55 protein-coding genes and 1 tRNA gene (2 of these 56 cut by a window edge) are annotated in these 54,957 nt (G+C 67.0%); 35 read left to right on the top strand and 21 right to left on the bottom strand.

The window, feature by feature from the left end; genetic code table 11:
• The 13 genes from murA to ACO06P_RS05875 all read left to right on the top strand — a co-directional run.
• Positions 1-1,090, top strand: the 3' portion of a protein-coding gene (murA, locus tag ACO06P_RS05935; RefSeq protein ID WP_420349084.1) for a UDP-N-acetylglucosamine 1-carboxyvinyltransferase. Its footprint begins 200 nt before the window's first position; the window shows 1,090 of its 1,290 coding nt (coding positions 201-1,290); the start codon falls outside the window, past its left edge; it ends in the stop codon at positions 1,088-1,090.
• A complete protein-coding gene (locus ACO06P_RS05930) occupies positions 1,090-1,656 on the top strand; it encodes a DUF2948 family protein (RefSeq protein WP_420349083.1) in 567 nt (188 codons plus the stop codon). Before murA ends, ACO06P_RS05930 begins: the two co-directional genes overlap by 1 nt.
• A 236-nt stretch (positions 1,657-1,892) precedes the next feature.
• Positions 1,893-2,555, top strand: a complete 663-nt coding sequence (gene hisG, locus ACO06P_RS05925) for an ATP phosphoribosyltransferase (protein WP_420349082.1) — start codon at positions 1,893-1,895, stop codon at positions 2,553-2,555.
• The gene (gene hisD, locus ACO06P_RS05920; RefSeq protein ID WP_420349081.1) at positions 2,545-3,852 is read left to right on the top strand and encodes a histidinol dehydrogenase; all 1,308 of its coding nucleotides are present in this window, start codon (positions 2,545-2,547) and stop codon (positions 3,850-3,852) included. Before hisG ends, hisD begins: the two co-directional genes overlap by 11 nt.
• Positions 3,853-3,881: 29 nt before the next feature.
• The gene (locus ACO06P_RS05915; protein WP_420349080.1) at positions 3,882-4,394 is read left to right on the top strand and encodes a UPF0262 family protein; all 513 of its coding nucleotides are present in this window, start codon (positions 3,882-3,884) and stop codon (positions 4,392-4,394) included.
• A gap of 8 nt (positions 4,395-4,402) precedes the next feature.
• On the top strand, positions 4,403-4,846 hold the full coding sequence (locus tag ACO06P_RS05910) for an arsenate reductase ArsC (RefSeq protein WP_420349079.1): 444 nt from the start codon (positions 4,403-4,405) through the stop codon (positions 4,844-4,846).
• A gap of 201 nt (positions 4,847-5,047) precedes the next feature.
• The gene (infA, locus tag ACO06P_RS05905; protein ID WP_193370093.1) at positions 5,048-5,266 is read left to right on the top strand and encodes a translation initiation factor IF-1; all 219 of its coding nucleotides are present in this window, start codon (positions 5,048-5,050) and stop codon (positions 5,264-5,266) included.
• A gap of 16 nt (positions 5,267-5,282) precedes the next feature.
• Complete coding sequence (locus tag ACO06P_RS05900; protein WP_420349078.1) at positions 5,283-5,912, top strand: Maf family protein; 630 nt, start codon at positions 5,283-5,285, stop codon at positions 5,910-5,912.
• A gap of 8 nt (positions 5,913-5,920) precedes the next feature.
• On the top strand, positions 5,921-7,096 hold the full coding sequence (locus tag ACO06P_RS05895) for a ribonuclease E/G (protein WP_420349077.1): 1,176 nt from the start codon (positions 5,921-5,923) through the stop codon (positions 7,094-7,096).
• Between the two features lie 20 nt (positions 7,097-7,116).
• A complete protein-coding gene (gene yacG / locus ACO06P_RS05890) occupies positions 7,117-7,359 on the top strand; it encodes a DNA gyrase inhibitor YacG (protein ID WP_420349076.1) in 243 nt (80 codons plus the stop codon).
• Between the two features lie 3 nt (positions 7,360-7,362).
• Entirely contained in the window at positions 7,363-8,334 is a 972-nt protein-coding gene (locus ACO06P_RS05885) for a S1C family serine protease (protein WP_420349075.1), read from the top strand.
• Positions 8,335-8,485: 151 nt separating this feature from the next.
• A tRNA-Phe gene (locus ACO06P_RS05880) sits at positions 8,486-8,561 on the top strand.
• Positions 8,562-8,659: 98 nt separating this feature from the next.
• Positions 8,660-9,553, top strand: a complete 894-nt coding sequence (locus tag ACO06P_RS05875; RefSeq protein ID WP_420349074.1) for an NAD(P)-dependent oxidoreductase — start codon at positions 8,660-8,662, stop codon at positions 9,551-9,553.
• 22 nt (positions 9,554-9,575) lie between these two features.
• Here the strand turns inward: ACO06P_RS05875 and ACO06P_RS05870 are convergent, their stop codons facing one another.
• Complete coding sequence (locus ACO06P_RS05870; protein ID WP_420349073.1) at positions 9,576-10,370, bottom strand: hypothetical protein; 795 nt, start codon at positions 10,368-10,370, stop codon at positions 9,576-9,578.
• A gap of 242 nt (positions 10,371-10,612) precedes the next feature.
• On the opposite strand from ACO06P_RS05870, the gene ACO06P_RS05865 reads away from it, so the two are divergent.
• From ACO06P_RS05865 to ACO06P_RS05855, 3 genes are all read left to right on the top strand, one after another.
• Positions 10,613-12,091 carry a GMC oxidoreductase gene (locus tag ACO06P_RS05865; RefSeq protein ID WP_420349072.1) on the top strand — a complete coding sequence of 493 codons (1,479 nt, stop codon included), beginning with the start codon at positions 10,613-10,615 and terminating at the stop codon, positions 12,089-12,091.
• On the top strand, positions 12,091-12,552 hold the full coding sequence (locus ACO06P_RS05860; RefSeq protein WP_420349071.1) for a hypothetical protein: 462 nt from the start codon (positions 12,091-12,093) through the stop codon (positions 12,550-12,552). The genes ACO06P_RS05865 and ACO06P_RS05860 overlap by 1 nt, the downstream gene beginning before the upstream one ends.
• An 84-nt stretch (positions 12,553-12,636) precedes the next feature.
• Entirely contained in the window at positions 12,637-13,710 is a 1,074-nt protein-coding gene (locus tag ACO06P_RS05855) for a saccharopine dehydrogenase C-terminal domain-containing protein (protein ID WP_420349070.1), read from the top strand.
• Between the two features lie 144 nt (positions 13,711-13,854).
• On the opposite strand, the gene ACO06P_RS05850 is transcribed toward ACO06P_RS05855, so the two are convergent.
• Entirely contained in the window at positions 13,855-14,535 is a 681-nt protein-coding gene (locus ACO06P_RS05850) for a GntR family transcriptional regulator (RefSeq protein ID WP_420349069.1), read from the bottom strand.
• Positions 14,536-14,549: 14 nt separating this feature from the next.
• The gene (locus tag ACO06P_RS05845) at positions 14,550-17,498 is read right to left on the bottom strand and encodes an FAD-binding and (Fe-S)-binding domain-containing protein (protein WP_420349068.1); all 2,949 of its coding nucleotides are present in this window, start codon (positions 17,496-17,498) and stop codon (positions 14,550-14,552) included.
• A 153-nt stretch (positions 17,499-17,651) separates the two neighbouring features.
• On the opposite strand from ACO06P_RS05845, the gene ACO06P_RS05840 reads away from it, so the two are divergent.
• From ACO06P_RS05840 to ACO06P_RS05815, 6 genes are all read left to right on the top strand, one after another.
• Positions 17,652-18,884, top strand: a complete 1,233-nt coding sequence (locus ACO06P_RS05840; protein WP_420349067.1) for a pyridoxal-phosphate-dependent aminotransferase family protein — start codon at positions 17,652-17,654, stop codon at positions 18,882-18,884.
• An 84-nt stretch (positions 18,885-18,968) separates the two neighbouring features.
• A complete protein-coding gene (locus ACO06P_RS05835) occupies positions 18,969-19,952 on the top strand; it encodes a TRAP transporter substrate-binding protein (protein WP_420349066.1) in 984 nt (327 codons plus the stop codon).
• 141 nt (positions 19,953-20,093) lie between these two features.
• Positions 20,094-20,654: a TRAP transporter small permease gene (locus tag ACO06P_RS05830; protein WP_420349065.1), complete on the top strand. Its 561-nt coding sequence runs from the start codon at positions 20,094-20,096 to the stop codon at positions 20,652-20,654.
• Positions 20,655-20,657: 3 nt separating this feature from the next.
• Positions 20,658-21,938, top strand: coding sequence for a TRAP transporter large permease (locus ACO06P_RS05825; protein ID WP_420349064.1), 1,281 nt, complete (start codon positions 20,658-20,660; stop codon positions 21,936-21,938).
• 10 nt (positions 21,939-21,948) lie between these two features.
• Positions 21,949-22,743, top strand: coding sequence for an enoyl-CoA hydratase (locus ACO06P_RS05820; protein WP_420349063.1), 795 nt, complete (start codon positions 21,949-21,951; stop codon positions 22,741-22,743).
• A 40-nt stretch (positions 22,744-22,783) separates the two neighbouring features.
• Complete coding sequence (locus tag ACO06P_RS05815) at positions 22,784-23,968, top strand: CaiB/BaiF CoA transferase family protein (protein ID WP_421938177.1); 1,185 nt, start codon at positions 22,784-22,786, stop codon at positions 23,966-23,968.
• On the opposite strand, the gene ACO06P_RS05810 is transcribed toward ACO06P_RS05815, so the two are convergent.
• The gene (locus ACO06P_RS05810; RefSeq protein WP_420349061.1) at positions 23,965-24,855 is read right to left on the bottom strand and encodes a phytanoyl-CoA dioxygenase family protein; all 891 of its coding nucleotides are present in this window, start codon (positions 24,853-24,855) and stop codon (positions 23,965-23,967) included. The two genes, ACO06P_RS05815 and ACO06P_RS05810, sit on opposite strands and share 4 nt — an antisense overlap.
• Positions 24,856-24,970: 115 nt before the next feature.
• Positions 24,971-25,726, bottom strand: a complete 756-nt coding sequence (locus ACO06P_RS05805; protein WP_420349060.1) for a glutathione S-transferase — start codon at positions 25,724-25,726, stop codon at positions 24,971-24,973.
• Between the two features lie 196 nt (positions 25,727-25,922).
• On the opposite strand from ACO06P_RS05805, the gene ACO06P_RS05800 reads away from it, so the two are divergent.
• Both ACO06P_RS05800 and ACO06P_RS05795 read left to right on the top strand, forming a co-directional pair.
• Positions 25,923-26,489: an RNA polymerase sigma factor gene (locus tag ACO06P_RS05800; protein WP_420349059.1), complete on the top strand. Its 567-nt coding sequence runs from the start codon at positions 25,923-25,925 to the stop codon at positions 26,487-26,489.
• Positions 26,476-26,847, top strand: a complete 372-nt coding sequence (locus ACO06P_RS05795) for a DUF6768 family protein (RefSeq protein ID WP_420349058.1) — start codon at positions 26,476-26,478, stop codon at positions 26,845-26,847. Before ACO06P_RS05800 ends, ACO06P_RS05795 begins: the two co-directional genes overlap by 14 nt.
• A gap of 24 nt (positions 26,848-26,871) precedes the next feature.
• Here the strand turns inward: ACO06P_RS05795 and ACO06P_RS05790 are convergent, their stop codons facing one another.
• Together ACO06P_RS05790 and ACO06P_RS05785 are read right to left on the bottom strand one after the other, a co-directional pair.
• Positions 26,872-27,342, bottom strand: a complete 471-nt coding sequence (locus ACO06P_RS05790) for a DUF1499 domain-containing protein (RefSeq protein ID WP_420349057.1) — start codon at positions 27,340-27,342, stop codon at positions 26,872-26,874.
• Between the two features lie 49 nt (positions 27,343-27,391).
• Positions 27,392-28,096 (bottom strand): SDR family oxidoreductase, encoded by a 705-nt coding sequence (locus tag ACO06P_RS05785; RefSeq protein WP_420349056.1) that lies wholly within the window; start codon positions 28,094-28,096, stop codon positions 27,392-27,394.
• Between the two features lie 195 nt (positions 28,097-28,291).
• On the opposite strand from ACO06P_RS05785, the gene ACO06P_RS05780 reads away from it, so the two are divergent.
• A complete protein-coding gene (locus ACO06P_RS05780; RefSeq protein WP_420349055.1) occupies positions 28,292-29,479 on the top strand; it encodes a hypothetical protein in 1,188 nt (395 codons plus the stop codon).
• Between the two features lie 37 nt (positions 29,480-29,516).
• On the top strand, positions 29,517-30,383 hold the full coding sequence (locus ACO06P_RS05775; RefSeq protein ID WP_420349054.1) for an alpha/beta hydrolase: 867 nt from the start codon (positions 29,517-29,519) through the stop codon (positions 30,381-30,383).
• A gap of 33 nt (positions 30,384-30,416) precedes the next feature.
• On the opposite strand, the gene ACO06P_RS05770 is transcribed toward ACO06P_RS05775, so the two are convergent.
• Positions 30,417-31,523, bottom strand: a complete 1,107-nt coding sequence (locus ACO06P_RS05770; protein WP_420349053.1) for a GlxA family transcriptional regulator — start codon at positions 31,521-31,523, stop codon at positions 30,417-30,419.
• Between the two features lie 107 nt (positions 31,524-31,630).
• On the opposite strand from ACO06P_RS05770, the gene ACO06P_RS05765 reads away from it, so the two are divergent.
• Positions 31,631-32,728 (top strand): class I SAM-dependent methyltransferase, encoded by a 1,098-nt coding sequence (locus ACO06P_RS05765; RefSeq protein WP_420349052.1) that lies wholly within the window; start codon positions 31,631-31,633, stop codon positions 32,726-32,728.
• Positions 32,729-32,756: 28 nt separating this feature from the next.
• Here the strand turns inward: ACO06P_RS05765 and ACO06P_RS05760 are convergent, their stop codons facing one another.
• From ACO06P_RS05760 to ACO06P_RS05740, 5 genes are all read right to left on the bottom strand, one after another.
• Positions 32,757-34,520: a tetratricopeptide repeat protein gene (locus ACO06P_RS05760; RefSeq protein ID WP_420349051.1), complete on the bottom strand. Its 1,764-nt coding sequence runs from the start codon at positions 34,518-34,520 to the stop codon at positions 32,757-32,759.
• A 6-nt stretch (positions 34,521-34,526) separates the two neighbouring features.
• Complete coding sequence (locus ACO06P_RS05755) at positions 34,527-36,671, bottom strand: tetratricopeptide repeat protein (protein ID WP_420349050.1); 2,145 nt, start codon at positions 36,669-36,671, stop codon at positions 34,527-34,529.
• A gap of 319 nt (positions 36,672-36,990) precedes the next feature.
• On the bottom strand, positions 36,991-38,397 hold the full coding sequence (locus tag ACO06P_RS05750; protein ID WP_420349049.1) for a DEAD/DEAH box helicase: 1,407 nt from the start codon (positions 38,395-38,397) through the stop codon (positions 36,991-36,993).
• Between the two features lie 357 nt (positions 38,398-38,754).
• Positions 38,755-39,690: a DMT family transporter gene (locus ACO06P_RS05745; protein WP_420349048.1), complete on the bottom strand. Its 936-nt coding sequence runs from the start codon at positions 39,688-39,690 to the stop codon at positions 38,755-38,757.
• A gap of 132 nt (positions 39,691-39,822) precedes the next feature.
• Positions 39,823-40,686, bottom strand: a complete 864-nt coding sequence (locus ACO06P_RS05740) for a DUF2189 domain-containing protein (protein WP_420349047.1) — start codon at positions 40,684-40,686, stop codon at positions 39,823-39,825.
• A gap of 234 nt (positions 40,687-40,920) precedes the next feature.
• Between ACO06P_RS05740 and bluB the strand changes: the two genes are divergently transcribed.
• Together bluB and ACO06P_RS05730 are read left to right on the top strand one after the other, a co-directional pair.
• Complete coding sequence (gene bluB, locus ACO06P_RS05735; RefSeq protein ID WP_420349046.1) at positions 40,921-41,598, top strand: 5,6-dimethylbenzimidazole synthase; 678 nt, start codon at positions 40,921-40,923, stop codon at positions 41,596-41,598.
• A 79-nt stretch (positions 41,599-41,677) separates the two neighbouring features.
• Positions 41,678-42,367, top strand: a complete 690-nt coding sequence (locus ACO06P_RS05730; RefSeq protein WP_420349045.1) for an SDR family NAD(P)-dependent oxidoreductase — start codon at positions 41,678-41,680, stop codon at positions 42,365-42,367.
• 38 nt (positions 42,368-42,405) lie between these two features.
• On the opposite strand, the gene ACO06P_RS05725 is transcribed toward ACO06P_RS05730, so the two are convergent.
• Together ACO06P_RS05725 and ACO06P_RS05720 are read right to left on the bottom strand one after the other, a co-directional pair.
• The gene (locus ACO06P_RS05725) at positions 42,406-43,317 is read right to left on the bottom strand and encodes an oxygenase MpaB family protein (protein ID WP_420349044.1); all 912 of its coding nucleotides are present in this window, start codon (positions 43,315-43,317) and stop codon (positions 42,406-42,408) included.
• A 297-nt stretch (positions 43,318-43,614) separates the two neighbouring features.
• The gene (locus tag ACO06P_RS05720; RefSeq protein ID WP_420349043.1) at positions 43,615-44,502 is read right to left on the bottom strand and encodes an amino acid ABC transporter substrate-binding protein; all 888 of its coding nucleotides are present in this window, start codon (positions 44,500-44,502) and stop codon (positions 43,615-43,617) included.
• A 392-nt stretch (positions 44,503-44,894) separates the two neighbouring features.
• Between ACO06P_RS05720 and ACO06P_RS05715 the strand changes: the two genes are divergently transcribed.
• Complete coding sequence (locus ACO06P_RS05715; RefSeq protein ID WP_420349042.1) at positions 44,895-45,284, top strand: DUF4168 domain-containing protein; 390 nt, start codon at positions 44,895-44,897, stop codon at positions 45,282-45,284.
• On the opposite strand, the gene ACO06P_RS05710 is transcribed toward ACO06P_RS05715, so the two are convergent.
• The gene (locus ACO06P_RS05710) at positions 45,245-45,883 is read right to left on the bottom strand and encodes a GNAT family N-acetyltransferase (RefSeq protein ID WP_420349041.1); all 639 of its coding nucleotides are present in this window, start codon (positions 45,881-45,883) and stop codon (positions 45,245-45,247) included. The genes ACO06P_RS05715 and ACO06P_RS05710 overlap by 40 nt on opposite strands.
• A 239-nt stretch (positions 45,884-46,122) precedes the next feature.
• On the opposite strand from ACO06P_RS05710, the gene ACO06P_RS05705 reads away from it, so the two are divergent.
• The 3 genes from ACO06P_RS05705 (at position 46,123) to ACO06P_RS05695 (ending at position 47,991) form a co-directional block, all read left to right on the top strand.
• Positions 46,123-46,707, top strand: a complete 585-nt coding sequence (locus tag ACO06P_RS05705; RefSeq protein ID WP_420349040.1) for a thioesterase family protein — start codon at positions 46,123-46,125, stop codon at positions 46,705-46,707.
• Between the two features lie 199 nt (positions 46,708-46,906).
• A complete protein-coding gene (locus ACO06P_RS05700) occupies positions 46,907-47,497 on the top strand; it encodes a permease (RefSeq protein ID WP_420349039.1) in 591 nt (196 codons plus the stop codon).
• Positions 47,494-47,991, top strand: coding sequence for a hypothetical protein (locus ACO06P_RS05695; RefSeq protein WP_420349038.1), 498 nt, complete (start codon positions 47,494-47,496; stop codon positions 47,989-47,991). The genes ACO06P_RS05700 and ACO06P_RS05695 overlap by 4 nt, the downstream gene beginning before the upstream one ends.
• A gap of 66 nt (positions 47,992-48,057) precedes the next feature.
• Here ACO06P_RS05695 and ACO06P_RS05690 read toward each other — a convergent pair whose 3' ends face one another.
• The 4 genes from ACO06P_RS05690 to gcvA all read right to left on the bottom strand — a co-directional run bounded on the left by ACO06P_RS05690 (position 48,058) and on the right by gcvA (position 51,643).
• Positions 48,058-48,303 carry a ParB N-terminal domain-containing protein gene (locus tag ACO06P_RS05690; RefSeq protein WP_420349037.1) on the bottom strand — a complete coding sequence of 82 codons (246 nt, stop codon included), beginning with the start codon at positions 48,301-48,303 and terminating at the stop codon, positions 48,058-48,060.
• Positions 48,304-48,428: 125 nt separating this feature from the next.
• Positions 48,429-49,922 carry a glycerol kinase GlpK gene (gene glpK, locus ACO06P_RS05685; protein ID WP_420349036.1) on the bottom strand — a complete coding sequence of 498 codons (1,494 nt, stop codon included), beginning with the start codon at positions 49,920-49,922 and terminating at the stop codon, positions 48,429-48,431.
• Between the two features lie 429 nt (positions 49,923-50,351).
• Entirely contained in the window at positions 50,352-50,690 is a 339-nt protein-coding gene (locus tag ACO06P_RS05680; protein ID WP_420349035.1) for an HNH endonuclease, read from the bottom strand.
• A 23-nt stretch (positions 50,691-50,713) separates the two neighbouring features.
• Positions 50,714-51,643 (bottom strand): transcriptional regulator GcvA, encoded by a 930-nt coding sequence (gcvA, locus tag ACO06P_RS05675; protein WP_420349034.1) that lies wholly within the window; start codon positions 51,641-51,643, stop codon positions 50,714-50,716.
• Between the two features lie 129 nt (positions 51,644-51,772).
• On the opposite strand from gcvA, the gene ACO06P_RS05670 reads away from it, so the two are divergent.
• Positions 51,773-52,789 (top strand): DMT family transporter, encoded by a 1,017-nt coding sequence (locus ACO06P_RS05670; protein WP_420349033.1) that lies wholly within the window; start codon positions 51,773-51,775, stop codon positions 52,787-52,789.
• Here ACO06P_RS05670 and ACO06P_RS05665 read toward each other — a convergent pair.
• Positions 52,693-54,456, bottom strand: a complete 1,764-nt coding sequence (locus ACO06P_RS05665; RefSeq protein ID WP_420349032.1) for an acyl-CoA dehydrogenase — start codon at positions 54,454-54,456, stop codon at positions 52,693-52,695. The genes ACO06P_RS05670 and ACO06P_RS05665 overlap by 97 nt on opposite strands.
• Positions 54,457-54,683: 227 nt before the next feature.
• Between ACO06P_RS05665 and ACO06P_RS05660 the strand changes: the two genes are divergently transcribed.
• Positions 54,684-54,957, top strand: partial view of a hypothetical protein gene (locus ACO06P_RS05660; protein ID WP_420349031.1) — the 5' portion only. Its footprint extends 161 nt past the window's final position; 274 of the gene's 435 nt are visible here — the first part of the coding sequence; its start codon is at positions 54,684-54,686; its stop codon lies beyond the right edge, outside the window.

Below are 54,957 nucleotides of genomic sequence, written 5' to 3'. Positions count from 1 at the left end.
CGGCGGTGCCGAGAACGGCAGCAACGGCGGCGTCCTGGAACTCAAGGCCGGTACGATCGGCTCCGTGGTGGCGCCCTACGATCTGGTGCGCAAGATGCGCGCCTCCGTTCTGGTCCTGGGGCCGCTGCTGGCCCGCATCGGCGAGGCCAAGGTTTCGCTTCCGGGCGGCTGCGCCATCGGTACGCGGCCGGTCGATCTGCACCTGAAGGGCCTGGAACTCCTGGGCGCCGAGATCGCGCTGGAGGAGGGCTATATCCATGCCAGCGCGCCGGCGGGGCTGACCGGCGCGGCGGTGGTCTTTCCCAAGATCTCGGTGGGCGCGACCGAGAACCTGCTGATGGCGGCCTGCCTCGCCAAAGGGGAGACCCAGTTGGTCAACGCGGCGCGCGAGCCGGAGGTGGTCGACCTCGGCGAGTGTCTGATCAAGATGGGCGCCGAGATCGAGGGGCTGGGCAGCGACCGGATCACGGTGCGCGGCGTCGAGCGCCTGCATGGCGCTTCCCACAAGGTTGTCGCCGACCGGATCGAGACGGGCACCTACGCCATGGCCGCCGCCATCACCGATGGCGAACTGGACCTGATCGGCGGTCGCGCCGACCATCTGGCGGCCGTCATTGAGATCCTGAGCGAGGCCGGGGTCTCGGTCCAGGAAACCAACCGCGGTCTCAAGGTCAGCCGGGCCAACGGCCGCGTCATCGGCGTTGACGTCATGACCGAGCCCTATCCCGGTTTTCCCACGGACTTGCAGGCCCAGACCATGGCGCTTATGTCCACTGCGGACGGGGCCTCGATGATCACCGAGTCGATCTTTGAAAATCGTTTCATGCACGTGCCCGAACTCAGCCGGATGGGTGCGAACGTGAATGTCCACGGCGCCTCGGCGATGGTGCGCGGCCGGGAGCGCCTGACCGGCGCCGAGGTCATGGCGACCGATCTGCGCGCTTCGGTCTCGCTGGTTCTGGCAGGGCTGGCGGCGGAGGGCGAGACGGTACTGAACCGCGTCTACCATCTCGACCGCGGCTATGAGCGTCTGGAGCAGAAGCTCGCCGCCTGCGGAGCTGCCATCAGCCGCCGCCGGACTGCCGAGTGATGGCGGAGGACAGCCCGATGGAGGAGGAGGCGCCGCTGCGGCTGCGCGCCCACGACCCGCAGGACATGGACGTCATCGCGGCCTTGCTTCAGGACGCCCTGGTTCCGCGGGTCGACATGGCCTTCCTGCCGGAGGAAAAGCGCTTCGTGATGGTCGCGAACCGTTTTCACTGGCCCAAGGATCAGACGCAGGCAGGCGTCCGCCAGGCGCCTTCGCGCCCCGAGCCGACGCCGGAAGGCGAGGACGCGAGCTTTGACGACAGCGAAAATCCACCGCCCTTTGAGCGGGTCAACTCCGGCGTCTGCTTCGACAAGGTGCAGCGGGTCCGCTTTCGGGGCCTGTCGCCCGATGCCAAGGGCGAGATCCTGAGCCTGCTGACGATCACCTCGGACCCCAGGTCCATCACCCTGCTGTTCGCGGGGGACGCGGCCATCCACTTGGAAGTGGAGGCCGTGCGCTGCCACTTGGAGGATCTCGGCCGGCCTTGGCCGACGCGTTGGCGGCCCGAGCATGCGCTGGAGGACGACGAGGCGCCGGCGAAGTCGGAGGGCGGATCGTCGGGCTGATCGGCCTTTCAGGCTTGGCGCAGCCGGGCTCAGGCTGAAAAAGGCGGTGGCAATTCCGGGGAAAAATCGCCATACCAGGGCGGCTGAAGGCGGGCCAGAGGCCCTCGAAGCGGCTTGAACCGGGGCCTGGACCCATTGCCCGCCCCTCCCGGCCCCCTGGTTGAAGACCCCCCATGGCCGGACCATGGCTGACGACGATGGCTGACGACGATGGCTGACGACTGCGGAGCGACCCTGTGACCTCGAACGAAGCCCTGATTCTGGCGGTGCCCAAGGGGCGGATCCTGAAGGAACTGACGCCGCTGATGAGCCGGGTCGGTATCGAGCCGGAGGCGGCCTTCGCCGACGAGAACGCCCGGCAGCTGCGCTTCAAGACCAACCGGCCGGGCCTGGACATCATCCGCGTGCGCTCCTTCGACGTGGCGACCTTCGTCGCTTTCGGCGCGGCCCATCTGGGCGTGGCGGGCAACGACATTCTGATGGAGTTCGACTATCCGGAGCTCTATGCACCGGTCGATCTCGACATCGGGCACTGCCGTCTCTCCGTGGCGGCCCCCCGCCAGCTTGCTGAAAGCGACGACCCCAGCCGCTGGAGCCACATCCGCGTCGCCACCAAGTATCCGGAAATCACGCGGCGCCATTTCGCCGCCCGCGGCGTACAGGCGGAGTGCATAAAGCTGAATGGCGCCATGGAACTGGCACCCGGCCTCGGCCTGTGCCGGCGCATTGTCGATCTGGTGTCCACCGGGTCGACCCTGCGCGCCAATGACCTGGTGGAGGTGGAAACCATTGCCGAGGTCACCTCCCGGCTGATCGTCAACCGCGCCGCCTTCAAGACCCGCTCGCAGGAGCTCTCGGAGCTGGTCGAAGGCTTCCGCGAGGTCGCCGATGCCGCTTAGGCTCAACAGCAGCGATCCCGACTTCGAGACTGCCTTCGCCGCCCTGTTGAGCGGCAAGCGCGAGACCGATGAAGACGTCGATGCGGCGGTCGCCGAGATTCTGGAAACGGTGCGCCGGCAGGGCGACGAGGCCTTGATCGCCTACACCGCCCGCTTCGACCGCCTGGATCTCGGTGCCGCCGGTTTGCGGATTTCAGCAGAAGACCTGGCCGCGGCGGAGGCCGACTGCGACCCGGAGACCCTGGCCGCCCTGCGCCTGGCGGCGGAACGCATCGCGGATTATCACCGCCGCCAGAAGCCCGAGGACCTGGACTACCGAGACGGTGCCGGCGTGCGCCTGGGCCACCGCTGGACCGCGGTCGCGGCGGCGGGGCTCTATGTGCCCGGCGGCACGGCGGCCTATCCGTCCTCCGTCCTGATGAATGCGCTACCGGCCAAGGTTGCGGGTGTCGAACGCCTGGTGATGACCGTGCCGACGCCCGACGGCGTGGTGAACCCGCTGGTGCTGGCGGCGGCACGCCTGGCCGGGGTGAGCGAGGTCTACCGCGTCGGTGGCGCCCAGGCGGTCGCGGCGCTCGCCTATGGCACCGAGACCATCCGCCCGGTGGACAAGATCGTCGGGCCCGGCAATGCCTACGTGGCGGCGGCCAAGCGCCGCGTCTTCGGCACCGTGGGTATCGACATGATCGCCGGCCCCTCGGAGGTGCTGGTGGTGGCCGATGCCGACAACCGGCCGGATCTTATCGCCGCCGACCTTCTGTCCCAGGCCGAGCACGACACCGCCGCCCAGTCGATCCTCATCACCGACGACGCCAGCTTCGCGGCCGCGGTTGCGCAGGCCGTTGAAGAACAGTTGGCCACGCTGCCGCGCGCCGAGATCGCCGGGGCGAGCTGGCGCGATCACGGGGCGATCATTGTGCTGGAGTCCATGGCCGATGCTGCGGCGCTGATCGACCGCATCGCGCCGGAGCACCTGGAACTGGCGGTGGCCGATGCGGAGGGTCTCGCGCGCCAGGTCCGCAATGCCGGCGCGATCTTCCTGGGCCGCCACACGCCGGAAGCCATCGGCGACTATCTGGCAGGCCCCAACCATGTGTTGCCGACCGCCCGCTCGGCGCGCTTCTCCTCCGGGCTTTCGGTGCTCGACTTCATGAAGCGCTCGTCGATCGTGGCCTGCGATGCCGAGTCGATCCGCGCGATCGGCCCGGCGACGGTGCGCCTCGCAGAGGCGGAGGGGCTGGACGCCCACGCCCGCTCTGTCGCCCTGCGCCTGGCGGCAAACCCGGAACCGTCCTGACCGGCGGCGGCGCGGGAGGCCAGAGCATCATGGCGGCGGAAGAGGACAAGGACGCGCCTGAGACCAGCGCTGATCCGACCCAGCGCCTGACCGAGATCACCCTGGACGACAGCTCGGTTGTGCGGCGCAGCCCGGAGGTGGAGCACGAGCGCGCTGTTGCCATCTACGATCTTCTGGAAGACAACGTCTTTTACCCGGTCGGGGACTTCGCCGGACCCTATCATCTGCATCTCTCGATCTCCGAGAACCGCCTGCTTTGGGATATCCGGACCGAAGAGGGGAAGACCCTTGGGGTGGTCACCCTGCCGCTGCTTCCGTTCCGCCGGGTGGTCAAGGATTACTTCGCCGTTTGCGAGAGCTACTACGAAGCGATCAAGACCGCCAGCCCGGCCAAGATCGAAGCCATCGATATGGGCCGGCGAGGCCTCCACAACGACGGATCGGAACTGCTGCGCGATCGCCTGGAAGGCAAGATCGAGATCGACTTCCCCACGGCGCGGCGGCTGTTCACCTTGATCTGCGTGCTCCATATCCGCGGGTAGCCCACTGCATGGGCGAACTTCCCGAAGCGGTGCTCTTTGCCTGCACGCACAATTCGGTGCGCTCGCCCATGGGCGAGGCGCTGCTGAAGCATCTGCTGGGTCACCGGATTTATGTCGATTCCGTCGGCGTGCGCCCGCAGGAGATCGACGGCTTCGTTATCGAGGTCATGGACGAGATCGGCATCGACATCTCCAAGCACCGCGCCAAGGCCTTCGACGATCTGGAGGACACCTCCTACGACCTCATCATCTCGCTTTCGCCGGAGGCGCAGCACCAGGCGGTGGAACTGACGCGCACGATGGCCTGCGACGTGGAGTTCTGGAACACCTTCGATCCCTCGATTATCGAAGGCAGCCGCGACACCCGCTTGCAGGCCTATCGCGCCGTGCGCGACCAACTGCGCAAGCGTATCGAGCAGCGTTTCACCCTGGACCTCAAACCGGCGCATTGAGCAGCCTGCGCGGATTCCCCGGTTTCCCCTTGATTTTCAGGGGTTTTCAGCCGGGTCCGGGCCGTTGATCGGGGTGTTTGTTCTTCGCTGAGCTTTTCTGTATCATCCGCGCGCGTTGCCCGGGGTGAGAGGCCGGGGGCCGGGAGATGATCGGGGCCGGGGCGATCCAAGCTTCGGCGAATTGCCAAGATCGAAGGACTGATGGCCAAGGAAGACCTGCTCGAGTTCCAAGGTACCGTGGTTGAGCTGCTGCCGAACGCGATGTTCCGCGTGAAGCTGGACAACGACCACGAAGTGCTGGCCCATACGGCCGGCAAGATGCGCAAGCACCGCATCCGCGTTCTGGCGGGCGACCGCGTGAACGTGGAGATGACGCCCTATGACCTGACCAAGGGCCGCATCACTTTCCGCTACAAGTAAAGCTGCGGGCCGGATCATGGCCGTTCCGCAGGGTAAGGCGCCCGGCCTGGCTGAGACCGGGCCGCTGACCGATGCTGCGCCGCTGGTGCTTGCCTCGGCCTCGCCGCGGCGCCTCCAGTTGCTGCAGCAGATCGGCATGACACCGGCGGACATCGATCCTGCCGACGTCGACGAAACGCCGCGGGCGCGCGAACTGCCGCCGCACTATGCCCGGCGGGTCGCAGCGGAAAAGGCTGCGGCTGTCGTCGCGCGCCATCCCGGCGCCTTCGTCCTGGCCGCCGACACCGTGGTCGCGGTGGGCCGGCGCATCCTGCCCAAGGCGGAGGACGAGGCCGCCGCGCGGCGTTGCCTGACCCTGTTGTCCGGGCGGCGCCACCGGGTGCTGGGCGCGGTCGTGCTCCACGCTCCGGACGGCCGCCGGTCCGAAGCGCTGGTGACCACCGCGGTGGTCTTCAAACGCCTCTCCGAGGAGGAGATCGACGACTACCTGGCCAGCGGCGAGTGGCGCGGCAAGGCCGGCGGTTACGCCATCCAGGGTCGTGCCGCGGCCTTTATCCCGCGGATCATCGGCTCCTATCCAAATGTCGTCGGGCTGCCGCTGGCGGAAACCCGAAACCTTCTGGTCGGCCTCGGTTACAAGGCCTGATCCAGGCGATGTCTGCAGACCTGATCGTTTCCGCACTGCCCGGGGAGATCCGCGCGGCGATGCTGCGCGATGGCGCGCTCGAAGACCTGCTGATCCTGCGCGACGATGCACCGGTCCAGGTGGGCGACCGCTTCCTGGCGCGCATCCGCCGCTTCGACAAGGGCCTGGAGGGCGCCTTCGTCGACCTCGGGCTGGACCGCGACGGTCTGCTGCCGTCCCGCGAGGTCGATGGACCCATGCCGCCGGAAGGAAGCTCCGTGCAGGTAGCCGTGATCCGCGCGCCCTCCGCCGACAAGGGCGCCAGGGTCAGCGCGAGGCGGGCCGGCTCCCCCCCGGACAAGGCCCGGGGCCTCCGCGCCCCGGCCCGGCTTGACGGAGGGCGGGGCATCCTGCTCGATCTCATTGCGCGCGCAGACGTAAGCACTGTGATCGGCGATGACGCCGACCTTCTGCAGCGGTTGAAGGCGGAGGTCGGAGAGCAGGGATGCGACTTCGACCTTGCGGCGCCGACCATCTCCCTTTTTCAGGTCCACGGGATCGAGACGGAGGTCGACGCCCTCCTGCGGCCGCGGGTTTCCTGTGGCGGCGGCGCGGAGATCCTGATCGAGCCGGTGCAGACCCTGACCGCCATCGACGTGAACGCCGCCCGGCACGACGGACGCGGCGGCGGTCAGATCCAGGCGCTGGAGGTGAATCTCGCTGCGGTGCCGGAGATTGCGCGGCAACTGCGGCTGCGTGCGCTTTCCGGCCTCATCGTCGTCGACTTCCTGGCGCTGAAGAAACCCGAAGACCGCAAGGCCGTGGCCGCCGCGCTGCGCCGTGCGGTGGCCGATGATCCGGAGCCCTGCCAGGTCTTCGGCCTGTCGCCCTCCGGACTTCTGGAGATGACCCGGCGGCGCGGCCGCGCGCCGTTGCACGAGGTGCTCTGCCGGCCCTGCGGGATCGGCGGGCGCGGCTGGGAGAAATCGGCGGAGACCCTGGCCTACGAGGCCTTGCGCCATCTGGCCGCCGCGGCCAGGGGACGCCCGCCGAACAGGGTGTCTTTGAAGGTTGCCCCTGCGGTTGCGGAAGCGTTGCAGGACGGTCAGGCGGCGGCCCTGAAAGCGGTGGAGCAGCGCCTCGGTGGGCCGATTGCCCTTGTGGCCGACCCCTTGGTGACCCATTTCGACCTCGTGCTAGAGTGAAGCGGAGGAAAGGGGGCGTCATGACCGACGATACAGGACCCGGCGATGCGCGCGTGGTCCCTCTGCCGCGCAAGGACGGCGCGCGGCGGCGCTGCCCGATCTGCTCGGCGCCGACCCTGCACCGCTTCCGCCCCTTCTGCTCGAAGCGCTGCGCCGACATCGACCTCGGACGCTGGATGAAGGGCAACTACCGCATCCCGACGGAAGACGGCCCCGGCGATCGCCCGGGCGAGACAGGGGACGACGGCGAGGAGGAGCCCTGAGCCTTGAGACTTTTCGTGCCTCGGGCCCTGGGCCTGGCCGCCGTGCTGATACTGCTGGGCCTGCAGGGTGGCTCCGCAACCGCGCAGACTTTCGATCCCGGCGTCCTCCAGTCGGTCGTCTCGGTGCTGCCGCTCTGGCCCGGTCAGCCGCAGGGCGGCCAACCGGACCTGCCGCCCGGCGTGGCGCCGGAGGGGACGGCGGTGGCCATCGCCCCCGGCGGCTATCTGGCAACGGCCCTGCACGTGGTCGACCGCGCGCTGTCGATCTCCGTGCGCCTGCCGGACGGGCGCGTGCTGCCGGCGGAACTGGTGGCCCGCGATCCGCCCAGCGATCTGGCGGTGCTGAAGGTGGAGGCCGATCTGACGCCCTTGCCCTACGGGCCGGAGCCGGCGCTGGCGAGCCCGGTCTGCGCCGTGGGCAACCAGTTCGGGCTCGATCTCTCCGTCACCTGCGGCGTGGTCTCCGCCGTCAACCGGGCGGGCACCGGCTTCAATCCGATAGAGGACTTCATTCAGACCGATGCGGTGGTCAACCCCGGCGCCTCCGGCGGCGCGCTGGTCGACGCCGAGGGGCGGCTGGTGGGACTGCTCTCGGCCATCTTCACCAAGCAGAGCGATGCCAACATCGGCGTGAACTTCGCCGTCTCCGCCGCGTTGCTGCGCCGCGTGGTTGACGATCTGCTGGCCCATGGTGCCGTGCGCCGCGGGCGCCCGGGCCTCGGCCTTGCGCCCCTGAAGGCGGAGGAGCGCGGACGCTGGGCGGGTCTCAGGGCCTGGGGCGTGCAGCCCGGCGGTGCGGCCGCCAAGGCGGGGCTGCAGGTCGGCGATCTGGTGACCGCCATCGACGGCAGGCCGGTGCGCAAGGTGCCCGAGGCGACCAGCGCCATCCAGCTGAAGCGTCCGGGGGAGGCCGTCGAACTGACGGTTCTGCGGGACGGCCGGCCGCTCAGCCTGCGCCTGATCCTGGACCCCTGAGGGACGGCTCCAGGGCCTCGAGATTCCTGTCCCGGGAATCTTGCCCCGGGGGGCTGGACAGAGGCCGGCCCAGGGCCTATAAGCCTGCGTCGCTGTCGCGCAGCGCGCGGAGGTATCGGGCCACCCAGGCTCCACAGTTTGCCTCTCCAGTGCCCAGGTAGCTCAGTTGGTAGAGCACATGACTGAAAATCATGGTGTCGGTGGTTCGATTCCGCCCCTGGGCACCATTCTCTTCTCCTAATATGCTGCGTCCCCGTTAGTCATCGGCAAGGCCTGCGTGCATTCGGCGCCGCTTTGCGGGACGAGGTTGGACGGGGGAAATGCCATGAAAATCGGCTTTATCGGTCTGGGGGCCATGGGGGCGCCCATGACCCGGCGTCTGGCGGCGGCCTTTCCGGGCGCGGTGCTGGGCTACGATCTCGACAGCGCGCTGGCGGCGCGGATCTGCGCGGAGGCAGGGGCCGAGGCCACGGGTTCTCTGATGGAGATCGCCGGGGCCTGCGACGTCCTGCTGTCCTGCCTGCCCAACAACGACGTGCTGCGCGCCGTCTACCTGGGCCCGGAGGGCGTTGCCGCGTCGATCCGCGCCGGCAGCATCACCATCGACTGTTCCACCGTCGGGCCCGATGCCACGCGCGACGTCTGCGCCGGCCTGAAGGCACGGGGGGCGAGCCATCTCGACGCCTCCATGCTGGGTTCGGTGAAGCAGGCCCAGGAGGGCACCATCAGCTTCGTGGTCGGCGGCGACGCGGAGGCCTTCGCCCGGGCGCAGCCGGTGCTGGCCGCCTGCGGGCAACTGATCCGCCACTGCGGGCCGTCAGGGGCCGGCAACCACATGAAGCTGATCCACCAGACCCTGGTCGCCGGCCATGCGGTGGCGGTGGCCGAGGCCATGGGGCTCTGCCTGGAGACCGGCGCCGACATCGAAGCCTTCTTCGACATCGTCACCCAGGGCACCGGCTTTGCCTATTCGCGCTACTTCGAGAACCGGGTGCCGCGTATGCGCTCCGGCGATTTCTCGCCGCTCTTCATGCTGAAGTTCATGTTGAAGGACGCGCGGCTCGCCCGCGCCATGGCCCCCGAAGCCACTGCTTATCCGGCGCTGCAGGCCGTCATCGCCACCCTGGAGGAGGCTGAGGCCGCCGGCTTCGGCGAGGAGGACTTCTCCGCCGCCATGCGGGCGGTGGAAGGGCGCATCGGCAAGGCGATCGACGGCTAGAACAAGCTTTGGAGGTCGCGGCTCAGATGCCCCACTTGCGGCGGATCTGCGCGCTGGGCGGCAGGTAGCAGCCCTTGAGCCGGCGCAGCTGCGCCTCGACCGCCGCGGCCCGCGGGCTCTCCAGGACGATCTTCGGGCGGTTGGCCGCCGGCGCGGCGCCGTCGGGGCCCGCGGTCTCCCGCGGTCTTCCGCCGCCTTCCTTCAGCCGTTCGTCGCGGTGGTGCAGCAGGCGGTCTCTCGGCAGCCCCGTTGCCTGGGACAGGGCGTCGGCCCAGGCGGTCTCGTTCGGGTTCACCATCTCCTCGAATGCGACCGCACAGCCGCCGTAGACATCCAGCATCATCAGCGCGTTTTCGTAGGTGCGGCTGTAGTTTTCGGCAAAGTGGTGGAAGTGCAGACCGCGCAGGATGAAGAAGCTGCGCGCCGTCGCCGCGAAATCCCGGTAGGACACGATGATCCTCGGGTGATAGCCCATCTTGGTGACGTGCCAGGTCCAGAGGTCGAGGTTGTCGGTCTTGGCATAGCCCACCTGGCTCAACACCTGGCGCGCCCGCTTCTTGGCGCGGCTCTGGCGGATGTCGATCTGGTACTTGACCAGCAGGGACGAGCGTTTGCGGGGCAGCAGGTAGGCCGCGCGGCGGAACTGGCGGCTGACGTAGTCGATGTCCGGGTGCTCCAGGGCGCCTTCGTCCTGGCTCCAGTCCGCCGGCACGGGCAGCCCGAAGTCAGCCCCGGAGTCGGCCAGAATGGCCGCCAGCAAAGAAGACCCGCAGCGCCCGGAATTGATGATGAAATAGCGAAGCCTGTCGTCGCTCACGTCGGAATTTCCCCTGCACTCGGCGGCGAGTCGTTCTCTGGCGGGCAGCCCGCGGAGGCCGCAACTTGGCACAGCGCCCGGGACCGGACAAGCATGCGGCGCGACGCTTCCGGGGGTGCGATACCCGCGTCTCGCGAGGGCGCCCGCTGCAGGCCCGGCGTCCGCGGCTGTTGACTTGCGGGCGGCGCAGCACTATCGGGGGGACACCAGTCCCTGAGAGATCCGGTTGCAAAGGGGTCAGCATGTTTCTGCGGATCGACGAGCTGTCCGACGATGAGACCATCGCGGCGGACCTCTGCATCGTCGGCGCCGGCGCGGCCGGCATCGCCATGGCCCGCAAGCTTCGCGACACGCCGCTGTCCATCGTTATGATCGAAAGCGGCGACTTCGATCTGGAGTCGGACATCCAGGAGCTTGCCGAGGGCGCGGTCGCGGGACTGGACTATCCGGCGCTGGACGGCGTCCGTCTGCGCGTCTTCGGCGGCACCACCGGCCACTGGGCCGGCCAGTCTACGCCCCTCGACCCCATAGACTTTGCGGTGCGGGACTGGGTTCCCGACAGCGGCTGGCCGATCGGTTACCAGGACTTCGCGTCCTACCTGCGCGAGGCGGCGGAGGTCTGCCGCCTGACCATGCCTGCCGCAGCCGTCGATCCCTGGGCCCTCAGCGATCCTCTGCCGGAATTCCCTCTGGCAGGCACCGGCTACGAGCCGGAAGTCTTCCGTTTTCCGGAGCCGGTGACGCGATTCGGAGAGGTCTATCGCGGCGACATCGAAAAGGCCGCCAACGTCCGCTGCATCGTCCGCTGCAACCTCGTCGGCTTCGAGACGGACGAAGCCCGCGGCCGGATTACCGGCGCCAGGGTCGCTTCGATCGGCGGCAAGCGCGCAAGGATTGCCGCGCGGCACTACGTCCTCGCGGCCGGCGGTATCGAGAACGCCCGCATCCTGCTGATCGCAAAGCTCGGCGATCCGGCCTCTCAAGAGTCGACGGGTCGCTACTTCATGGAACACCCGAACTTCGGCGCCGGGCGGGTCGTCTTTTCGCCGTCCGCCAACGTCCCCTATTTCGCAAAGCCGCGCGCCCGCCGGGGCGACCAGGAGGTGCGGCTGGACTTCAGGTTGTCCGACGCCCGGCAGCGCGAGGCCGGCATTCTCAATCACTCCGCCTTCCTGATCCCCAGACGGGACGAGGAGTCGGAAGGCGGCGCCTTGATGCGTCTGTGGAACAGGGTGGGGGACTGGTTCGACGACGAAGACGCGCGACCGGCCAGCTATCAGCTGCGCATCCGCCTCGAACAGGCGCCGAATCCGGAAAGCCGGGTCACGCTCGCGGACGAGGTCGATGCCCTGGGCCTGCCGCGGGCCCGCCTCGCGCTGCGGTTCGGCGACCTCGAAGGCCGGACCCTGGCCACCGTCTTCGAAAGCTTCGCAGCCGCTGTGGGGACGAAGAACTATGCGCGCATGCAGATCGACTTCGATGCCGAAAACCTGCGCTGGCAGCAGCAGGTCGGCTGGCAGATCCATCATTGCGGCGGAACCCGGATGCACGACGACCCGAGGAAGGGCGTCGTCGACCGCGATTGCCGGATGCACGGGGTCAGCAATCTCTCGATCGCCGGCAGCTCCGTCTTTCCGACGGCCGGCCATGCCAATCCGACCATGAACCTCATCGCCCTCGCGCTTCGGTTGACCGACGATCTGAGACAGGAGCTGACGTGATGTCTGTTTCTCCGGAGCCGGTTTCCCGGCGGACCCTTCTCCTGGCTCTGGCCGCCCTTGCGGCCAGCCCTGCTGTGACGGGACAAACGCTTGCCGTTTTGCCGGCCGTGGAGGCCGCGCCGTCGCTCGATGCGCGGCTCGCCGGTCTGGCCGAGCGGTATGGCGACGACGCGGCCCTCCATTCGCTGGGCCGGCGCTATCTCCTCAGCCTGCCCGCCGACCGCGCCGGCGCCCTGGCCGCACGGGTTGAGCAATCCGCCCGCCAGTCGCCGCCGCCGGAAGACGATCCGGTTCTGGCGGCGACCTGGCTGCAAGACTTCGACGCGGCGGTGCGCGCCGACTTTGCGGACGGCCGCATCGTCAACCTGGATGGCTGGCGCCTGGCGCAGAGCGAGTGCGAGTTTTGCGCCGCCGTGGCAGTGTTGCGCGGCGCGGCGGTGTTGCGGGGCGAAGCGGTGTGATCATCGTCCCCGATGCCCCGGTGAGGACGCACATTGCCGCTGCTGCGCCGAGACCCCGTTCTGTCCCGCCCGAGGAACCCTGCCATGTCCATTGAGAAGATCGCTGTCCTGGGCCTCGGCAAGGTCGGCTCCCTGACGGCGCGGATGCTCACCGAGGCGGGGTTCCGGGTGACCGGCGTCGATACGCGGCGGCTGCGCCGGACGCCCCCCTTCGACGTCGTCGCCGCAGACCTGACGGACGCAGCGGCGCTGCCTGCGCTCCTGCGGCCCTACGATGCGGTCATTTCCTGCCTGCCTTATGCCCTCAACACGGCCATCGCCACCGCCGCCCATCAGGAGGGGCTGCACTACTTCGACCTCACCGAGGACGTACCCACTACCCAGGCGATCCGTGAACTGGCGAAGACCTCCAAGGGCGTGATGGCGCCGCAGTGCGGGCTGGCGCCGGGCTTCGTCGGCATCGTCGGCGCCCACCTCGCCAGCCAGTTCGAGTCCGTGCGCACCCTGCGCATGCGCGTCGGCGCGCTTCCGCAGCACCCCACCGGTCATCTGGGCTACGCCTTCAACTGGTCGCCGGAGGGCGTCGTGAACGAATACCTCAACGACTGCGAGGTGATCGAGGAGGGGCAGCACAAGTGGGTCTCGCCGATGGAGTGGATCGAGACCCTCTACGTCGGCGGCGTGAAGCTGGAGGCCTTCACCACCTCAGGCGGCCTCGGCACCATGTGTGAGACCTTCGAGGGGCGGATCGAAAACCTGGACTACAAGTCCATGCGCTATCCCGGCCATGTGGACATGATGAACTTCTTCTTCCACGAGCTCCTGATGCGCGAGCGCCGCGATCTCGCGGGCGAGATCCTCACCCACGCCAAACCGCCTGTGGATGACGACGTGGTCTACGTCCACGTCTCGGCGGAGGGCTGGTCCGACGACCGGCTGAACCGCAAGGAGTACGTGCAGGCCTACTACCCCATCGCGGTGGCGGGGGAGCGCTGGACGGCGATTGCCTGGACGACGTCGGCTTCGGCCTGCGCGGTCATCGAGATGGTGAACGAGGGCAAACTGCCGGCGCGTGGTTTCATCAAGCAGGAGGAGATCCCCTTCGAGGCCTTTCTGGACACCCCGACCGGACGGCTCTACCGCGACCACGGGGCTTGAAGCCTGGAGCAGATTCACCGGGTTTGATGGAATCGCAGATGCGATCCATCAAACCCGGTGAATCTGCTCCAATTCTTAAGCCTAGAGCGGGTTCACATGTTTGGACGGAAACACTCTCGTGTTTGCGCCCAAACATGACCCGCTCTAGCTTTCGCGCTCCTTGGCGAAGAGGTGGGCCTGCAGATCCTGCAGCTTGTGGATGACGTGCACCTTCATGATGCGGCCGAGCTGTACGCCCTTGCGGTTCTGGATCGCCTTGACCATGGCCTGGTGTTCGTCCACCGCCTGGGCCCAGCGCGCCGGTGACATCACCAGTTCGTAGCGCGCCCGGCGGATGCGCTCCGACAGCACGCGGGTGGAGCGCGTCAGGGTCGGGTTGCGCGCCATCTCCATGATCAGCTCGTGGATGCGGGAATTCAATTTGTAGTAGCCCGTCAGGTCGCCGGCCGTGAAGCGTTCGGTCATGCGATCGGTGAGGGCGGCCAGCTCCTCGATCTCCGCGTCGGTGGCGTTCTGGCAGGCCAGCTCTCCGGCCACAGCGTCCAGGGCCCCCATGATGGGCAGCGCCTCTTCGAAGTCTTTCAGGCTCAGCTTCACCACCGAGGCGCCGCGGTGCGGCGTCAGGTCCAGGAAGCCATCGGCGGCCAGGATCTTTATCGCCTCGCGCAGCGGCGTGCGGGAAACGCCGAAGCGTTCGCAGAGCGCTTTTTCCGAGATCTTCTGGCCCGGCTCCAGCTCGCCTTGGATGATCATGTCGCGCAGGCGGTCGACCAGCTCGTGATGGAGCGGACGGCGGCTGATCACCTCGGGCTGTGGCAGGCTCATGATCCCCCTCGCAGTCACTTTCCGGCCGCGGCACGGCTGGCTTCGTCCAGCACCACGGCGACATGTACGGCTTCGCGGGCGCTGCCGTCGGCGATCTGGTGCCGGCAGGAGGTGCCGTCCGCGACCACGAGGGTCTCGGCGTCGGCGGCCCGCACCGCCGGCAGCAGACTGAGCTCGCCCATGGCCCGCGATACCTCCAGCGTCTCGGCCTGATATCCGAAGGCGCCGGCCATGCCGCAGCAGGACGACTCGACCAAGTCTACCGCAAGATCGGGGATCATGCCGAGCGCCCGCTGTACCGGCGTCACGGCGTTGAATGCCTTCTGGTGGCAGTGGCCGTGCAGCAGCGCCTTCTTCTGCGGCAGGGCCGCAAGCGGCAGGTCGAAGCCACCGTCATCCAGCTTTCCGGCAATGAATTCCTCGAACAGCAGGATGCGGCTTCCCAGTTCGGCGGACCAGTCGTCTCCGAGCAGGGCGGGGGCCTCGTCGCGGAAGGTGAGCAGGCAGGAGGGCTCCAGCCCCACCACCACCGCGCCGCGCTCGAGGGCGGGCTTCAGGGCAGCGATAGTCCGCTGCATTTCCGCCCTGGCTTCCTCCACCAGCCCGGCGGCCAGATAGGTGCGCCCGCAGCACAGCGGGCGGCTACCGTCATCAGGCTGCGCGTGGCCCAGCGTCAGGCCGGCGCGCTGTAGCACCGATTCGGCGGCCTGCAGGTTCTCCGGCTCGAAGTAGCGGTTGAAGGTGTCGGCGAAGAGGATGACTTCGGCGTCATCATCGCCTCTGTTGGTGGGCCGGTAGGGGCTGCGCCGCCATTTGGGCAGGCTGCGTTCGGCGCTGAGGCCCAGCAGCTTCTCCGAGAGCCTGGCGGCGCCCGGCAGGCGGTCGCGCAGGTTCATAAGGCCGGCAAGGCGTGCCGCCCAGGGCGCATAGCGCGGCAGATGCGCGACCAGTTTGTCGCGCAGCGAGAGGCCGTGCTTTTCGGCGCGGGCGGCCAGAACCTCGATCTTCATCTTGGCCATGTCGACACCGGTCGGGCATTCGCGCCGGCAGCCCTTGCAGGAGACGCAGAGCTTCATGGTCTCCGCCATCTCCTCGGAGGTCATGGCGTCCGGCCCCAACTGGCCGGAGATGGCGAGGCGCAGGGTGTTGGCGCGGCCACGCACGAGATCGCGTTCGTTGCGGGTGACCCGGTAGGAGGGGCACATGACGCCGTCGCCGATCTTGCGGCAGGCGCCGTTGTTGTTGCACATCTCCACCGCGCCCTGGAGGCCGCGCCCGGCGCCGGGATAGCCGGCCCAGTCGAAGACGCTGCGCAGCTCCGGCACCGTGTAGTCGGGCGGGTAGCGGAAGAGGCTGCGGTCGTCCATGGCCGGCGGCCGCACGATGCGGTTCGGGTTGAACAGACCCTCTGGGTCCAGCCGGTCCTTCACCCACTCAAAGCTTTCCACCATGCGCGCGCCGAACATGTCGCGGTGAAATTCCGAGCGCACGATGCCGTCGCCGTGCTCGCCGGAGTGGGAGCCGCGGTACTCGCGCACCATCTCGAAGGCTTCCTCGGCGATGGCCCGCATGGCCTTGACGTCATTGTCGAGGCGCAGGTTGAGAACCGGGCGCACATGCAGAGTACCGACCGAGGCATGGGCGTACCAGGTGCCCATGGTGCCGTGCTTGCGGAAGATCTCGGTGAGCCGCTGGGTGTAGTCGGCGAGGTCTTCCAGACGCACCGCGCAGTCCTCGACGAAGGAGACCGGTTTGCCCGCCTCTTTCATCGACATCATGATGTTGAGGCCCTGGGCGCGGACGCCGAAGATCTGCTTCTGGAAGTCCGGATCGATGGCCTCCACCACGCCGCCGTCCTTCTTGCCGGGATCGCCCCAGCGGAAGCCGAGCTGCGCCATCATCTCGCCCAGCGCCTTCAGGCGGCGCAGGTTTTCGCTCTGGTCCTCCTCGGCGAACTCCACGAGCAGGATCGCCTCCGGCTCGCCGCGCACGAAGCGCTCGACCACCGGACGGAAGAGGGGAATCTCCCGGCCCAGTTCGATCATCGTGCGGTCGATCAGCTCGACTGCTGTCGGATCGAGCGTCACCAGATGCTGGGCCGCATCCATCGCTTCGTAGAAGCTGGGGAAGTGGCAGACGCCCAACACCTTGTTGGCCGGCAGCGGCGAAAGCTTCAGCGTGATCTTCTCGCTGACGGCCAGAGTGCCCTCTGAACCCACGAGCAGGTGGGAGAGGTTGTTGGTCGGGCCGTTGGGCACCAGGGCGTCGATGTTGTAACCGCCGACCCGGCGCATCAGGTCCGGGAAGCGCGCCCTGATCTCCCCGGCCTCGCGGCGGCCGAGATCGAGCAGGTCGCGGAACAGGTCGTGCCGCGGGTCCGGGCTGTTGATGCCGCTGAGATCGCGCGGAACCGGCCCGAAGGCCATGCGGGTGCCGTCGGCGAGCAGCGCGTCGATGCCCAGCACGTTGTCGCGCATGGTGCCGTAGCGGATGGAGCGCGAACCGCAGGAGTTGTTCGCCGCCATGCCGCCCAGGGTGGCGCGCGATGCCGTGGAGACGTCGACCGGGTACCACAGACCGTGCTGCTTCAGGGAGGCATTCAGATGGTCGAGAACGAGGCCGGGCTCGACCTCGGCGGTGCCGGCGATGGCATCCAGCGAGAGAACCTTGTTCAGGTGCTTGGTGAAGTCGATCACCACCGCGTCGTTCACCGTCTGCCCGCACTGCGAGGTGCCGCCGCCGCGCGGCAGGACCGCGAGGCCTTCCTCGCGGGCGATGGCCAGGGTGGCGTCGACGTCGGCCATGGTCCTGGGCACCACGACCGCGCGCGGCATCACCTGATAGATCGAAGCATCGGTGGCGTAGCGGCCGCGAGAGAAGGGGTCACCGAAGGCGTCGCCCTCCACTGCGGCGTTCAGCCGCCGGGCGAGGGCTCCCTGATCGCGGTGCTGCACATCAGCCATTGACATCCGCCGGTGATTTGTATTTTGTATTCAATATTCATAATTCATAACGTCTTTCTCAGGGCGAAGGCAAGCCTTCCGATCACACAACGGCACCACCCGCAAAGGTTGGGAAGGGCCGGAGAAAGGCAGGCGGCGAGGAGGGAGGATCCCATGTCCAAAGGCCCAGGGTCTCAGCGCCCCGACTCCCAGCGCCCCGGTGCGGCGCCCGGCCGTCATTTCCTGCAGATTCCCGGGCCGACCAACGTCCCCGACCGGGTGCTGCGCGCCATGGACTATCCCACCATGGACCATCGCGGGCCTGCCTTCGCCGATGTCGGCGGCAGGGCGCTGGAAGGCATGAAGTCGATCTTCAAAACCGCGGGCAGGGTGGTGATCTACCCGGCCTCCGGCACCGGTGCCTGGGAAGCGGCCCTGGTGAACACGCTTTCGCCCGGCGACAAGGTTCTGATGTACGAAACCGGGCACTTCGCCAGTCTGTGGAACAAGCTCGCACAGCGTCTCGGCCTGGAGCCGGAGTTCATTGCCGGCGACTGGCGCCATGGCGCCGATCCCGAGGCGATCGAAGAGCGGCTGCGTGCCGACGGCGGTCACGCCATCAAGGCGGTCTGCGTGGTCCACAACGAAACGTCGACAGGCTCGGTGACCCAGGTGCCGGAGATTCGCCGTGCCATCGATGCGGCCGGTCATCCGGCCCTCCTGATGGTCGACACGATCTCCTCGCTGGCGTCGCTCGACTACTGTCACGACGAATGGGGCGTCGACGTGACTGTCGCCGGCTCCCAGAAAGGGCTGATGCTGCCGCCGGGCCTTTCCTTCAACGCGGTAAGCGAGAAGGCCTTGGTGGCCTCGCAGAGTGCCGGCCTGCCGCGCGCCTACTGGTCCTGGGACGAGATGGCGGAGCCGAATGCCACGGGCTATTTCCCCTATACGCCGGCAACCAACCTGCTCTACGGTCTCGTCGAGGCCATCGACATGCTGCACGAGGAAGGTCTGGATAACGTCTTTGCGCGCCACCAGCGCCATGGCGAGGCCGCGCGCCGTGCGGTGCGCGCCTGGGGGCTGGAGGTGCTCTGCCTGGAGCCGCGGCACTATTCGGGATCGCTGACCGCCGTCCTGGTGCCGGAGGGGCACAGCGCGGACGCGTTTCGCAAGACCACGCTCGAGAACTTCAACATGTCGCTTGGCAACGGCCTGTCGAAGATCGCCGACAAGGTCTTCCGCATCGGCCACCTGGGCGACTTCAACGACCTGATGCTGATGGGCACGCTTTCCGGCGTCGAGATGGGGCTGGAGCTTTCCGGCATGCCCTATCGCCGCGGCGGCGTGCAGGCGGCATTGGACTATCTTTGCGGAAAGGAGCAGGCTTCCGCCTCAGCGGCCTGAGGCGCCCGATCCGTTCCGAAACAACAGACCGCCGGGCGGCACGCAAACGGCGGCAGGAACTGAACCAACAAGGGAGGAAACGCCATGCGCGTGATGAAGATTCTGGCGGGGGCCGCGTTGGTCTCCGTCGTTGCGACCCCGGCCTTCGCCGAGAAACTGAGCCTGAAATTCGGCCACGTCGGGGCGCCTGGATCGCTGTTCGAAGCCTCGGTCAATGCCTTTGCGGCCTGCTCCAACGCGGCGCTCGGTGATGCCGGCGAGGTGCAGGCCTTCGGCTCTTCGCAGCTCGGCAAGGACAAGGAGCTGTTGCAGAAGCTGAAGCTCGGCCAGGTCGATTTCGCCCTGCCGTCGTCGGTGATGTCGTCGGTGGCCGACGAGTTCGGCGTCTTCGAGATGCCCTATATCATCCAGAACCGCGAGCATATGCGCCGGGTCCAGGCGGAACTGATGGAGAGCACCTTCCAGAAGGCCGCCCAGGCCAGGGGCTATCGAATCATCGGTCTGTTCGAAAACGGCTTCCGCAACATCACCAACAACATCCGGCCGATCAACACGCCGGACGACCTGTCCGGCATCAAGCTGCGCACCCCGAGCGGCGCGTGGCGGGTGAAGATGTTCCAGCTCTACGGCGCGAACCCGACGCCGATGGCGTTCTCGGAGGTCTTCACCGCGCTGCAGACCAAGGTGATCGACGGACAGGAAAATCCCTACGCCCAGATCTATTCCGCCAAGTTCCAGGAAGTGCAGACCTATCTCTCCATCACCGGCCATGTCTACACGCCGGCCTATGTGCTGGTTTCCGACAAGCACTTCGCCAAGCTGCCGGACGGCGTGCAGAGCGCTCTGGTCCAGTGCGGCCGCGAGACGCAGGACTTCGTGTATGAAGAGGCCGCGCGCCTCGAGGAAGATCTGCTGCAGAAGCTGACCGACGGCGGCATGCAGGTGAACACGGCCGACAAGGCGGCCTTCGTCGAGGCCTCCAAGCCGATCTACGACGAGTTCGCCGAGAGTGTCGAGGGCGGCCAGGAGCTGATCGACACGGTGCTGCGGCTGGCCGAGGGGTCGTGAGCTGACCTGTTTCCGGGGTCCGGGCGGGAAAGATCGCTCCCGTCCGGGCCTCTCCCTCTCTTTCCCCTTCAAGAAGCTCCGGCGTAACGGAGCGCGATAAGACGCGCCGCTCAAGGGCGCGCAGCGGAGGAGATCTGGAGCATGCTCGCTGCCGCGAGGCGGGGCCTCGAATGGCTGCTGGAATGGGTGACGATCATCCTGATGATCCTGTTGAGCGTGGTGGTGATCGTCGCCGTGCTCTACCGCCTGGCCGGCAATTCCTTCAGTTGGTATGACGAGGTCGCGGCGATCCAGCTCGCCTGGATCACCTACTACGGCGCGGCGCTGGCGGCCCTCAAGCGCCGCCACATCGGTTTCGATTCCGTGCTGCTGTCGCTGCCTCTCGGTATCCGCAAGGTCGCCATCATCGTCGCCGAGGTGATCGTCATCGGCTTCTTCGCGCTGATGGCCTGGGCCGGCATGCAGGTGCTGGCGGTCCTCGAAGGCGACCGCCTGGTCTCGCTCACCTGGGTGCCGGTGCAGTTCACCCAGTCGGTGATTCCCATCGGCGCCGCGCTCTTCATCCTCTGCGAGATTCTCTCCTTCCCTGATTACTGGCGCATGACGGTTGCGGGCACGTCCCTCGAACATGCCGAGATCGAGGAGGAGGTGGAGCAGGAAATGAAGAACGCGCAAAGCATGGACCGGCAGGGAGAACGCTGAGCGATGCTGATGCTCTTCATCTTCATCGCCCTGCTGGTGATGATCTGCCTCAACGTCCCCATCGCCGTCGCGCTGGCGGTTTCCGGTGTCCTCGGATTGCTGATCACGGAGGGGCCGGACAGCCTGGTGACCGTGGCGCTGGACATGTACGACGGTTCCACCAAGTTCGCCCTCATCGCGATCCCGATGTTCGTGCTGGCCGGGGCGATCATGAACGCGGGCGGCATCACCGACCGGCTGATCAACTTCGTCTCCGCCCTCATCGGCTTCGTCAAAGGCGGGCTGGCGATGGTGAACATCGGGGTCTCGCTGTTCTTCGCCGAGATCTCCGGCTCGGCGGTCGCCGACGTTGCGGCCCTTGGCTCTATTCTCATCCCGCAGATGAAAAAGCGCGGCTACAGCGCGCCCCTGGCGGCGGCGGTCACCTCGTCCTCGGCCTCTCTGGCGATCATCATTCCGCCCTCCATCCCGATGATCCTCTACGCCACCTCCGCCAACACCTCGGTGGAGCAGCTTTTCGTCGCCGGCGTCGTGCCGGGTCTGCTGGGGGCGGCGGGTCTGATGTTCGTCGCCTACCTCTTCGCCCGGCGCTACAACCTGCCGGTGGAGGAAGCCTTCAACCTCCGCCGCCTGCGCCATACCTTCATGGAGGCGCTGCCGGCCTTTTCGCTGCCGGTCATCATCCTGGGCGGCATCTTCGGCGGCTTCGTCACCGCCACCGAGGCGGCGGGGCTGGCGGTCATCGCCGCCTTCCTGGTCGGCCTCTGGTACCGCCAGCTCAACCTGAAGCACCTGAAACGCGCCATGCTGGACGGCGGCATGCAGACCGCGGTCGTCATGCTGCTGGTGGCCGCCTCGGTGCTGATGGGCGGCTTCCTCACCCGTGCCCAGATGCCCCAGCAACTGGCGGCGGCGATCCTGGACTTCACCGACAACAAGTACGTGATCCTGCTGATCCTCAACTTCTTCTTTCTGGTGGTCGGTTTCTTCCTGCATTCGGCCGCGGCGATCATCCTGGTGGTGCCGATCGTCATTCCGCTCATCTCGGCGGCGGGGATCGACCCCGTCCACTTTGGCCTCGTGGTAACGCTGAACCTCGCTATCGGGCAGCAGACGCCGCCGGTTGCCAGCGTTCTGATCACCTCCTGCGCCGTTGCGCGCGCCAACATCTGGGCGGTTTCCAAGGTGAACGTCTACTTCGTGGCGGTTCTGCTGACAGTGCTCTTGATTTGCACCTACGTTCCGGCCATCCCTATGTTCCTTGTGGAAACCCTCTACCGCTAGGAGCCCTGGCATGAGCGCACCCGCCCCCGCCGACAAGACCGAGGAGTTGCTGTTCGAACGCGATGGCACGCTCGGCCTGATTACCCTCAACCGGCCGCAGGCGCGCAATGCGCTCACCTTCGCGATGTACGAGCGTCTGGCGGAGCTCTGCCGGTCACCCGAAGACCTGGGCGTCAAGGTCCTGGTCATCACCGGCGCCGGAGAGAAGGCCTTTGCCGCCGGGACCGACATTGCCCAGTTCCGCGGCTTCACGACCGACCAGCATGCGCTCGACTATGAGGACAAGATCGATGCAGTGCTGGGTGCGGTGGAAACCTGTCCATTGCCCACCATAGCCGCCATCGCCGGCGCCTGCACCGGCGGCGGCGCGGCCATCGCCGCCGCCTGCGACCTGCGCATCGCGACCGCCGATCTGAAGTTCGGCTTTCCCATCGCCCGCACCCTGGGCAACTGCCTCTCGGTGTCGAACCTGGCCCGGCTTTCGGCGCTGCTGGGGGCCGGGCGCACGCGGGAGATCATCTTTACAAGCCGCCTCGTAGGCGCGGAGGAGGCGCTGACCGCCGGTCTGGTCTCCGAGCTGCTCGACGACCATTCCGCCCTGATGGCACGGGCCAAGGATCTGGCCGGCATCCTGGCCGAACAGGCACCGCTCACCCTGCGCGCCACCAAGGAGGGGCTGCGCCGCCTCGCCCAAAATGACGTCGAGGACAGGGATCTGATCGTGTCCTGCTACACCAGCGAGGATTTCCGCGAGGGCCTGGAGGCTTTCCTTGCCAAGCGCAAACCCAACTGGCGGGGCCGCTGACGTGCCGCCAGTGCGCTCAGGGCCGCTCAGCGGCTGCCGGGTGATTGAACTGGCCCACATCATGGCCGGACCGGCCGCCGGTATGCTGCTGGCGGACATGGGTGCCGACGTGATCAAGGTGGAGAAGGTCACCGGCGACGACACCCGCCGCATGGTGCCGCCGACCATCGGTGGTGAGAGTGCGGCCTTCCTGATGATGAACCGGAACAAGCGGGGCATCGTTCTGGACCTCAAGCAGCCCGAGGGCAAGGAGGCCCTGCGCCGCCTGCTGCGCGAGGCCGACGTGGTCATCGAGAATTACCGCAAGGGCACCATGGAAAGACTGGGCCTCGGCTACGAGACGCTGCGCCGGGACAATCCGGGGCTGATCTACTGCGCGCTGTCCGGCTTCGGGCGCAGCGGCCCCTATGCGGAGCGGGGCGGGTTCGATCTCATCGCCCAGGGCATGTCCGGGCTGATGTCGGTGACGGGCGAGGGGCCGGGGCGCCCGCCCGTCAAGGTCGGCCCGCCGGTCAGCGACATCACCGCCGGCATCCTGGGCGCCATGGGCATCGCCGCCGCCTATGCCCACAAGCTGAAGACCGGCGAGGGGCAGATGGTCGACACCTCGCTCTTCGAGGCCGGCATCACCCAGACCTTCTGGCAGTCGGCCATCGCGCTGGCGACCGGGGAGACGCCGGAGCCTCTGGGGTCCGCCCATCCCCTGAATGCCCCTTACCAGGCCTTCGAGACGGCCGACGGATGGATCAACATCGGCGCGGCCAACCAGGCGAACTGGGAGCGTCTGACGAAACTGATCGAGGCCCCGGAACTGCTGGAGGACCAGCGCTTTCAGGACAATGCGGGGCGCATGAAGCACCGCATCGAACTGGAAACCATCCTGAACGCCATCTTTCGGCACCAGCCGACAGCCGAGTGGTTGGAAACCCTGGAGGCCGGGGGGCTGCCGGCCGGACCGGTGTTGACGGTCAACGAGATGCATCGGGACCCGCAGACTCTCGCGCGGGGCATGATTGTCGAGACAGAGCACCCCAGGGCCGGCAAGACCAGGGCCCTTGGTCCGCCGGTGAAATTCTCCGCCACGCCGGCTGCGGTCACTCGGTCTGCACCTTTGCTCGGCCAGCATACCCGCGAAGTCCTCGCCGAGGCCGGATACGCCGATGCCGAGATCACACGGATGATCCAAAGCGGCGCCGCCGTCGCGGCAGAGCCTGTCAGCGCTTAGAAGCTGCGCGCCTTCAGGGCCTTCTGGATTTCGTAGATCGATCCCTGGGTCGCCGGCGGTGGCTGGGGAATGCGCACGGGGGCCGCGCGCAGCCGCGGCGCCAGCGTGGCCTGGCCGCAGAGCATGCGCGACTGAAACTCCTCGAAGTCCTCGTACGGCGAGGTCGAACCGACGACGGGGAAGGCATCGGCGGCTGCGATTTCGTAGAGCAGGAGGCGGCGGTCGCGGACGGATCTGTTGACGGCGGAGCCGTGCACCGTGCGCACATGGTGCAGCGAGATCGAGCCCGCCGGCCCCGTGAGCATGACGGCATCCTGCGGGTCGAGCGCAGAAGCGCCCAGGTCCATGGCACCGGCAAAGACGCCCTCGCTGTGATGGTCATGGACCGGCCCCTCGTGCGAACCGGGAAAGACCATCAGCGGGCCGTTCTCCTCCGCCATGTCGTCGATCATCACGCCCACCGCCAGGACGTCGTCGTTGGTGTGGGGATAGAAGGCCCAGTCCTGGTGCCATTCCACGGCGGCCCCATAGCCGGCGGCCTTCATGTTGAGCTTGGAGCCGTGCAGACGCAGGTTCGGCCCGAGCAGGTCGCGCACCGGTGCCAGGACCCAGTCGGAGCGGGCGAGGTCGCGGAAAACGGAGGAGAGCTGGTAGGGCGCCTTCACGCGGCGCAGGCGCGGCGCCTCCGGGCTATGGCTGTCCTCCAGGTCGAGCCGCGCGTTGGAGACGGTCAGACCGCGTGCCTCCTCGACGAAGCGCGCGATTTCCGTGCGGATCGTCTGCAGAACCTCCTCGGGGATGCGGCTTTCCAGCACCAGATAGCCGTGATCCCCGTAGTGCCGGGCCTGCGCGTCGCTCAGAACTTCCCGTCTTGTCTCTCGGTCCATGGCATCCTCCCGCGCCAGCCGCGGTCCCGTTGTGATCCGGGGCTGCACGGCTACGTCTTTGCATCCGACAGGCAGCTTAGCGCGGTCGACGGCAGGCGTCACGCGGTGGCGACGGTCATCGGGAGCGGGATTGCGTCCTGCAGTCGCGATAGACCCGGCATGCCCAGTGCACGCAAGGTCGATCGCCATAGGCAGCCTTCAAAGTCTCCGTGGCGGTGGAGTCGGGCAGCCCGGGATAAACCGGGTGCTGCGGCGGGTCTGCGATGGGTGAGAGCAGACTCGCCAAGGCGATGTCGGCACGGCTGAAGCGGCCTCCGACGAGAAAGCGCCGGCCGTCCGCCAGCAGGGCGTCGAAGTGGTCGAGTTCCCGTTCCAGGCCGGCCCTTGCGTCGGGCAGGTCGGCGGCCGTCGCGCCCAGACCCCTCATGATCGCCCGCCGGGTGACCGGCCACATCACGCGGGCCAGCGGCCTCTGCCACCACACTGCGTCGGTGAACAGCCGTCGCGCACTGTGCCCGCCTTTCGCCGGCAGAGTCATCGCATAGGCAAGGCGCCGGACGGCAACGCCGACTCCCTCGTCGGCCCTGCGCTCCAGCCGCACGATCTCCTCGGTCTCGTCCGGTTCGGCCCTGGTGCACCAGCTACCCCGCCCCTCGGCCTCCAACCGGTCGATGATCCTGTCGCTGCCCTGGATGGTGCTGCCGGCGAGGCGGAGGATCGGCACGCTGGTTCCGGGCGCCAGCCCGCGCACGGCGATCAGGTGCGGTCCGGGCGCCCAGCGCACCTCCTCGTAGTCGAGGCCGCTCAGGTCCAGGGCCCAGCGCGCCTTCTCGCAGTAATGAGAGGCGCCGAAAGTGTAGAGTGTTGCCATCGGTCGCATCGCTTCCTGCAGAGTGATACGGCAAGACTGTCGGATGGATCACCCGCTCGTCCGCGGCTTGGTGGGCCCGACCGCAGTTTCAATGCTGCGTGTATGCTTTTACGAGGTTTCGGATGAACCGAAAGCGCCGGGTCCGCCACCTTTATTGTAAGAGCCGTGGTGGAATCGGGGGGCAGGGTCAGCAGAGGTGACGAAGTCTTCGAAACGGATCGTCGAGGCGTATCTTGTTGCCTGCGCCCGCCTTGGGGACGAAGCGGCGCGGGAGCATCTGGTCGAGCGCTATCAGCGGCGGTTCCTGCGCCACGCCTATCGCCTCCTCGGCGATGCCGAACAGGCCCGGGACGCGGTTCAGGATGCCTGGGTGGAAATCGTGCGCGGTCTGCCGAAGCTCAAGGACGAGCAGGCCTTTGCGGCCTGGGCGTTCCGCATCGTTTCGCGCAGATGTGCGCGGCGCGTTGCTGCACAGCAGAGGAACCGCAAAGTCCTTGGCTTCGCTTCGATGGCGCCGGACCCGGTTGACCGCGGTGCTCGGGACTGCGAAATGGCGGCGGACAGCGCGCCGCTGCGCGCTGCCTTGCTTGGCCTCTCATCCGAGCACCGCGCGACCATTGCCTTGTTTTATCTGGAAGAGATGACGGTCGCCGAGGTGGCTGTCGCATTGGATATACCGGTGGGGACCGTGAAATCCCGCCTGATGCACGCGCGCCGGAAGCTGCGCGCGGCTCTGGAAGGAGAATGCTATGGACAAGTTTGACAGAATGATCAGCGAAACTCTGGATGACGAAGACCGTGAGATCCTGGACAGGATCGGCTGGGAGCAGAGCCCGACGGAGATGGCGGGCGATCTGTTTCGCGGCAAGTTCGGCCTGCTGAACTGGTCCCTGCTCCTGGGGCAGGTCATCTTCTTCGGGATCGGTCTCTACGCGGCGTGGAAGTGCTATCAGGTCACAGAGGTGGTCGATGTCGTGCGCTGGGGACTGATCGCGACCTTCTTCCTGTTGGTTGCGGTGATCGCCAAGGTCGGGCTTCTGCCGTCCATTCAGGCAAACCGCATGATGCGGACCTTGAAACGCCTGGAAATGCAGGTGGCTCTCCTGGCAGCAAAACGTTGATCGTCTGTGGCATGAGTTCCGGCGTCAGGGTTTCAGCTTCTGCTCCAGCGCCTGCACCCAGGCCTCGACGCGGGCCTTGTTGACGCCGAGGTCGGAATACCCGTAGCGGGATCGCGAGAAAACCACGAGTGCGGCGCCTGTCTCGGCTGCAATCACTTTCACGGTGATGAAGTCGGGGAAGCCCATCACCTGGGAGCGGACCATCACAGTGAAGTGTCGTTCCTCTGCCGAACCCGCGATCACTTCGCTTCGCGGGATCGTGCTGATCATCTCGTGCAGTTCGGAGGAGAGTTTCTCCGGTTCGACCCCGAAGACCGGCGCCGGGCCGTGCCCGTCCTCCGGGCGCAGCAGATAGTAATTGTCCTTGTCCGGCCGCACCACGGTGACCGGATCGACGTGCCAGTCCTCCGGCGCTATCGGCGCGACCCTGAAGAAGACGGCCGCCGTGACGACCGCGACGACGATCAAGACCAGAGCGGTGTAGAGATAGGTCATTGAGGACGCCCGCCTCCTGCTGGTTTGCGCGACGCCGCGCCGACGAAATCTAGACCGACCGCGTGATCCCGCCGTCGATACGGATGTTCTGCCCGGTGATGTAGCTGGAGCGGTCGGAGGCCAGGAAGGCGATGAGGTCGGCCACTTCTTCGGCATGGCCGTAGCGGCCCATGGGGATGCGGGCGCGGCGCTCCTCGCTCTCCGGCAGGCTGTCGATGAAGCCGGGCAGCACGTTGTTCATGCGGATGTTCTCGGCCGCGTACTTGTCGGTGAACAGCTTGGTGAAGGCCGCAAGTCCGGACCGGAACACGCCCGACGTCGGGAAGGTCTCCTCCGGCTCGAAGGTCGCATAGGTGGAGATGTTGACGAAACTGCCGCCGCCCCGGCTCTGCATATGCGGCGTCGCCAAGCGGGCGATGCGGATCACGTTCAGCAGGTAGACCTCCATGCCCAACTGCCAGTCCGCGTCGCTGATGTCCAGCACCGGGCCCTTGGGTCCGTGCCCCGCGCTGCTCACCACCGCATCGATGCGGTTCCAGCGGGCCAGGGTCTGATCGACAAGCGCGGTGAGATCGTCGACGGAGAGGTTGGACCCGGTGACGCCGAGCCCGCCGAGCTCTTCGGCCAGCGCTGCTCCCTTGCCGGAGGACGAGAGGATTGCAACCTCGAAGCCCTCCGTAGACAGCTTGCGCGCCGCCGCCGCCCCCATACCGCTGCCGCCGGCCACGACGATTGCCACGGGTTTCTCGCTCACAGTCCTGTCTCCTCAGTCGCTTTGGTCCCGCCACACGACCAGGGACGCGCAGCCCCGCAGGGATACATCACCGGCTCGTCGCAGGAAAGCATGGTCATGGTGGAACTGCTGTTGCACCACAGGTTGTTGAAGCCGCTTCAGGACTGGGTTAGCACAGAAGGGCCGTCCGAACGACCGACAGGGGAAGCCGCCATCATGGGACCGAACCCAAGCACGCCGGCAGGCGCCGCCACGCCCGAGGCGAAGCGCCGCGCCATTGTCCTGATCCCCGGCATGAAGCGCGAGGAACGCTTTCAGCGCCGCGACATTCTGGCCAACAACCTGGAAACGGTGGAGCGCTTCCCCGTGACCCGCGTCGGCGAGATCATGGTCGGGGGTGAAGCGGGACTGCGCTTTCGCGTCGATCCGCTCCGCGACGACCCGCTTCTGGGCGACGGCGATGCACCCGGCGGCAGCACCAGCCAGTGCGTCGATGTCTTCGAAGCCTACTGGGCCGACATGATCCCAGAGCAGACCGAGTTGCCGCCCTGGGCCAAGCTTTACAAAGGCCTGGAACTCGTGGGCTACTGGGTTTTCAGCTTGCGCACCTGGCAGGCGGTGCTCAGTTCGCTGACCAAGGGCTCCTTTCTGGTGGCCTTCGGTCTTCTGATCGGCGGCGCCACGCTGGTCGTCTGGTATCTGCTGCTGGCCGTTCTGGTCGGTCAGGCGGTTGCGCCGGGCGGCAGCGTTCCGCAGGAACTGAATCTGCCGGTGATCGGCGATGCCGTCGGGGCTTTCGGATCGGCTACCGGATGGCTGGCCTCCCACGCCTGGTGGGCGGTGCTGCCTTTTCTGCTGACAATGCTGCAGGTCGACGCCATCGTCCTGTTGGCCCGTTTCATCAAGGACTACTTCGAGAACCGCGAAGACGAACAGGGCGTCGGCCTGCGCGACCGCCTGCGCCGCCGCGTCGGGACGACCCTGGAGGCGGTGCTGAAGGCGGACTACGACGAGGTGGTCGTGATGGCGCATTCCTTCGGCACGGTGGTTGCGACCGATATTTTTGCCGACTGGCCGCATCGGGCCGACTTCAAACGCCTGACCTATGTTTCCCTCGGATCACCGATCGGCGTTCTGCGATTTCGCTCCGCCTGGCTGGAGGCGGAGCGCGAGACGCTGCTGAACGCGGATCGGCTGGTGCGCTGGCTGGATTTCTTCTCGCCCAGCGACTGGCTCTGCGGGGCGGTCACCGGGCACCGCGCCCGCTATGGCGAAGCCATGAGCCGGCGCCTCAGCTTTGAGGCGCCCTGGCCGCAGAAGCTCAGCGGTCGCACCCACCTGGAGTACTATCGCGACCCGCGGGTGCTGGAATCCTGTGTCGCTCCGCTGCCGGAGGCAGGATAGAGGCATCCAGCGATCCCGATCGCTCGTAGACAGAGTTATGCAGAAGCTATGGCTCCGCCTTTCCGCCCTCTTGGCCTGCCTCTTTTCCCTTGCGTCCTGTTCGGGCGCCGACCTCGTGAATGCCTTCACGCCGGAGGAGGGCTACCGTCTGGAGGAGGGGTTGGCCTACGGCCCGGACCCGCGCCATCGCCTTGACCTCTATCTGCCGGAAGACAAGGCGCCGGAGGCGCTCGTGGTGTTCTTCTACGGCGGCTCCTGGGAGGACGGGGATCGGGGCGACTACCGCTTCGTGGGGGAGGCCTTTGCCTCGCGGGGCATCGCGCTGGCCGTGGCGGACTATCGGCTCTATCCGCAGGTGGTCTATCCCGCCTTTCTGGAGGACTCGGCGGCCGCCGTCGCCTGGCTGCGCGCCCGCCATGACGAGCCGCTGTTTCTCCTCGGCCACTCGGCCGGCGCCTACAACGCGGTGATGCTGGCGCTGGACGGGCGCTGGCTGGAGGGCGAAGGGCTTTCGCCCTGTGGCGCGCTTGCCGGAGTCGTCGGCCTCGCCGGTCCCTACGACTTCCTGCCCTTGAAGGATCGCGACCTGAAGGCGATCTTCGGGCCCGAAGAGGAACGGCCGGCGACGCAGCCGGTGACCTACGTGAATGCGGAAGCTCCGCCGCTTCTGCTGCTGAGCGGGGATGCCGACGGCATCGTGTCACCGCGCAACAGCCGTGTTCTCGCCGAGCGACAAAGCGCCGCCGGTGGTACGGCCGAAGCCCGCTTCTACGACGGGCTCGGCCATATCCGTATCGTCGGCGCGCTCTCGCGCCCGCTGCGCGGCAGCGCTCCGGTGCTCGATGACATCGTCGCCTTTGTCGAGACCGAAACGCGCAGGCCGGCAGCCGCGCCGAGCTGCTAGGGCCCGGACGCTTCCCTCAAAGGGCCGCTTCCCTCAGAGAGCCGCGGCCGTGAGGGCGCGGCGGAAGCCGCCGAAGCGCCGGCGGTAGTCTGCCGGGCTCATCCCGACCTTGCGGCGGAACAGGCGCCGGAAGAAGCTGGCGTCCTCGTAGCCGATTTCCTGCGCGACGGCCTCGACCGCCAGGTCGGTGGTTTCCAGCATCTGTTTTGCCTCTTCCAGACGCAGGGTGTGGACGTAGTCCAGAGGCGTCATCCCGGTCGCCTTGGCGAAGCGCCGCTTGAAGGAGCGTTCCGGAAGGCCGCTGCGCGCGGCCATGGCGGCCACCGGACCGGTTTCGGCATAGTGATCGGCGATCCATTCCTGGCTGGCGGCGATCCGGCTGTCCTCCACTTGTCGGACACGGGCGAGGGCGGAGTAGGGCAGCTGGCCGTGGCTGTGCCAATCCGCCAGGTAGACGCGGCCGAGACGCATGGCCTCGTCCTGGCCGAGAAAACGCGCGACCAGAAACAGAGCCAGGTCCTGCCAGGAGGTGCCGCCGCCCGAGGTGATGAGGCGCTGGCCGTCGCCGGAGGCGACAAGGGCACGCGCCGGGTGCACGGTGACGGCGGGATAGTTCTGGCCAAGGGCCTCGCAGTAGCCCCAGTGGGTGGTCGCGTCCTGGCCGTCCAGCAGGCCGCTTTCGGCGAGCAGCAGGCTGCCGGAACAGGCGGCCGCAAGGGTGGAGCCGGCTGCATAGCAGCGGCGTAGCCAATCGATCACGGTTGTGTAGTCTTCGGCGGCCAGCGCCCCCGGGGCCACGTGGACATCGGGCACGCAGACGATCGCGGGCGGGGGGCAGTCGGCGAAGGTCACGTCCGGTGTGATGCTCACGCCGTTGGCGGCCCGGAAGGTGCCGAGGGTCTCTGCGGCCACCAGGGGCCGCATGGCCGAGGGCCCGGCTTTGCCGGTGGTCAGGAACTCCCAGTCGCGCCCGGCGGAGCAGAAGACGTCGAACATGCCGTAAAGGGTCGAGGCGCTGCTGTCGGGAAGGGCGACCAGGGCGACGGTCAGGGGGGCTTTGGCGCAGGAGGCTTTGGCTCCGGCCCTGGCCGGGTCCGGGGGAGATGAGGCGGCCGTCGCCGACTTGATGGCTGTGTTCATGGCAGATTTGACCTGTTTTCGACCGGAACGACGTTAACACGAGACGAGAAGCGGGGGTAGAACCCCTTGCGCCGCAGCGACTACTTACGCAATCGGAGCCCCCCGAGATGACAGCTGCCGTTTCCAGCCCCCAAGCCACGCCATGCGACCCCGCCCGCCAGGAGGCCTTCGAAGGCCGCATGCTGACGGCGCTCAACGAAGCCTGCCTGATGCTGATGACGTCCATCGGCCACCGCAGCGGGCTGTTCGACGCCCTGAACGGGGCCGCGCCTATGACGGTGGAGGACCTGGCCACGCGCGCGGGGCTGCAGCAGCGCTATGTGCGCGAATGGCTGGGCGCCATGGTGGCCGGCGGCATCGTGGAGATCGACCCGGAGGCTGCGACCTACAGCCTGCCGGCCGAACATGCCGCGCTGCTGACCCGTTCGGGAGAGGCGAACCTCGCCGTCTATGCCCAGTACGTGCCGCTCTTGGGCTCCGTCGAAGAGGACCTGCTGACCTGTTTCCGCGACGGCGGCGGCGTGCCTTACGAGCGCTACCGCCGCTTTCATGAAGTGATGGCCGAGGACAGTGGCCAGGCCGTGCTGCCGGCCCTCATAAGCGACATCCTCCCCCTGGTCCCGGATCTGATCGCGCGCCTGGAGTCGGGCATTCGGGTGCTCGATGCCGGTTGCGGGCGGGGCCGTGCCCTGATGCTGATGGCCGAACGCTTCCCCAGGAGCCGCTTCACCGGTTTCGACCTTTCCGAAGAGGCCACCGCCTGGGCGCGCGATGCAGCGAAGCGCAAGGGGCTCACCAACGTGACCTACGAGGCGCGGGACCTCAGAGACTTTGACGCCACCGCGCCGCAGGCGGCCTTCGATCTCGTCACCACCTTCGACGCCGTGCACGACCAGGCGCAGCCGCTGCGCCTGCTGAAGGGCATCCGCCGCGCCCTGGCCGACGACGGCGTCTATCTGGCCCAGGACATCAAGGGGTCCAGCCATCATCACCTGGATCGCGACCACCCCCTGGGCCCCATGCTCTACACGGTGTCCTGCATGCACTGCATGACGGTTTCCCTGGCGCAGGGCGGCGAGGGGCTGGGCGCCATGTGGGGCCGCGAGACGGCGGAGCGCTACTTCGCCGAGGCGGGCTTCGGCGCCGTCGAGACGCACGAACTGGACCACGACCCGGTGAACTACTACTACGTCTGCCGGCCTTAAAACCCTCAGCCTCTTTACCGGGGCGCTGCTAGGGCTTGGCTGCCTTCAAGGCGGTGAGCAGCGCCTCGGTGACTTCGCCGGTAACCGGCAGGCCATGATCACGCTGAAAGGCCTCGATCGCCTGGCGGGTCTTTTCGGTGTTCGCGACGTCCGGCTCATCAGGTCGGTAGCCCAGGTACATAAGGAGCCCCTGGGCCAGAATGGTCGGAAAGGCCTCGAGCCGGCGTGACGGGTCGAAGGCGCTGTCGCCCCCGGAAAGCTCGAAGGCTTTTGACAGGTGGGTTTCGCTCGCCTCCATGTGCCCCCGCTGCCAGTCGAGGAAGGCATGGCTGCTATGGGCTGGCGCGTCATCGGAAACGTCGACCGCCCGTTTGCACAGCGGTTCGGCCAGATCTGTCCGAGCCTGAAGCAGCAGGTCCCAGCAGATCTCGTTGCTGTGCCAGGAGGCTTCGTCGTTATTCATCAGAGCCAGGGCGCTATCGATATCCTTGGCTGCGTCGAAGCCTCTGTCGGCCCAGGCAAGGGCATGGGCCCGATAGAGATAGAACTGAAAGACGTCCGGGTCGTCCGCCAAGGCCATGTCGAAGTCTTCAAGCGCTGCCCCGGTGTTGCCCAGACGCAGCCGCAGGTAGCCGCGCGCGGCCCGATGAAAACTATTCGACGGGTCAGAGCTGAGCGCACGGTCGTACGCCTCCAGGCTCTTGTCCCAGTGCCCCAGGCTGTAGAGCACACCGCCATATGTGTGAAGGGAGTAGCTGTTGTCAGCATCGATAGCCAGAGCCGCTTCCAGGCTCTCCCGGGCTTCCTCGTACCGCCCCTGGTTGCTGAGAAGCTCACCGCGCAGACCAAGAGCGTTTACGTTGTCGGGGGCAATGGCTAGAGCCCGCTCCAGATCCTTCATTGCCTCCTCGGGGTCGCCCAGAAGCTGCAGTGCATTGGCTCGGTTGGCATAGGCCCACTCTTCTTCGGGATCGATCTCGGCGACCCGGCTGTAATCGGCGATGGCTCCTCGAAGATCGCCGAGTTCCGATTTTGCGTTGCCTCGTTCGATGAGCGAGTCCAGGTCGGTGGGGTGTAACTCCAATGCCCTATCAAGTTTTCCGATGGCTTCTTCAAAGCGGCCTTGGAGGCCCAGGTAGTGTCCGTAATAGGCGTAGAGCCGGGCATCTGATGGATCGAGCGCAATCGCCGCTTCAAGATCGTCATAGGCTGCTCGGAAGTGGCCGAGCATCGCCAGAGCATGACCTCGATTGCCGTAAACGTAAGCGCGCTCAGGGCCAAGGCGTATCGCCGCATTGAGGTCGGGGATAGCGTCCTTGTAGCTCCCGGTGCTGACGCGGAGCCAGCCGCGGCGGGCAAAAAACACAGTATTGCCGGCAACATCGTGGAGTTGCGCAAAGCGTTCGAGAAGATCGAGCCCGTCCTGAAACCTACCCTGCTCTCCTAGAACAGTTGCGAGCGCAATCGTGCTTACCGAGTAATCGGGTGCAAGGCGAACCGCCTCGCGCAGAAACTTCTCGGCTTCCTGATGACGTTTGAGCTGGATAAGCGCATCGCCGCTGTTGATATTGGCTTCGAACCTCATGTCTTTGTCCAGGCCGTTCTCGGCCAGGCAGTCTTGGTAGTTCTGCAGCGCGGTCTCGTAGGACTTCGCGAGAAGCGCCCTTCGCCCGTTGTCACAGCTCGCCGGGGTCAGGGGTTCCGCAGCAGCAGGGCCGCTTTGCGCAGCCGAGGCGCAAGTGATCGTCAGAACCAGGATGAGTGTGCGGATCTTGTGCAGGCCGCCTCGCACTGCAGCCTACTCCGTCAAGGCACGGCGGCAGTAGCGCAGGGAGAGCGCGATGTGGCGGTCGGCGACGAGCTGCTCGCAGACCTCCGCGGTCATCTCGGCACGCCCCGCCTCTTTGCTGATCGCGATGGCCTGCTCGAAGTCGGCATGGGCGGAGCGGCTCTGACGCAGCTTCGCGAAGGACAGGCCGCGCAGATAGAAGACCCAGGGATTGTCGGGCTCGAGGGCGATGGCCTGGGTGTAGTCGTCAACCGCCTGTTCGAAGCGGCCCATCTCATAGAGCAGGTCGGCGCGGGAGTGCAGGGTGTCCAGGTCCTTTGGTACGATTTCCAGTGTGCGGCTGAAGTCGTCAAAGGCGGAGTCGAGATCCTGCAGCTTCCAATGTGCGAGGCCGCGATTGAAGATGGCCGGGTAGTAGCCCGGGTCCCTGGCAATCGCCTCCTCATACTCCGTAATGGCCGCATCGGGTTCGCCCTTGTCGGCAAAGACGATCCCGCGGTTGTTCCAGACCCAGGGATTCTCCGGGTCGAGCAGCAGGGCTTTGTCGAAGTCGGCGAGGGCGAGGTCGAACCGCTCCTGCTCGTTGTAGGCCTGGCCGCGATAGACCAGCACGTCGACGTCTTCCGGATCGTGCTGGAGCGCGCTGCTGTAGCTTTCGATCGCCGCGTCGAACTCCTGCAGGGCGCTGTGGGCTTCGCCGAGGTTGGAGAGAGCGGCCGTGTAGTCCGGCTCCTGGGTGATCGCGCCGGTCAGGGCCGGGATCGCCTCCTCATGGCGCCCCAGGTCGTTCAGCGTGCGGCCGCGGTTATACAGCGCCCAGGCGTAGTCGGGGTCGAGCGCCAGGGCGCTGTCGAAGTCATCCAGGGCCTGTTCGAAGCGGCCGAGATCGTGCAGCGCCAGGCCGCGCGCGACAAAAGCGCTCCTTTGATCGGAGTCCAGTTTCAGGACAGCCGTAAAGTACTCCGCCGCCGTTTCGCTGCGATCCATGAAGTAGGCATTGCGCCCGCTCATGTAGAGAAGGTCGACGTCCTCGGCATCCAAGGTGCGTGCCGCCGCGAAGTCGGCCTCCGCCGCTTCGAAGTCGTGGGCCCGATACTTTGCAAGGCCCCGGTTGTAGAGAGCTGCGACGTAGTCCGGCTCCAGTTCGAGGGCGGCGGTGAACTGGGCAACGGCCTCTTCGTAAAGGCCCTGATCGGAAAAACTGTTGCCCAGGTTGTTCAGGGCCCAGTGGTTGTCCGGCGCCAGGCGCAGGGCCGCGCGGTAGTCGGCCTGCGCCTTGTCCTGGTCGCCCTGCGCTGCATGGATGATTCCGCGCTGGACGTAAGCGTCGGAATCGCCGGGAACGATATCCAGGGCAATGTCGAGGTCGGCGAGCGCCTCGCCGTAGCGCTCCAGTTCGGTGAGGGCGGTACCCCGGTTCAGGTATCCGAAGGCCTCATGGGGCTCGATCTCTATCACCTGGTCGTAGTCCAGGATCGCAAGCTCGTAATCGCCCCTGTCCAGATAGAGGTTGCCCCGGCTGTTAAAGGACCAGCTGTCAAAGGGGTTCTGTTCGATGGCCAGTTGATAGCTGGCGATCGCCTCGTCGTCGCGGCCGAGCGCGGCAAGGCTGCGGCCGCGAAAGTAGTGCGCGGACGCCGCCTCCGGATCGAGACGGACGACGGCGGCGAAGTCGACGATGGCATCGTGATGACGCTCCTCGTCGTGAAAGACACGGCCGCGAAAATACAGTGCGTCCGGGTTCTCGGGATCCAGGGCCACGGCGCGGTTGAGATCCGCCAGCGCCGCTTCGTGGTCTTCGCGGTAATAGTGCGCGCGTCCGCGCCGTATCAGCAGATCGGTGTCATCGCCCCCCAGCGCCAGGGCCTCGCTGTAGTCGGCGATGGCCTCGTCGAAGTCCTCTCGTCCGAGATAGGCATGGCCGCGCGCCGCCAGGATTTCGGACCGCTTCAGCGGGCTCAGAGCGTTCTCGGCGAGGCAGCGGGTCAAGGCCGACACGGCAACGTCGGGCATGCCGAAATCGAGTGCGCCCTGGCCCTCTGCGCAGGCCCCGCCCGCCGGCGTCTGGCCGAGAACCGGCACCGGCAGAGAGGCCGCCGCAGCAGATACCGCAAGAGCGATGGCCGTCGCCGCAAAAAGACGAGGTCGGTTCATGTCCCGAAGTTCCCCTGCACGCACAGCTGTACACACCAACCCAGGCCCGCGCTGGCCCGGACCACCGGGGTTGGCCGCCGGGGTTGGCCCCCGTGTTCCGCCCGCCATTCTATCTGCGATTGCAGCTGCAGCCAATGCCGCAGCCAACGCCGCCGCCGGTCGCGATTAGGCGTGGCGGACGCTCTGCAGGTTTATGGTTAAGGCCGGGTTCGGACTGCTGCAGGGACCCGGTCCGGCCGCCGGCCCAGAGGGCCAGCTGCTCCCGGATCGGGCTCCTGGGTCAGGCTCCCGGGTCAGGCTCCCGGGTCAGGCTCTCGGGTCAGGCGGCCCGGGGGCGGCGCGGCTTGCCGGGTTTTCCGGGTGCGCCGCGCCGGCCCCGCAAGGGGCCGTGACCAGACGCATTGCCGTCCTGCGCCTTTGTCCGCTTCTTCTTCGGGCGCTTTGCCTTCTGTGCCGGGGGCTTCGCAGCCTCGGCCTTGGAAGCTTGCCGGCGCCGCTCCGCGGAACCCCGGCCGCGCTTGCGCGGCGTGCGCTTGGGCTGACCTTCTGCGTTCTGCCGGGCACGGCCTTGAGCGTTCCGGCCACGATCCGGATTGTCGTTGGCCGGCGCATCGCCGATCACGGTCAGGCGCTGCCGGGTCAGACGTTCGATATCACGCAGCAGGGCCCGCTCGCTGCCGTCGCAGAGGGAGATCGCGCTGCCGTCCGCGCCGGCGCGCGCGGTGCGGCCGATGCGGTGGACATAGCTTTCCGGTTCGTTGGGCAGCTCGTAGTTGATGACGTGCGTGACATCGGAAACGTCGATGCCCCGTGCGGCGATGTCGGTGGCGACCAGTACCCGGACGCGCCCCTTGCGGAATGCGTCGAGGGCGCGCTGGCGGGCATTCTGCGACTTGTTGCCGTGGATCGCGTCGGCGCTGACGCCGGCCTTCTGCAGCTGCTCGGCGACACGGTTGGCGCGGTGCTTGGTGCGCGTAAAGACGATGACGCGCTTCAGCGCCGGGTCCTGCATCAGCGAAACCAGCAGGGCGCGTTTCTGCGCGGTGGCGACGTGGTGCACCGACTGGGCGGTGCGCTCCACCGTCACTTTCTGTGGCGTCACCTCGATGTGCTGCGGATTGTGCAGCATGTCCGCCGCCAGCTTGGCGACCTCCGGCGGCATCGTCGCCGAGAACAGCAGCGACTGGCGGCGCGCCGGCAGGGCGGCGACGATCTTTCTGACGTCTCGGATGAAGCCCATGTCCAGCATGCGGTCGGCTTCGTCCAGCACGAGGTGGGAGACCTTGTCCAGGCGCAGATGGCGCTGATTGAGCAGGTCCATGAGGCGGCCGGGTGTGGCGACGACGATATCGAGCCCGCGCGACAGCGCGCGCACCTGGCCGTGCTGGGAAACACCGCCCAGGATCACCGTGTGGCGCAGCTTCAGCTGGCGTCCGTAGACCTTGAGCGCGTCACCGATCTGCACCGCAAGTTCGCGGGTCGGCGCCAGGATCAGGGCGCGCGTCGACTTCGGCGCGACGTGCTGGCGTTCGGCCGACAGCCGGTGCAGAAGCGGCAGCGTAAAGGCGGCAGTCTTGCCGGTGCCGGTCTGGGCGATGCCCAACACATCGCGGCCTTTCAGCAGCACCGGGATCGCCTGGGCCTGGATCGGCGTCGGCGTGACATACTGGGCAGCATCCAGGGCGCGCAGCAGCGGCTCGGCCAGACCCAGGTCGGTGAAGGTCACGCTTTCGCCTTGAGGGGTGGCGGAGGTGTTCCTGGGGGTATCTTCGGTCTGGGTAGAGGTATTCAAAGCAGAGGTATTCAAGACAGAGTCCTTTTGCGCCGGGCATCGCGGCCCCTGCGGGCCGGCGAAACGCCGGTGAGCGCGTTACCGTGGTCCACGCGCACCTGGAGCAAACGGAGGGTTTTTCTGGAAGATGGATCTCGGGATGAGAGGCGCCCCGCCAGGAGGGCCTTTCGCGCGATCGCGAGATCTCGTTGGCGGGTAAATGCCCCTTTCCCGCTCCGAAGTCAAGGAGAGTTATATTGCATTGCACACAAATGGACAGGAAAGTGCGGAAAGGCTTGGGTTGGGGCATCTTCAATCGCCCCGGAGCAGCCAGCGCCTGCCCGGCGGCAGATTGATCGCGACGACCCCCAGAATGATCGCAAGAAGCCCGAGCCCGACGGCAGGCCGAAAGGTTTCGCCGAGCAGGACCATCCCCAGAGCAACGCTGACCCCAGCACGCAGGTAGGCTTGGCTGGCAACGCCCATGGAACCCAGAGTGCGGACGAGCCTGAAGTAGAGCATCAGCGCAAGCGCTGTGCAGAAGAGCGCAAGGGCGGCCGCGGCAATGAGAGCCTCGGGGCCGGGCGCCAGGGTCCAGGGACGGTCCAGCAACAGCGCGCCCGGCACCAGGACGGCCGAGGCGCAAAGCAGGACCGACGCAGCGGTCACCAGGGGCGGCAGCTCGGCAAAGCGCTTACCGTTGACCGCCGCGCAGGCGTAGAGAGCGGCGCCCAGCAGGATGGCAAGCTGCGCAGCGACCTCCCGCCCAAGTCCGTCCAGTACCCCGACGCCGACGACGAGCACCACTCCGCCGATGCCGAGCAGCGCGCCGCAGAGCTTCCTCAGGGAGAGTGGCTCGTGACGGGTTATGAGCAGGGTGATGAAGAAGACGAAAACCGGCGAGGTCGAGTTCAAAACGCCGGCCAGTCCACTGTCGACATGCTGCTGCCCCCATGCGAGCAGCGTCCAGGCCGCGGTGGCGTTGAGCAGCGATTGCAGGAACAGGTGCCACCAGGTGGCCGGGTCGCGCGGCAGGCGACGTCCCTGCCAGCGGGCGACAAGAAGAAGCAAGGCTGCTGCAAGAGAGACCCTCAGCGCCATGAGCGTAACCGGCGGCAGGCCGTCAAGCGCAACGGCGATCAGCAGGTAGGATGACCCCCAAAGCAGCGCCAGAAGCCCGAGGAGGGACAGCTCCGCCGGTAGCGCAGCCGGCAAGGTCACGCGCGACCAACGGGATCTGGATTGCATGAGGCGGCTCCGATAGGCGTCGTTCTGTCGAGGACGCGCTATTCTAGCCCGTTAAGAAGTAACAAAGATTCGCCATCCATCGAAACATGGATGCTAGTCGGTTGCGGTTTTGGCTCCCCCGGCGGAGCCGCGTTAAGGACGCACCACTTTTCTGTAGAGGTGCCAGGTGGCGTGGCCGAGCACCGGCAGCACCACCACCAGCCCGAGGAACAGCGGGATCGACCCCACCACGAGGGCGGCGGCGACGAAGAGCCCCCAGAGGGCCATGGCGCCGGGGTTCACCAGCACGGCGCGCAGCGAGGCGCTGATCGCGGCGCCGATGCCCAGCGGCCGGTCCAGCAGCAGCGGAAAGGAGACCACGCTGATCATCAGCACCACCAGCGCAAAGAGAAAGCCCACGCCCATGCCGACGACGATCATGGTCCAGCCGGCGCCGGTGGTCAGGACGTCGGAGAGGAAAGCCGCGGCTGAGAGCGGTGGTTCCGGGCCGAGGGTGAGCAGATAAATCAACTGTGCCGCCCCAAGCCACAGCAGGAAGAGGGTGAGCAGGATCAGGCCCAGGATGGCGATGGCGCCGAAGGACGGCGAGCGCACCATGGCAAAGGCGTCGACCCAGCTGGCCGGCATGCCGCGCTCGCGCCGGCGGCTCATCTCGTAAAGCCCGATGGCGGCCACCGGTCCGACAAGGGCGAAGCCGGAGGCCAGCGGGAAGAGCAGCGCCAGCAGGTCGTAATTCAAGACGGAGTAGATGAGCACCAGGCTGATCAGCGGGTAGATGATGCAGAGAAAGATCACGTCGCTGCGGAAGGCGGTGAAATCGGCGAAACCGAGCGCGACTGATTCGCGCAAGTCATCGCTGGTGATCTTTCGGATGGCCGGACGCGTGCCGGCGGCGGTTTCGCCGTCTGGTGCTGCACCGGCGACGCCCTCTACCGTGTGGGCCGCTTGTTTCAGCGCGTCCATTCCCCACTCTATGGGGTTACGGATCGTGTCCATGGGTCGTCCCTCGCAAAGTTACCGTATGGGTGTACACGGCCCAATCCCGGCCTGACGCCTGGCTTCGGTCGCCGGCCGCGAGGGAGCCGAGACCCGTCTGTTTCTTCAAGCCTACGCTAAGAGAGCGGCCGCGTCTCTTCACAACTGCTTGTCCCGCCGTTGAAAGAGGTTTCAGGCCAGGTGATCGGTGGTTGGGCTTGCCGGGGACGGTGGCGGGGATGGATAGTGGCCGTCATGACCACGGAATCCTCTTCACCCTCTTCGGCGTTTCAATCCTCGGCACCGGTCTTCGATGCGACATTTCAGGCGCAGTTCGAAGCGCTGCTGCGCTGGCGCCGTGATGTCCGGCGGTTTCGTCCGGACGCCCTGCCTGAAGGTTTGCTGGATCGCCTCTTGGCGTTGGCCGACTTGGCGCCGAGCGTCGGTCTCAGCCAACCGTGGCGCTTCGTACGGGTGACGAGCCCGGACCTGCGGCGCGAGATCGTCGCCAATTTCGAGGCCGCCAACGCCGCCGCCTTGGCGGATTACTCCGGCAGCCGGGCCGCCCTCTACGCGCGACTCAAGCTTGCGGGCCTGCGCGAGGCTCCGGAGCATCTGGCGGTCTTCGCCGAGCTGACGCCGGAGGCAGGCCAGGGGCTCGGCCGCCGCACCATGCCGGAAACCCTGCAGTACTCCGTCGTCTGTGCCGTACATACCCTGTGGCTGGCGGCCCGGGCCGCCGGGATCGGGGTCGGCTGGGTTTCGATCCTGGAGCCTCATGCCGTTGCCCGTGCTCTCGCGGTGCCGGGAAGCTGGCACATGGTTGCCTATCTCTGCCTGGGCTATCCCGAGGAAGAACACACGGACCCCGAACTCGAACGTCACGGTTGGCAGGACCGCACGCCGGGTGAAACGCGACTGCTCACGCGCTAGTCCGGACTGGCGTCTGCCGGCATCTGCGTTAGTCTGAGAGCAGGTGCGAGAATCTGGACGAAAACTGGGAGAGCGGAAGATGGCGGATCAGGGATCCTGCGTGGTCGTCGGAGTAGGGCCGGGCCTCGGCGGTGCAGTGGCGAAGCGTTTTGCGGCGGGCGGTCATGCGGTGGCAATGGCGTCGCGCAATCCGGAGCGCCTGGCCCCGTTGGTCGCCGAGATCGAGCAGGCCGGCGGCACGGCCAAAGCCTACCGCGCCGATGCCACGGTGGAGGATGATGTTGTCGCGCTCTTCGAGGCCGCCGAAAGCGACCTGGGGCCTGCCGGCGTCGCGGTCTTCAACGCCTCCGGCCGGGTGCGCAAGCCGATCACCGATATCGAAGCGCAGGAATTCATCGATGCCTGGATGCGGGGCTGTTTCGGCGGCTTTCTGGTCGGGCGCGAGGCGGCGCGGCGCATGCAGCCGCGCAAGGCCGGCAGCATCCTCTTTACCGGTGCGACCGCCAGCGTGAAGGCCTTTCCGCTTTCGGCCGGTTTCGCCGTCGCCAAGTACGGTCTGCGCGCCCTTGCGGAGTCGATGGCCCGGGCGCTTCAGCCGGAGGGCATCCATGTCGCCCACTTCGTCATCGACGGCGCCATCGGCAGCGACGCAGGCAATGCCCGGCTCGATCCGGAAGCCATTGCCGAAACCTACTATCAGACCCACTGCCAACACCCCAGCGCGTGGTCCACCAGCGTTGAACTGCGGCCCTGGGTGGAAAGCTTCTAGTCAGCCTGGGTGCAACCTCCACCGCGTGCGCAAAGGCATCAGCCGGTGGGTTCTTTCGATGGGGTCGCCGCTGAGCGGAAGGTGCCGAGTTCCTCGATCTGGTAACCCTCAGGGTATGTCGGACGCGGGACCTGAGTCAGGAGGCGGGGATCCCGGCGAAGGGGAAGGCGTCTCAGGGCGCTGGCCCGGGTTCGCAAGGCCGCCAGCATCAGTCGCCGGAGCCAGCCGGGAGCAGGCCGAAAGCCCATGCTCTCCAGCAAGGGCCGGTCGAGGAATGCCCGGACAGCCGGCCGGCCGGCCCAGACCAGCCAGCGCGGCAGATAGAAGCCGAGGAGCAGATCACGGGTAATCTCCGCAATCCGAAGGTTCGACTCCGAGAACTGAAAGTTGACCGCCTCGTACTCCTGATTCCAGTGCATCAGATCAGCGAGCTGGTCGGGAATACCCTGGATGTTCATGCGCTCGCCCAGCCCGCGATAATAGAGGAACCATGCCCTCTGCTCGTTTTCGGTCATGCGGCGGCGGCCGAAGCGGTCGAGCCAGCGGATCGGCTCGCAGATAAAGGTCGACAGGACGTAGAGCATGTCGGCGTTGTCGATCCGGAAGCGCCCGTGCATGGCGTTCATCCTGGCGATCGACCTGCGCCCTCTCGGGCTGTCCAGGCCGTGTTCGATTGTTTCGGCCAGCAGGAGTTCTGTATCGTCATAGCGTTTGCGCGGCCGGGTTTCGAACTCCCCGGTTTTTGCCAGAAGTCCGGAGATCGAGGGCACCGCGTAGGTTCGGAACAGAGCGAACTCAAGTGCACGTTCGATGTCCCAGGAGAACTCGTAGGCGTAGAGAAGACGGGCGATCTCCTCATAGTTCTCTTCAGGGTCAAGCGCCGCAATTCTGTCAGCGATCTGCGATGAACGACGCGCCTCCGCCGTCGGCCTTGAGAGGGGGGTTGCCATGCAGATCTGGTCTCCTTGATTGCGCGGAAGGTTCCGATCAGACGTTACCGCGGCGCCTCGCTCAAAGCGAATGTGCAGACCCCGAAAGCGGCCCACCGGGATCGGGTGTTCGCAGCATGCTGCCACGCCGTCGGATCTCTATGAGCCTGGGGCGTTGTAGCGACCGTTGTAGCGGCCGGTTACGGAAGCTCTGTTGTTGCGGTCTTGTCATCGGGCGTGGCCGCGGCACCCGGAGGATCCATATCGGCAACCTTACGGAAAGCGGTCAGCGTATACGATTTCTCATGCCGCTGCGGCCTAGTCGGGAAGGCTCTGCAGGGTGTACATGGCCCGCAGCAGTTCGCTCATACGCGCCTTGCCGAAGTTCGCCTCGTAGATCTCTGTGATGGTCGGCGTGCGGTAGGTCTTCACCAGCGCGCGGTCGACTTCCATGCGGAAGTCACCGTCGTCGCGCCGCAGGGCGAGAGCGTAGGGCTCATACGAGAAGAACCGTTGCGAGAGCACGAGGTCGGCCGGTTCAGCAGCCTCGCGGGCGAGCATAATGAGGATCGCCCGGTCGGCGAAGTATGCCGCGATCTCTCCGGACTCGAGGGCATCCCGGCCAGCTTCGTGGCTGGCGATGGCAACGACCTCCGCGCCGATCCCCGCTTCGGAAAGCGCGCGGCGCAGGCCTTCGTCGGTGGTGGTGCCGGACCGCACGCCGACCTTCTCGCCCTCCAAGGCGGTGAAGCTCGACGGCCCGCCCTGGCGATAGAGAACGCTTGCGCCGGTGATAAAGGTGAGCAGGCTGAAGTCGACCTCCTCGCGGCGCTGCAGGGTAACGGTGGTCGCGCCGCAAAGCAGGTCGATGCGTCCTTGCTTCAGGGCGTCGAAGCGATCCTCCACCGTGACGGCCGTGAACGCGATGTCGAGCGTTTCGAGTTCCAGGCGCTGCTGCAATGCGCCGCCCACGGCACGGCAGAGAGCCACGCTGTAGCCGGCGGGCTGCCCGTCCCGGACGAAGGAAAACGGCGCCGCATCGTCGCGGAAGCCGATCTTCAACTGGCCGGTTTCGCGGATGCTGTCCAAAGTGCCGGCTTCGGAGGCTGCCGTTGTGGCGAGAGCGGCCAGCAAAGCGGCGATGCAGGCTGCCGCAAGCCGCGGCTGGAGGCGTTGCCGCTCTGTCCGCGGGGTTGCCTGGGTCATCGATTGCCTCCCTGGGTTCGCCTTCGGGTTTGCCGGGATCTGCGGAGAGCCGCTTGCCGGTCTTCTTCCGGCAGGAGACCACGGGGTACGGGACCACGGGGCAAGGGACCACAGGCCCGGATGCGCTGACAATGGCCCAGACGTGACAAATTCGGGTCCAGCCGCCCGGTGGGTCCCGGTGTTTGCCCGGGCCGCCGGCCTGAGGTTCGCGGTCTGCCGCCCCCGCCGGGCCTTGTCTGGAATAGCCGCGCGGCGGCGACGTCATCCCTGTTAGGGAGCTTTGCAGCCCGATTGCGCCATGGTCATGCGTTCACGCATGACCGCACCGGCGTTGTGCGGGCCTGGGCCTGATCCGGACCCGACCCGGGCCCGAAACGAGAAAGGATCTGCCGATGTCGAGATTCCTGGTGCTTGGCGCACTTGCTTTCGCTTTTGCCCTGTCGTTCGGGGTTCTGTCCGATCGCGCGGAGACCGCCGGAGGCAGTCTCCTCATGCAGTTCGCACAGGCCGACGCTGCCGACTACAGCGAAGGCCAGTTGGAGGCCTACGTCGATGCGGTGGTGAAGATCCAGGAAATCGACCAGGCCTGGCAACCGCGGATCGAAGACGCCCAGACTTCCGGCGAAGCGGCGGCTCTAACCCGCGAGGCGACCGAGAAGATGATTGCCGAGGTCGAGGCACAGGGCCTGACCGTTGACGAGTACAACTCCATCACCCAGGCCGCCGAGCAGGACGACCGGCTCTACGAGCGCATCCTCGCCATGCTGGCCGAGCGCCGCTGAGCGCCCAGCGCCGCATCGACCTGGGCAGCGACACGGCGGATCCGCGCTGCTGTTCCGTTGTCCGGCAGATGCCAGGGGTCGGCCGAGGCTTCGGCCCAGACAGTGCCGTCCTGCACCCGGAGTGTGGCCCCCAGGCTTTGCATCAGGCTGCGCATCGCGTGATTTTCGGCCAGCAGGCTGCCGCAGAAGCTCTCGATCCCTGCGGTCCTGGCGGAGGCGGCGAGCGCACCGAGCAGAACCTTCGAAACCCCGCGCCCCTGATGGTGATCGCAGACCGTCAGCGCTACCTCAGCGCGGCTCGGATTCTCCGCGTCGCGGACATAGCGGCCCAGGGCGATGGGCAGGCCGCCCGGACCGTCGTGGGCACGCTGCACCGGGTCGAGGACCAGCCAGGATACGTGGTCGCGATCGTCGGTGCTGACCAAATAGTCGATCTCGCGGGGTGAAAGACGTGTGCGGCGCGTATGAAAGCGCGCGTAGAGCGTGCGCGCCGAGAGCAGGCGCAGGGCCTGTTCGATCAGCCTGCGGTCGCTTCGGCGCAGCGGGCGCACCAGATAGTGGGCGTGGTTGTCAGCGGTGACGGCGATTGAATCCGGCATGGCGCTTCCCCTTTCCGCATCGTTCCGGTCCGGTTCCGGGGCTGCGGCGTCGACCACCCCCGGCCCCCGCCGGTCGCGTGGTGGTCCATCCTCGAAAGCCGTTTGTTTCTGTTGAAAGTCTGGCGCGTTTGCGCCTCTCTTTGCAAGCCGGTGACGGGGGCGCAGTCCGTTGTGGCAGTGCGCCTCCACACCGATGATGGGACTGGCGGAAAAGTTGGGGCAGGGCGGCCACTTTTGCGATGAACCTCATCCTTCGTCTGATCAAGGTGCTGCTGGCGGCGAGGCTCGGGTCCGCCCTGGGGGTGCTCGACGTCTCGGTCATCCGCCTGCGGGTCTGGCCCAACGACCTGGACTTCAACCTTCACATGAACAACGGGCGTTACCTGACGGTCATGGATCTGGGGCGGATCGATCTCATGGCGCGTAACGGCTCCCTGAAGATCTTTCGCCAGCGCCGTTGGATGCCCGTCGTCGCCGCCCAGACCATCACCTTTCGCCGCTCGCTCCGGCCGCTGCAGGTTTTCGAACTGCATACCCGCGTGGTGTGCTGGGACGACGACTTCGTCTACATGGAGCAGATTTTCATGGCGGACGGGCGGATCTCCGCGCTGGCCCTGGTCCGCGCGGCTTTCGTCGAGGACGGGCGCAAGATCCATTCCGCCGATGTCCTGGCCGCGCTCGGCGTGCGGCGGCGTTCGCCGCCCATGCCCTCCGGCATCAAGGCCTGGACGGCGGTGGAAGACTGGCACCGCGAAACCAGCTCGGCCGACGTGCGCCACCGGGAATCCGAAGCGGAGGCGGAGGTGCCGGAAGAATCGCCCTGAGGCTCCACCACTGTACCTGCGCTCCAAAGCCTTATCGTGAAACTGGAATTCTTCAATATAAGACATTGAAATACTGGGATCTTCCTTGTTCCATGCTTAAACGGCAGGGGCGGCATGCGGGCAGGCCGCTGGTGAGGCAAGGTCAGCCGGTGCTACCCTCCAGGCTTCGCGTCTTCCTTTACCCAGCGGACCCAAACTTTTGTCGACGCCGTCGTCGGGCCGGGTGCGGCGCAAAGCCGATGCCGGTCTGCTGATCGTCCTCGTTGTCGCCGTTGCGGCCGGCGCCCTCTGCTATGTGCTGAAGGGGCCGGAGATCTTCTGGCAGGTTCTGCACGACGATCTCTGGCTGCTGGCCGCCATCTCGCCGAAGGTTCTGGCCGGCGTTCTGCTGGCGGGCTTGCTGACGGTGCTGCTGCCGCGTGAGCAGGTGGCGCGCTGGATGGGATCGCGCTCCGGCTTCAAGGGGCTGGCCCTGGCGGCTGTGGCCGGGGCGCTGCTGCCGGGCGGCCCGATGATGATCTTTCCGCTGGCCGTTGCGCTCGGCGCTGCCGGTGCAGACATCGGCACCGCCACCGCCTTCATCGCCGGCTGGGCTCTGCTCAGCGTCAACCGCACCCTGGTCTGGGAGATGTCGTTCTTCGACAACGACTTCGTCCTGCTGCGCTACGCGCTCAGCCTGCTGCTGCCGTTGTTGCTGGGATGGCTGGCCCGTCAGCTCTTCGGAAAGGCGAGGCAGGCGGCGGAGCGGACGCCCGAAGAACAGGCAAGGGAACAGGAGGGCGGGGAGTGAGCATCCTGATCGCCTCCGTGCTGCTGTATGGCGCGGTTCTCGGTCTGGGCGTGCTGGCCTACCGGCGCGGCGCCGGCGCCATCCCGGAGGCGTTGCGTATCGCGCGGGACCAGGCCCTTTCCGTTGCCCCGCGGATCGTGTTGGCCGTCATCGGTGCCGGCTTCATCGCCGCGCTGGTGCCGCCGGAATGGGTTGCCACCTTCGTCGGCCGCGACACCGGTCTTGCCGGTTTGCTGCTGGCCAGCCTCATCGGGGCACTGACCCCCGGCGGGCCGATGCTGGCCTTCGCCGTCGGCGGCGGGGCGCTGGAGGTGGGGGCAGGGGCGCCGCAGATCATGGCCTTCGTCACCGCCTGGTCGCTCTACAACCTGAACCGCCTGCTGGTCTGGGAGGTGCCCATCGTCGGCCGCCTGCCGGCCCTGCAGCGTTTCGTCCTGGCGCTGCCCCTGCCGGTCATCCTGGGTTTCGTGGCCGGTCAGCTCGGCGCGTTCTGAGCGCGCCCCGGCTGCATCCCGGGCGCGCCGTTTCTGAGGCGCCTGCGGCTTGTTGGATGCCGGTATTCAGTGCTGGCGGGCGCGGACGATGATGCTGTCGATGGTCTCCTCGCCCAGGGCGCGGCAGGCCTCGAGGCGGTGCAGGCCTTCCTGAAGCACGTAGCGGCCATTGCCCTGGCGTACGGAAATCGGCATTTTCAGGCCTTCCTCCATGATGCTTTCGGCCAGCGCTTCGACCGTCTCGGCCTTCAGCGTGCGCTTGCGTTTGGCCGGCACGTAGATTTCGGCGATTTTCAGGCTGACTGATTCCATGCTCCGCCTCTCCGCTTCGTGGCCTCGGCGTCTTCCGGCGGCCAAGCTGCACGATTGGCGAAGTCTAAGCCCGGCGGGTTAACGGAATCCAGCCTGCAGCGGCTCTGTCGTCCTTTTGGGCGCTGTCAGCCGGCGCTGCGCACCCTTGCCACGGCGTCCTTCCAGCCGGCGTAGCGCTCATCCCGCTCGCCATCGGCCATCTGAGGCTCGAAGCGGGCATCGCACTGCCACTGTCCGGCGATGGCTTCCACATCGGGCAGCAGGCCGCGGCTGAGACCGGCGAGGCAGGCTGCCCCCAGGGCCGTGGTCTCCGCCACCTGGGGCCGTTCCACGGCAACGCCCAGAATGTCGGCCAGCATCTGCAGCATCCAGTCGTTGGCCACCATGCCGCCGTCGACCCGCAGGGCCTCCAGCCCGGCGGCGCCGTCGGCCCGCATCGCCTCCAGGAGGTCGCGGGTCTGGTAGCAGACCGCCTCCAGGGCCGCGCGCACGATTTCGGCCGGGCCGCTGGCGCGGGTCAAGCCGAAGACCGCGCCGCGCGCTTCCGCATCCCAGTAGGGTGCACCAAGGCCGGTGAAGGCGGGTACGAGATAGAGCCGCTGGCTGGTGTCCGCCTGCTTGGCCAGGGCCTCGGTTTCCTGCGCCGAGCGGATGATGCCGAGGCCGTCGCGCATCCATTGCACCGCCGCGCCGGCGACGAAGATGCTGCCCTCCAGGGCGTAGGTGGTCTCCTCGCCCAGGCGGTAGGCGATGGTGGAGAGCAGGCGGTTCTGGGAATGCACCAGGTTCTTGCCGGTGTTGAAGAGGGCGAAGCAGCCGGTGCCGTAGGTCGACTTCATCATCCCGGTCTCGAAGCAGGCCTGGCCGACGGTGGCGGCCTGCTGGTCGCCGGCAATCCCGCCGATGGGCAGAGCGGCGCCCAGGAGATCGCTCTCGGTATCGCCGAAGTCGGCATCGCTGGCCCGCACCTCGGGTAGCAGGCTTTCGGGAATCTTCAGCAGTTCAAGCAGGTCCTTGTCCCAGGTCTGGCGCTTGATGTCGTAGATCAGGGTTCGCGCCGCGTTGGTCGCATCGGTCGCGTGCACCCGTCCGCCGGTGAGCCGCCACAGCAGAAAAGAGTCGATGGTGCCGAAGGCCAGTTCGCCGCGCTCGGCCCGCGCCCGTGTGCCCGGCTCCTTGTCCAGCAGCCAGGCGATCTTGGTGCCGGAGAAGTATGGGTCCAACAGCAGCCCGGTGCGCTCGCGGAACAGATCTTCGTGCCCGGCGGCGCGCAGATCCTGGCAAAGGTCGGCGGTACGGCGGTCCTGCCAGACGATGGCCTTGTGGATCGCCTTGCCGGTCTCCCGGTCCCAGATCACCGTGGTCTCGCGCTGGTTGGTGATGCCGATGGCGGCGACGTCGGTCATGGCCTTTCCGGCATCGGCCACGGCCCCCGCGCAGACTTTCAGGGTGTCCCGCCAGATATCCTCCACGTCGTGCTCGACCCAGCCGGACTGGGGAAAATGCTGCGGCAGTTCCTGCTGCGCCTGGCCGAGGATCCGGCCTTCGGGCGAGAACAGAATGGCCCGGGTGCTGGTAGTCCCCTGATCGATTGCCAGAATGCTGTTGCCTTCGGCCATGGCGCCGCGTCCCCCCAAGACAGAGTCGTTCTTCAGAATTGTTCTTTTCCGAGCGCGAGCTGCCGTCGAAGCGGCGTCGCTGCGCGCGCATGGTGTCGGCCCGGCGGGCGAAGATCAAGCCTTCGGAATGTCCGCCAAGCGCTGCCGTGGTACCGTCTTTAAGCAATTTCTGATCAATTGATCTGCGTCAAGGCAACAGGCGGTTGCGCGGCGATAGGGTGCTGCATCTGTCGCGCTTCGGGAGGTGGTCCCCACCATAACTCTTGGCCTTCCGAGCGGCAGACCGGTCTTAGCCCAGTTGGACCGGAGCGGACATTTCGGAGGCTTTCCGAAGCAGTGTCCGCAAGCTATAGCCCGGTGCCGATCACTCCCGGCACCGGGCCGTTTTTTTGGGCGCGCCGTTCAGACTGGTGGGTGTTGCAGTGAAGGTCAGCGCGCCGGGCGACGCCTGGGGCTTCGCCGGGAGCCGCGACGGGAGTCGCGCGGGTCCTTCGGCCAGTCGATATAGTCCGGGGGTTGTCGCCGCACCCATGAGATGAAGCGGCGGAGATCCGGATGGTCGCGCAGGGCGACGGGGTCGGCGAAATCCGCCGCCAGCGCCTTTCCATCGAAGAGCCGGTGGATCATGCGGTGGCAGACCACGTGCAGAAAGGCGGCCTCCGCGCCGCCCTCGCCGCGCGGTACCCAGTGGTGGCGGTCGACGCTGGGCCCTTTGATCATCGAGCGCCCGCAGATCGGGCAGGGGCCGAGACTCTCTGAGTCCGTCATCGCGTGGTCGTCATGGCCGGTGCTCAGTCGAACGGCAGCGGCTGCGGCACGCTGCGCCGCGCGGCAGCGATCGCCGGTGTCGGGAAAGCCGCCGCCTGCCGCTTCAGCCAGTCGCGCAGCGCCTGTACCTCCGCCGTGGTCTCCCGGCCCGGCAGGCAGACGAACCAATGGGCGCAGTCGTAGGGCACGCGGGCCTCGAAAGGGGCGACCAGACGGCCGGCTTCGAGGTCGTCGCGGGCCAGGGCGGTGTGCCCCAGAATGACGCCGCGGCCGTCGATGGCGGCCTGCATGGCCATGGAACTGTCCAGGAACTCGGCCCCCATCCTGAAGCGTTCGCTCGACAAGCCGGCTTGCCCCAGCCAGTCGGCCCACTCGGTGCCGAAATCGCGCAGCAGAGTCTCGCCGACCAGATCTTCCGCCCGGGCCAGCCGCGCAGCCACCGGCGGGCTGCACATCGGCGTCAGTTCCTCGGTCAGCAGGACCTCCGCAAAAAGATCCCTGTAGCCGCCCGGGCCATGGCGGATGGCACAGTCGATGCCGTCGCGCGCCAGGTCCACCACCTCGAAGCTGGTGTGGATGCGCAGCGAGATCTCCGGATGCGCCTCGATGAAATCGCCGAGGCGTGGCATCAGCCACTTGTGCGCAAAGCTCGGCAGGCAGGACAGGGTGAGCCGGCCGGGCTGCTGGTCCTTGCGCAGCTCTGCCGTGGCGGCGCCGATGAGGCGCAGCGCTTCCCGCACCGCCAGGACATAGCGCTCACCGGCGCTGGTCAGCCGCAGTTCCCGGTGCTGGCGTCGGAACAGCTTGACCCCCAGGGCGTCCTCCAGGACCCGCACCTGCTGGCTCACCGCGCCCTGGGTCACGCAGAGCTCGTCAGCCGCCCTGGTGAAGCTCAGGTGGCGGGCGACGGCTTCGAAGACCCGCAGGCTCTTGAGCGGCGGCAGTGTGTTCATCCCTCCACGTTACATTAGATTTTCTGATAGTTGAACCCAGAAAACATGGTTTGTCAGGATCAAGCCTCTCAAACTATCTGGTGCTCCACGCCGCGCGACAGTCGACCCTCGGACAAGGAGCATCCCGGCATGGCCAGCGTGGCAATCTTCTTCATGACCGTTTTCATCTGGGGCAGCACCTGGATCGCCATCAAGTACCAGGCCGGCCCCGTGGCGCCGGAGGCCTCGGTGGCCTACCGCTTTCTGGGCGCAGCGCTGCTGCTCTTCCTCTGGTGCGGACTGCGCGGCCTTCCGCTGCGCTTTGCGCCGCGCGATCACCTGTTCATGGCGCTGCAGGGGCTTTGCCTGTTCTGCCTCAACTACGTTCCGCTCTACTGGGCCAGCAAGTGGCTGACCAGCGGCTTGGTGGCGGTGGCCTTCTCGACCGTGGTGCTGTTCAGCCTGCTGCTTGGCCGTATGGTCGACCGCAAGCCCATCGAGCGGCGTGTCGGCCTCGGGGCGCTCTGCGGCGTGGCAGGGCTCTGCCTGGTCTTCTGGCCGGAACTGGACGGCCTCGTTCTTTCCGACCTTACGCTGATTGCGATCCTGCTTACGCTGTTCGGGGCCTTCATGGGATCGAGCGGAACCGTGATCGGCAGCCGCAACAGCAAGGCGGGTATTCCGGTGGTGCAGGTCAGCGCCTTCGGCATGCTGTACGGCGGGCTGGCCACCGCGGTCTATGTGACCCTCGCGCCGGCAGAGGTCGCGGGCGGATGGGCCTGGGATCCCGCGCCGTCCTACGCGGTCTCGCTCGCTTACCTCATCCTCTTCGGATCGGTGATCGGCTTCTGGGGCTTCCTCACCATCGTTGCGCGTCTGGGACCGGCGCGTGCGTCCTACATTCCGGTCCTGTTTCCGGTGGTGGCCCTGGCCATCTCGACGCTGGTGGAGGGCTATGTCTGGTCGCCCGAGGCGGTTGCTGGCCTTGTGCTGGTGCTGGCTGGCAACGCGCTGGTGTTGATGAAGCCCGGCGCCGGTTCCTCCCCCGCCGGTCCTTCCCTTGGCGCGGTTCAGAAGTCTTCGTCGCCGAAAGCCAGTGTCGAGTCGGCACCGCCGGTGACGGCGTCCGCCAGCCCCGCGGCTTCGCCCAGCAGATTCTCTGCATAGAACCGGGCCGTCTTGATCTTGCCGGCCAGGGTCGAGGGGTCGTTGCCGCCGTTCTGCTGGGCCGCCTTTGCCAACAGCCAGCCGCCGAGGACGACCCCGAAGAGACTCTGGAAGGCGGTGGCGGAGGCGGCGCCCCGCGCAAGGTCCGTGCCGCCTTCTTCGAGCATCCAGACCGCAGCCCGGTCAAGCGCTTCGAGACTCTTCGCCAGAGGTGCGCGCAGGGCTGAGAGGTCGCTGTTGCCGTTCACAGCCGGCAGGCCGGCGCGCATCTCCATCAGCAGCTGCGTCATGGCCGCGCCTTTGTCGCGCAGCAGTTTGCGGGTGAAGAGGTCGATGGCCTGGATGCCGTTTGTGCCTTCGTAGATCGGCAGGATGCGGGCGTCGCGGTAGTGCTGGGCGGCCCCTGTCTCCTCGACGAAGCCCATGCCGCCGTGGATCTGGACGCCCAATGAAGCGACGTCGCACCCGACGTCCGTGCACCAGGACTTGGTGACCGGGATCAGCAGATCGATCAGGGCCTGCTGCGCCGCGCGGCGCTCGGCGTCCGGCTCCCGCTTCGCGCGGTCGAGCGCCGCGGCGGCCCAGTAGGTCAGCGCCCGCGCCGCCTCGGTCTTCGCCTTCATGGTCGCCAGCATGCGGCGCACGTCCGGGTGGCGGACAATCGTCACCGGCCCGTTTCCTCCGTCGATCGGGCGGCTCTGGACGCGATCGAAGGCATAGCCTCGGGCCTGCTGATAGGCGCGCTCGGCGACCGCGACGCCCTGGATGCCGACGGCGAGGCGGGCATTGTTCATCATCGTGAACATGCAGGCCATGCCCTCATTCTCTTTCCCGATCAGGTAGCCGATGGCGCCACCGGAATCGCCGTAGGCCATGACCGCCGTGGGCGAGGCCTTGATGCCCAGCTTGCGCTCGATGGAAACGCAGCGCAGGTCGTTGCGTGGGCCGAGGCTGCCGTCTTCGTTCACCAGGACCTTGGGGACCAGGAAGAGGCTGATGCCCTTGGTGCCCGGCGGCGCATCGGGCAGTCGGGCGAGCACCATATGGACGATGTTCTCCGTGAAGTCGTGCTCGCCGTAAGTGATGTAGATCTTCTGACCGGAGATCAGATAGTGATCGCCGTTGCGCTCCGCCCTGGTTCTGAGCGCGCCGACGTCGGAGCCGGCCTGCGGCTCCGTCAGGTTCATGGTACCCGCCCACTCGCCGGAAATCAGTTTCGGCAGATAGGTCTCCTTCTGCTCGGGGCTGCCGTGCTCCTGCAGCAGTTCGACGGTCCCGGCCGTCAGCAGCGGGCAGATTCCGAAGCTGAGGTTCGCCGCGTGCCAGATCTCCTGGACCGCCGAGGCCAGGGTCCAGGGCAGCCCCTGACCGCCGTAGTCCGGGTCGAAGGGCAGGGCATTCCAGCCGCCTTCCACGAACTGTCCATAGGCCTCGCGAAAGCCGTGCGGGGTGCGCACCACCCCGTTTTCGTAGACCGATCCCTCCCGGTCGCCGGGATGGTTCAGGGGTGCCAGGACCTCGCCGGCCAGTTTGCCCGCTTCTTCCAGAATGGCGTCGACCAGGTCCGGCGTCGCCTCCTCGTAGCCCGGCAGCTTGGCGATCTCCGGCAGATCGGCAACGGCATTCAGGGCAAAGCGCATCTCCGCCAGCGGTGCGGCATAGGTCATGGCAGGTAAACTCCAAAGGGCGCCCAGAGGACCGGCTTTCCCGCCGGACTTTGCCCAAAGCGGGGCCGGTTCTTGCTGAATTCTACAGTAGCAAGATGGAGTAGCAGGCTCCACTTGGCAATGCTTGCGGCAGTCCCCGGAACACCGTCTTGAACCCGGGCCCGGCCTGCGCTCGACAGAGACGAAGGATCGTGCAAGGACTGGCGTGACGACCGTGGAATGAGCCGATGGACAAAGCCTACCAACTGCAGCGTGCCCTGTTGGGGTACGCGGCCGGCGCCGGTCTCGCCGTGCTCGTCATCGCGGTCAGCGTCGGCCCGGTCGCCGGCGCTTTTGCCTTTCTCGTGGGCGCGGGGCTTGCCGTGGCCTGCGGCATCTTCGTCTTCCTGCCGATCGTCCTGCTGCTGATCTGGATGGGGCAACTGCGCATCTGGTGGATCGTTCTGCTGTCGCCGGCGCTGCTGCTTGCCGGCGGATACATTCTCTCGCCGCCGGGGGAGT

It is taken from the genome of Pelagibius sp., from assembly GCF_965227505.1.
Lineage (GTDB): Bacteria > Pseudomonadota > Alphaproteobacteria > Kiloniellales > Kiloniellaceae > Pelagibius.
The sequence above is the reverse complement of the archived record's forward strand: the minus strand, read 5'-3'. Positions and strand labels throughout refer to the sequence as shown.

Excerpts from the sequence above, each read along its gene's own strand:
- ACO06P_RS05730 (WP_420349045.1), top strand. The coding sequence starts at position 41,678 with ATGGCGGATCAGGGATCCTGCGTGGTCGTCGGAGTAGGGCCGGGCCTC.
- gcvA (WP_420349034.1), bottom strand. The coding sequence starts at position 51,643 with ATGAACACACTGCCGCCGCTCAAGAGCCTGCGGGTCTTCGAAGCCGTC.
- ACO06P_RS05805 (WP_420349060.1), bottom strand. The coding sequence starts at position 25,726 with ATGGCAACACTCTACACTTTCGGCGCCTCTCATTACTGCGAGAAGGCG.
- bluB (WP_420349046.1), top strand. The coding sequence starts at position 40,921 with ATGACCACGGAATCCTCTTCACCCTCTTCGGCGTTTCAATCCTCGGCA.
- ACO06P_RS05720 (WP_420349043.1), bottom strand. The coding sequence starts at position 44,502 with ATGACCCAGGCAACCCCGCGGACAGAGCGGCAACGCCTCCAGCCGCGG.
- ACO06P_RS05930 (WP_420349083.1), top strand. The coding sequence starts at position 1,090 with ATGGCGGAGGACAGCCCGATGGAGGAGGAGGCGCCGCTGCGGCTGCGC.
- ACO06P_RS05755 (WP_420349050.1), bottom strand. The coding sequence starts at position 36,671 with ATGAACCGACCTCGTCTTTTTGCGGCGACGGCCATCGCTCTTGCGGTA.
- ACO06P_RS05830 (WP_420349065.1), top strand. The coding sequence starts at position 20,094 with ATGCTCGCTGCCGCGAGGCGGGGCCTCGAATGGCTGCTGGAATGGGTG.
- ACO06P_RS05835 (WP_420349066.1), top strand. The coding sequence starts at position 18,969 with ATGCGCGTGATGAAGATTCTGGCGGGGGCCGCGTTGGTCTCCGTCGTT.
- ACO06P_RS05915 (WP_420349080.1), top strand. The coding sequence starts at position 3,882 with ATGGCGGCGGAAGAGGACAAGGACGCGCCTGAGACCAGCGCTGATCCG.
- ACO06P_RS05775 (WP_420349054.1), top strand. The coding sequence starts at position 29,517 with ATGCAGAAGCTATGGCTCCGCCTTTCCGCCCTCTTGGCCTGCCTCTTT.
- ACO06P_RS05850 (WP_420349069.1), bottom strand. The coding sequence starts at position 14,535 with ATGAGCCTGCCACAGCCCGAGGTGATCAGCCGCCGTCCGCTCCATCAC.
- yacG (WP_420349076.1), top strand. The coding sequence starts at position 7,117 with ATGACCGACGATACAGGACCCGGCGATGCGCGCGTGGTCCCTCTGCCG.
- ACO06P_RS05795 (WP_420349058.1), top strand. The coding sequence starts at position 26,476 with ATGGACAAGTTTGACAGAATGATCAGCGAAACTCTGGATGACGAAGAC.
- ACO06P_RS05820 (WP_420349063.1), top strand. The coding sequence starts at position 21,949 with ATGAGCGCACCCGCCCCCGCCGACAAGACCGAGGAGTTGCTGTTCGAA.
- ACO06P_RS05825 (WP_420349064.1), top strand. The coding sequence starts at position 20,658 with ATGCTGATGCTCTTCATCTTCATCGCCCTGCTGGTGATGATCTGCCTC.
- ACO06P_RS05705 (WP_420349040.1), top strand. The coding sequence starts at position 46,123 with ATGAACCTCATCCTTCGTCTGATCAAGGTGCTGCTGGCGGCGAGGCTC.
- ACO06P_RS05715 (WP_420349042.1), top strand. The coding sequence starts at position 44,895 with ATGTCGAGATTCCTGGTGCTTGGCGCACTTGCTTTCGCTTTTGCCCTG.
- ACO06P_RS05855 (WP_420349070.1), top strand. The coding sequence starts at position 12,637 with ATGTCCATTGAGAAGATCGCTGTCCTGGGCCTCGGCAAGGTCGGCTCC.
- ACO06P_RS05740 (WP_420349047.1), bottom strand. The coding sequence starts at position 40,686 with ATGGACACGATCCGTAACCCCATAGAGTGGGGAATGGACGCGCTGAAA.
- ACO06P_RS05865 (WP_420349072.1), top strand. The coding sequence starts at position 10,613 with ATGTTTCTGCGGATCGACGAGCTGTCCGACGATGAGACCATCGCGGCG.
- ACO06P_RS05810 (WP_420349061.1), bottom strand. The coding sequence starts at position 24,855 with ATGGACCGAGAGACAAGACGGGAAGTTCTGAGCGACGCGCAGGCCCGG.
- ACO06P_RS05765 (WP_420349052.1), top strand. The coding sequence starts at position 31,631 with ATGACAGCTGCCGTTTCCAGCCCCCAAGCCACGCCATGCGACCCCGCC.
- ACO06P_RS05680 (WP_420349035.1), bottom strand. The coding sequence starts at position 50,690 with ATGACGGACTCAGAGAGTCTCGGCCCCTGCCCGATCTGCGGGCGCTCG.
- ACO06P_RS05840 (WP_420349067.1), top strand. The coding sequence starts at position 17,652 with ATGTCCAAAGGCCCAGGGTCTCAGCGCCCCGACTCCCAGCGCCCCGGT.
- ACO06P_RS05790 (WP_420349057.1), bottom strand. The coding sequence starts at position 27,342 with ATGACCTATCTCTACACCGCTCTGGTCTTGATCGTCGTCGCGGTCGTC.
- ACO06P_RS05690 (WP_420349037.1), bottom strand. The coding sequence starts at position 48,303 with ATGGAATCAGTCAGCCTGAAAATCGCCGAAATCTACGTGCCGGCCAAA.
- ACO06P_RS05860 (WP_420349071.1), top strand. The coding sequence starts at position 12,091 with ATGTCTGTTTCTCCGGAGCCGGTTTCCCGGCGGACCCTTCTCCTGGCT.
- ACO06P_RS05770 (WP_420349053.1), bottom strand. The coding sequence starts at position 31,523 with ATGAACACAGCCATCAAGTCGGCGACGGCCGCCTCATCTCCCCCGGAC.
- ACO06P_RS05900 (WP_420349078.1), top strand. The coding sequence starts at position 5,283 with ATGGCCGTTCCGCAGGGTAAGGCGCCCGGCCTGGCTGAGACCGGGCCG.
- ACO06P_RS05725 (WP_420349044.1), bottom strand. The coding sequence starts at position 43,317 with ATGGCAACCCCCCTCTCAAGGCCGACGGCGGAGGCGCGTCGTTCATCG.
- ACO06P_RS05670 (WP_420349033.1), top strand. The coding sequence starts at position 51,773 with ATGGCCAGCGTGGCAATCTTCTTCATGACCGTTTTCATCTGGGGCAGC.
- ACO06P_RS05745 (WP_420349048.1), bottom strand. The coding sequence starts at position 39,690 with ATGCAATCCAGATCCCGTTGGTCGCGCGTGACCTTGCCGGCTGCGCTA.
- ACO06P_RS05845 (WP_420349068.1), bottom strand. The coding sequence starts at position 17,498 with ATGGCTGATGTGCAGCACCGCGATCAGGGAGCCCTCGCCCGGCGGCTG.
- infA (WP_193370093.1), top strand. The coding sequence starts at position 5,048 with ATGGCCAAGGAAGACCTGCTCGAGTTCCAAGGTACCGTGGTTGAGCTG.
- ACO06P_RS05780 (WP_420349055.1), top strand. The coding sequence starts at position 28,292 with ATGGGACCGAACCCAAGCACGCCGGCAGGCGCCGCCACGCCCGAGGCG.
- hisD (WP_420349081.1), top strand. The coding sequence starts at position 2,545 with ATGCCGCTTAGGCTCAACAGCAGCGATCCCGACTTCGAGACTGCCTTC.
- ACO06P_RS05895 (WP_420349077.1), top strand. The coding sequence starts at position 5,921 with ATGTCTGCAGACCTGATCGTTTCCGCACTGCCCGGGGAGATCCGCGCG.
- glpK (WP_420349036.1), bottom strand. The coding sequence starts at position 49,922 with ATGGCCGAAGGCAACAGCATTCTGGCAATCGATCAGGGGACTACCAGC.
- ACO06P_RS05710 (WP_420349041.1), bottom strand. The coding sequence starts at position 45,883 with ATGCCGGATTCAATCGCCGTCACCGCTGACAACCACGCCCACTATCTG.
- ACO06P_RS05910 (WP_420349079.1), top strand. The coding sequence starts at position 4,403 with ATGGGCGAACTTCCCGAAGCGGTGCTCTTTGCCTGCACGCACAATTCG.
- ACO06P_RS05875 (WP_420349074.1), top strand. The coding sequence starts at position 8,660 with ATGAAAATCGGCTTTATCGGTCTGGGGGCCATGGGGGCGCCCATGACC.
- ACO06P_RS05665 (WP_420349032.1), bottom strand. The coding sequence starts at position 54,456 with ATGACCTATGCCGCACCGCTGGCGGAGATGCGCTTTGCCCTGAATGCC.